Here is a 57671-nt window from a genome sequence, read left to right as displayed (position 1 = left end):
GGCATACTTCACCGAGGTGAGCGGGCTGGCACCGGTACCACCGTCGTAACCGGAGATGGTGATCAGATCGGCATAAGCCTTGGCAACGCCGGTGGCGATGGTGCCGACACCCGGCTCGGACACCAATTTGACCGAGACCATCGCCGATGGGTTGACCTGCTTGAGGTCGAAAATCAGCTGGGCGAGATCTTCAATCGAGTAAATATCATGGTGCGGTGGGGGTGAAATCAGGGTTACGCCGGGTACCGCGTAGCGAAGCTTGGCGATTTCGGTGGTGACCTTGTGGCCCGGTAACTGGCCGCCTTCGCCGGGTTTTGCCCCTTGGGCGACCTTGATCTGGATGACATCGGCATTGGCCAGGTAATGTGGGGTCACCCCGAACCGACCGGAAGCAACCTGCTTGATCCGCGAGTTGCGCTCGCTATTGAAGCGGCGGGGATCCTCGCCGCCCTCGCCGGAGTTTGAGAAACCGCCAAGGCGGTTCATGGCAATGGCTAATGCCTCGTGCGCTTCCGGGCTGAGGGCGCCAATCGACATCGCTGCGGAGTCAAAGCGCTTATACAATTCAGTGGCGGCTTCAACCTGCTCAATGTCAATTGGGCTGTCCGACTGTTTCAGCGCCAGCAAGTCACGAATGGCCGCGACGGGGCGTTCGTTTACTTGCTGGGCAAAGGCGAGGTAATCCTGGTAATCGCCCGATTTAACCGCTTTTTGTAGCGTGCCAACCACATCCGGGTTATAGGCGTGGAATTCACCGCCGTGGACATATTTCAACAGGCCGCCATGCTCGATGGGCTTGCGCTTGAGCCAGGCACGGCGGTTGAGGTTGAACAAGTCCTGTTGGAAGTCGGCAAAGCCGGCGCCTTGAATACGGCTGGAAACGCCCTTGAAGCAGAGGTCGATCACCTCGTCGCTAAGGCCAACGGCCTCGAACAGCATCGAGCAGCGGTAGGAGGCGATGGTCGAGATCCCCATCTTGGACATGATTTTATACAGTCCTTTGTTGATCCCGTTGCGGAAGTTCGCCATGACCTCGCGGTATGGCTTGGAGATCGCGCCGCTATCAATCAGCTTGCCGAGCGACTCGTAGGCAAGGTACGGGTAAACCGCCGTCGCCCCGAAGCCAAGCAAGACGGCAAACTGGTGCGGATCGCGGGCGGTGGCGGTTTCAATCACGATATTGGCATCGCAACGGAGGTTTCTTTCCACCAGCCGGTTTTGTACCGCACCGACAGCCATGGCTGCCGGAATGGGTAATTTGCCAGGGTTGATGCCACGGTCGGACAACACCAGCAGCACGGTCCCATTTTGCACCAAGCGCTCGGCTTGATCGCAAACATCAATAATTGCCTGCTGGAGATCTTTTTCGCTTGGGTCGAAGTTGATGTCGACAATGCTGTTGCGGTAGTGCTGGTTATCCAACTCGAGCAGCTGAACCAGATCCGAATACAGCAACACCGGCGAGCCGAAGGCAACGCGGTAGGCGTGGCCGTCGGTTTCGTTGAACACGTTCATTTCGCGGCCGATACAGGTTGCCAGCGACATCACGTGCTTTTCGCGAAGCGGGTCGATTGGCGGGTTGGTCACCTGAGCAAACATCTGCCTGAAATAGTCGGTGACGGCACGCTCTTTCGAGGAGAGGACGGCCATAGGGGCATCGTCGCCCATAGACCCGGTTGCCTCTTGGCCGTTTTCGCCGATCACCCGCAAGACTTGGTCGAGTTCTTCGCGGTTGACGCCATACAGTTTTTGGTAGGTGCTAAGCTCGTGATCGTCCAGCGAACGGCTACCGACTTGTTCGTCGCCCAAATCCTCGAAGGGGATCAGCCGCTTAACATGGCTATCCATCCAATCTTTGTAGGTATGGCGGCTCATCAACTCATTATCGATGTCCTTGGAGTGCCACGTTTTGCCGAACTTGGTATCAATGACCAACAACTCCCCCGGGCCGACCCGGCCTTTTTCTGCCACTTCATCGGGGGCGTAATCCCAAATACCGACTTCAGAAGCCAGGGTGATCAGCTTGTCCTTGGTGATCACGTAGCGGGCAGGGCGCAAGCCGTTGCGGTCAAGGTTACACGCGGCATAGCGGCCGTCAGACATCACGATGCCAGCGGGGCCGTCCCAAGGTTCCATGTGCATGGAGTTAAAGTCATAAAATGCCCGCAGCTCCGGATCCATATCCGGGTGGTTTTGCCACGCAGGCGGCACCAGCATTCGCATGGCTCGGAACAGATCCATACCGCCGGACAGGAACAGCTCAAGCATATTGTCGAGGCTCGATGAGTCGGAGCCCGTTTCGTTGACAAACGGCGCGGCGGTTGGCAAATCCGGTAGCAACGGCGAGGAAAACTTGTAGGCACGTGCCCGTGCCCATTGGCGGTTACCGGCGATAGTGTTGATTTCACCATTGTGCGCCAGGTAGCGGAAAGGTTGAGCCAGCGGCCAGCGGGGTTGGGTGTTGGTTGAAAAGCGCTGGTGGAACAAACAGATAGATGATTCTAGCCTGATGTCGCCCAGATCTAGGTAGAACCGGGGCAAGTCGGCAGGCATACACAGCCCTTTATAAACCGTCACTTGGGTTGATAGGCTACAGATATAAAAGTCAGGATCTTGGGTGATACGTTTTTCAATGCGGCGGCGGGCGATATAGAGACGGCGGTCGATGTCACGCGGCTTCCAGCCGGCAGGGGCATTGACGAAGACTTGCTCGATGGTCGGCAGTGTTTCGGTTGCAATCGGACCGAGCACCTGTGGGTTGATCGGGACTTCACGCCAGCCAACCAAGGACAGGGTTTCCTTTGCCAGCTCTTCGTTAATGATGGTGCGGGCTTGTTCGGCGCGTACCGGGTCTTGGCTAAGAAAGATCATGCCAAGGGCAAATTCGCGCGATAGCTTCCAGCCTTTTTCTTCGGCGACAATGCGATAGAAGCTATCGGGTTTTTTCATTAGCAGGCCGCAGCCATCGCCGGTCTTGCCATCGGCTGCTATCCCGCCCCGGTGGGTCATGCGATCCAGTGCCGAAATAGCAGTTCGTACTAATTTGTGGCTGGTTTCCCCTTCTATGTGGGCAATTAATCCAAAGCCACAGTTATCTTTGTCTAGCATTGGGTCATACAGCGTCATTGCAACTCTCCCTTGCTTCTGCCTGATTAAGCAGTTTTACTGCATTTTTGATGGCCATCCTGGCTATCGAGAACTTACCTCAGCACTGTTTCCTTTGATATTTTTTTGCGCGTATAGGGTACGGCTATCGATATTTATGTGCTTCCAGCGACCTTTCAAGTTAACGAGTATTTACAAAAAGGTCAAACTTTCACCGAGTGTTTAACATCTCGGGTCTCAGTACCATTAAGTAATATCGCGAGTGAGATCCCATTTGGCACTATGGAGAGGGCAGGAGGAGGATAAATGTAGGGCAGGGACGTTTGACGAAATAAAAAGCCGGCTCATCGGAGCCGGCTTGGTGTTTGTGCTATTTGCCTATCTACCTATTTGCCTGTTTGCAAAGGGCGCGGTTAGGCATTCGAAAGCATCAGCGAATCTGCCTTGGCTTCCAGGTTGGTGTTACCCATCAGGAAGTCATCGATTTCACGGGCACATTCACGGCCTTCGTTGATACAACGTACCACCAGAGACTGGCCGGTACGCATATCGCCTGCCGCAAACACGCCTTTCTGGTTGGTTGCAAAGCTTTGGGTTGCCACATTGCCACGCTCGTCCAACTTGATATCAAGTTGGGCAAGGACACCTGTCGGCTCAGGGTGTAGGAAACCCATTGCCAGGAAGGCCATATCACAAGGGATGATACGCTCAGAGCCTGCCACCTCGGTGAAGTTCGGACGCTCGCCGGCCTTGGCTTCTTCCCACTGGATGTCAGCGATACGCAGTGCTTTGACGTTGCCCGCCTCGTCGCCAATGAACTCTTTGGTCAAGATATTCCAATGGCGCTCACAACCTTCCTCGTGCGACGTCGAGGTTTTCATGATCATCGGGTATGACGGCCATGGCTGGTTGGCTGGACGCTTCTCCGGCGGGATCGGCATGATCTCAACCTGGGTAATGCTGGCAGCACCGTGGCGGTTGGAGGTACCCACACAGTCAGAGCCCGTATCACCACCGCCGATAACAACCACATGCTTGTCTTTGGCGTGGATTTCTTCGGTTTTCAGATCCATGTCGTTGGCACGACGGTTGTTCTGCGCCAGGAATTCCATGGCGAAATGAACACCTTTCAGCTCGCGGCCCGGGATTGGCAGGTTACGCGGCACGGTAGAGCCACCGGTTAGCAGCACAACATCAAAGTCTTGGCGAAGTTGCTGGGCGTTGATATCAACACCAACGTGGGCGTTGACTTCGAACTTGATGCCCGCTTCTGCCATTAGGTTGATCTTACGGTCGATAACATCCATGCCAAGCTTGAAATCCGGGATCCCGAAGCGAAGCAGGCCACCCACTTTTTCGTCGCGCTCAAACACCGTTACGCAGTGGCCGGCACTGTTTAGCTGCTCGGCCGCGGCTAGGCCCGCAGGGCCCGAGCCGATGATCGCGACTGTTTTACCTGTGCGCGAGCGTGGTGTTTTCGGTTTCGCGTACCCTTCGCGGTACGCGGTTTCAACAATGGTTTTCTCGATATTACAAATCGTGATTGGGTCTTGGTTGATACCCAGTACACAGCCGCTCTCACAAGGGGCTGGGCAAACACGACCGGTAAACTCCGGGAAGTTGTTGGTCGAACTCAGGATGTTCCACGCTTCTTCCCAGCTATCGCGGTAAACTGCATCGTTAAACTCGGGAATAATGTTCCCGATCGGGCATGAGTTGTGGCAGAAAGGAACGCCACAATCCATACAGCGTGAAGCCTGTGTATTGATCTTATCGCCGAATTCTTCGTTCAGGACAAACTCCTTGTTGTCCTGAATTCGAACGCTAGGCTCTAACTTCTTTGGCAGCTCACGGCCAAACTCTAAAAATCCAGTAGGCTTACCCATTGACGGCCTCCAACTCTTCCTTGTTTTCTGCTTCTGTCTTGCGCTTTTGTAGTACTGCCTTGTAATCCCTTGGCATCACTTTCACCATCTTCTCAAGGTTCGCCTCGAAGTTAGATAGGAAGGTTTCTGCAACAGTACTGCCGGTGAGTTCAACGTGCTTGGTTAGCATGTCGCGCAGCAGATCTTTGTCTTCCTGCTCGATTGGGTCTAGGTCGACCAACTCAGGGTTTAGCTTGGTATCGAAGTCTTCGAACTGATCCCAAACATAAGCCACACCGCCACTCATGCCCGCGGCAAAGTTACGGCCTGTCTGGCCCAGGATAACGGCGACACCGCCAGTCATGTATTCACAGCCGTGGTCGCCCACGCCCTCAACAACCACCTTGGCGCCAGAGTTACGCACACAGAAGCGCTCACCCGCCATACCGCGGATGTATGACTCGCCTGATGTGGCACCGTAGAAACATACGTTACCCACTACGATGTTGTCTTCTGGGATAATGTCAGACTTGGCATCCGGGTAAAGCACTAGCGTACCGCCCGATAGGCCCTTACCCCAGTAGTCGTTGGCATCACCTTCCACTTCGAACTTAACGTTCTTGGCCAAGAAGGCGCCGAAGCTCTGTCCCGCCGAGCCCTTGAACTTAACGTTCATTGGCTGTGGCAAGCCTTTGTCTTTGTAAATCTTAGAGATTTCATTCGACAGCATAGTACCGGCACTGCGGTCGGTGTTGATGATGTCAAACTCGGCATCCACTTGCTTGCCTTCGTACAGCGCAGGGGCCGCCGCTTCAATTAGCTTGCGATCCAGTACTGCTTCAAGGTTATGGTTCTGCTCGCGCTGGTTGTAAACACCGTCTTCCTCACGGGCAGGCTCGATAAATAGCACAGGGCTTAGATCGAGGTTCTTGTACTTCCAGTGGCCGATGTCTTCGCGGATCTTCAGCTTATGCGATTGACCAACCATTTCGTCAACCGTACGGAAGCCTAGCTCAGCCATGATTTCACGCAGGCCTTCAGCCATGTACTGGAAGAAAGTCACCACGTCTTCGACACGACCGTCGAAGCGCTCACGCAAAGTCTTGTTCTGGGTTGCGATACCCACCGGGCAAGTGTTCTTGTGACACTTACGCATCATGATACAGCCTTCAACCACCAAGGCGGCTGTTGCCACGCCCCACTCCTCGGCACCCAGTAGGGTGGCGACAGCAAGGTCACGCGGGGTTTTCATCTGGCCGTCGGTCTGTACAACGATACGGTTACGCAGGCCGTTCTTCAGTAGCGTCTGGTGGGTTTCAGCCAGACCTAGCTCCCAAGGCAGACCCGTGTGACGGATAGACGACATCGGAGATGCACCCGTACCGCCGTCGAAGCCTGCGATAAGCACAACGTCGGCCTTCGCCTTGGCAACACCTGAGGCAATCGTACCGACACCGGCTTCCGATACCAGCTTGACGTTGACGCGGCCTGCGCGGTTGGCGTTTTTCAGATCGTAGATCAGCTGTGCCAAGTCTTCGATAGAGTAAATATCGTGGTGTGGCGGTGGCGAAATCAAGCCGACACCTGGGGTCGAGTGACGCGTCGCGCCGATCCAGTCATCAACCTTGTCGCCTGGTAGCTGACCACCTTCACCCGGCTTCGCACCCTGCGCCATCTTGATCTGAATTTCATCAGAGTTGGTCAGGTAGTAAGAGGTTACACCGAAGCGGCCTGATGCTACCTGCTTGATAGCAGAGCGCTCCCAGTCACCGTTGTCATTCTTCTCGAAGCGAGCCGGATCTTCGCCGCCCTCGCCCGAGTTCGACTTGGCGCCGATGCGGTTCATTGCTACCGCCAGGGTCGAGTGAGCTTCGTACGAGATAGAGCCGAAGCTCATTGCACCGGTGGCAAAACGCTTGAGGATGCTCTCGATAGGCTCAACCTCTGCCAACGGGATTGAACCGGTTGGGTTCTTGATAAAATCAAGTTGGCTACGCAGAGTGGCTGCGTCATCGCCCTGGGCATCGACAGCTTGGGCGTACTCTTTGAATTGAGCATAGTCCTTGCCGCGGGTCGACTGCTGAAGCAATGAAATGGTTTCTGGGTTGAACAGGTGTTTTTCACCACGCTGCTTCCACTGGTAGACACCACCGACATCCAGCATTTGGATAGGCACTTCACGTGTCGGGTAGCCAAGGCGGTGGCGAACCAATACTTCCTTGGCGATATCATCAATGGTCAGGCCCTGGATACGCGAAACGGTACCGGTGAAGTACTTATCAACCACAGACTTGCTGATCCCCAATGCTTCAAAGATTTGTGCACCGTGGTAGGACTGCAGCGTTGAGATACCCATCTTGGAGAAAATCTTCAACAGGCCGCTGTTCACACCCTTGCGGTAGTTGTTGAACAACTCTTCGGTTGGCGTTTGCGGGTCAAGCTTACGCTTGCGCTGTAGGTCAACGATGGTTTCGGTGACCAAGTACGGGTTAACCGCGTTGGCACCGTAGCCCACCAAGGTTGCAAAGTGGTGGGTTTCACGCGCATCACCGGTTTCAACCACGATGTCACACTTGGCACGCAGGCCTTTGCGGATCAGGTGGTGGTGAACCGCACCCACCGCCAGCATTGCCGGGATGGCAGCATGGTTGGAGTTTACCGCGCGGTCGGTCAGGATAATGATCGAGTAGCCGTCGTTAACCGCATCTTCCGAGTACTGGCAGATACGCTTCAGGGCGCGCTCTAGCTTGCCGTCTTCGCCGCTGGCACGGAACACGATATCCAGCGTTTTGGCCTGCAGGTGCTCGTTATCGATGGCACGCAGTTTTTCCAGCTCGGCATTGCTGAGTACCGGCGACTCAATCTCAACCTTCTGGCAGTGCTCAGGGGTTTCTGTTAATAGGTTCTGATCTTTACCTAGGTAGGTGTTCAGCGACATAACCATACGCTCGCGGATCGGGTCGATCGGCGGGTTGGTTACCTGGGCGAACAACTGCTTGAAGTAGTTGGACAGGTGCTGCGACTGGTGCGACAGCACAGCCAGCGGCCAGTCGGCACCCATGGCGCTTAGTGGCTCATAGCCTGTTTTCGCCAGCGGTACGATGATGTCATTGACTTCTTCCGAGCTCATACCGAATGCTTGCTGGTGGTGCAGCAGGCGTTCTGGCGTTGGCTGGTGGTGCATGTTGTCTGCTTCTGGCAGGCTCTTTAGCGTTAGCAGGTTGTCTTTCACCCACTGCTCGTAAGGCTGGGCCGAAGCGATAGAGTCTTTGACTTCTTCGTCGGAAATGATGCGACCTTGCTCTAGGTCGGCAACGAAGATACGGCCTGGTTGCAGGCGGCCGCGGAACTGGACGTTTTCCGGCTCAATTTCAACCACGCCAGACTCCGATGCCATGACGAGGAAGTCGTCTTTGGTCACGGTGTAGCGCGATGGGCGCAGGCCGTTTCGGTCAAGGGTTGCACCTACCTGGACACCGTCGGTGAAACATACGGATGCCGGGCCATCCCATGGTTCCATCACGTTGGCATGGTACTGGTAGAAGGCGCGGCGCTTCGGATCCATGTTCTTGTTTTCTTGCCAAGCCTCAGGGATCAGCATCATTAGCGCATGCGGCAGGCTGCGGCCGGACAGCACCAATAGCTCCAACGCCATGTCGAAGTTGGATGAATCCGAGCTGCCTTCCTGGCAGATAGGCAATAGCATGTCGATTTCTTGCTGGCTGAATAGCTCAGATTCAAGAATGGCTTCACGGGCCTTCATCCAGTTCAGGTTACCGCGAACCGTGTTGATTTCACCGTTGTGGGCAATGTAACGGAAAGGCTGCGCTAAGCGCCATTTAGGGAAGGTGTTGGTCGAGAAGCGAGAGTGCACCAACGCCAGCGCCGTTACCATCGACGGGTTTTGTAAATCTAGGAAGTACTGAGGCACTTGCTCTGTGGTTAGCTGGCCTTTGTACACCAATGTCTTGTATGACAGAGAGTTAATGTAGAAATCGTCGCCGATGTTCGAGATGCTTTCCAGGCATACGCGAACGGTATAGTTACGCAATACGTATAGCTTGCGCTCTAGCTCGGCCGGGTCAAGGTTGGCACCACCGGTGATGAATACATGCTCGAACTGCGGCTCGGTGCTCAGCGGATCGTCACCAATCATCGAGTTGTCGACAGGTAGCACACGGTAGCCGATCACTTCTAGGTCAAGGCGTTTGGCATTGCGCTCTAGAATATCGCGGCACTGCTGGCGTTTGTATTCGTCTTTAGGGAATAGCACCACACCCACACCGTATTGCTCGAAGCCCGGCAGGCGGATACCTTGCTTGACGGTTTCTTCAAGAAGAAACTCATGGGGTTTTTGCAGCAGAATACCGGCACCATCACCACTACAAGGGTCACAGCCTTGGCCTCCACGGTGTTCCATCCGTGCAAGCATATCAAGGGCTTGGGTGACGATTTCATGGGATTTGCGGTTCTTCAAGTGGGCCACAAAGCCGATACCACAGGCATCGTGCTCTAATTCAGGCACATAAAGTCCCTGAGCATTCAGCTCTTGATCTGTCATAGATACTTCCTTCCAGTTTCAACAGACGCCGATCCAGGCATCTGAGTTATCCCTAATTTTGTTTTGGCATCACCGACAGCCTGTAATGGACTCCTGTCCGGCGGTCGATAATGGTGTTTGCAGTCGGGTGATGTTCAATATCACAAGCAAACGAAATTCTGTGGCACTCTCGCTCTGGTATGCGAAAGGACTACTTTTTTGAAGGGCTGCGACATATATCACTCTGAATTGGCAATATACAGTCACATTTATTGTTCATAAATTGCACACAGCTGTAACTATCCTACATTTTTGATTTATTAATTACCAACAAAAATTAACCTCAAGCCATCATTCCCTTTACCCAGAATGCATCATTTTTGCTTTTTGCTGGGTGAATATTCGGGAATGGTTCTCATTTTGCATAAAATCCTGCTAGTAACCCTGCTGGCTATAAGGTTATGAATAAATGGCGGTGTTTACCGACTGTTTCAGCATGTTGTTGCTTAGTTTCAGCCAAAGTGAAGCACGAAAATATTGGCTTTTTTTGCTTTGGCACAAATTCTAGGCGGGTATTCAGTGTTAACCTGTGCCGCTTTTTTCAACAACCGACACATTGGGTGACAAGATGCAGCTGCATGAACTGGTCAATACTTTTGGACAAGACTTACAACGCCGCTATGGAGAGAAGGTGCACAAACTGACTTTGCACGGTGGGTTTAGCTGTCCGAACCGCGACGGCACCATTGGCCGCGGTGGCTGCACCTTCTGCAATGTTGCCTCTTTTGCCGACGAGCAAGCGCAGTACAAGCCCATCGGCGAGCAATTGCAGCAGCGTGCCGGCGAGGTTAACCGCGCCAAGCGCTATCTGGCTTACTTCCAGGCCTACACCAGCACCTATGCCGAGGTACAAACACTGAAGGCGATGTATGAGGAAGCCCTGGAGGCTGCCGACATTGTCGGTCTGTGTGTGGGCACCCGTCCGGATTGCGTGCCGGATGAGGTATTGGAATTATTGGCCAGCTACCATGAGCAGGGCTATGAAATTTGGCTAGAGCTCGGCTTGCAGACGGCCAATGACAAAACGTTGAAGCGTATCAACCGCGGCCATGACTTTGCTTGCTACGAGGCGATCACCAAGCGTGCCCGCGCGCTGGGGTTGAAAGTATGCGCCCACTTGATTGTCGGACTGCCGGGGGACACCAAGGAGGACAACCTCGAGACGATTCGCCGCACGGTGGCCGCCGGTGTCGATGGTATCAAGCTTCACCCGCTGCACATTGTCGAAGGCAGCATCATGGGCTTGTCATGGAAGGCCGGGCGCTTATCCGAGCTCACGCTAGAGCAATACACTGATATTGCCTCCGAGATGATCCGCCTGACCCCGCCAGACGTCGTGTTCCACCGCGTGTCAGCCAGCGCACGCAAGCCAACCTTGCTGGCGCCGGAGTGGTGCGAAAACCGCTGGTTGGCGATGACCGACATTGGCCGCAACCTCGATAGCCAAGGTGCGCAGGGCAGCGCTGTTGGCGAGCCGTTTGTCTACCAACCTATCGTTCGCAAAGGCTGAATATCGAGTCCTTAAGGGCTGAACATGGCGTAAACAGCAGTAAAAGCAGAGAGAAGGGTTAAGTTCCTGTTGCGAAATATGGTAGATTACGGGCAATTATATGTACCTAATCAAAGCCTATGCTGACCTTCTGGCGGGAAACTATAAGCCTTTTCTTATCTCTGTGCTGTAACTTGGCTGCCCGTTCAATCAGGGGGGCAAAGCTATCGTGCCTGGATATGCATCACTGACACTGTGTTTGAGTGTCAGCCTTGCTGGTTTTTCTGCACCAGCCAAGGCGAATATGCTGGGCAACGCCAACCCGACGCTATTACTTTCCTTGCTGATCTTGGCCATCGTGGTGGGGTGCGGCTTACTGGTGTTATTGATTCACCACCTTGAATTTCTCTCCTTTCGCAAAATGCACGCGACCCTCACCAATATGCCGATTGCGGTTGCCGTGCTGAGGAAAAAAGACTGTAGCTTGCTCTATGCCAACAAGCCCTGCCGCGAGTTGATGGGGGTGAGAAAAATCAATGACCGCTACCTTTACCCGGATGATATCAGCGCCCAGATGGTCAGCGACTTCCTGCGCCCGCTTAACAAGCTCAGCGGCTTTAAAAATATTGAAGAAGAGTACCAACTGCTAAACGGTAAAGCCGTCAAGCTGTCGATTTCAGGCCAGTCGGTGCGTTGCCAATGGCAGCCGTGCTGGATGCTGTTTGTGGAGCTCAAGCGGGAAAAGCGGGGCAACCATGCCAAGCTGGAGCAAGAGCAGCGGGTTTTCCAGCAAGTGCTGAACTCGTTGTCTGAATTGGTCTATTTCCAGGATAAAACCGGTGCGCTGATTGGTACCAACAAGGCCTTTGACCGTTTCTGGCGTGGCCGGGTGGAAGAAGGCGTTGCCGATCATGATATTGCCCTTCCCGTGGTGAGTGGTGCGACGCATAGCTGGACGACGGCGCCGGACGGCTCGAGCCGCTTGCTGGAGACCAACCGAAATTTGCTGATTGGCGATACGGGCGAGGCCATTGGCACCCTGAGCATTAGCCATGATGTGACCGACTGGCATGAAATGCAGGAAGTGCTGACCAATGAGATTGAAAAGCGGGAAGTCACCGAGCAGGCATTGGCGCAACGCAATACCTTGCTTGATACCATTTTGAATGCCAGCCAAGACCCGATCGGCTTGTATAACGAGCACGGCGTGTACGTTGGTTGTAACGAGCCATTTGCCCGTTCGTTGGGCCATACATCGGAAAGCTTGCTTGGCAAGCGGGCGAAGGATGTGCTCAAGCCCGAGCAGTGGGCCGTGTTCCAACAGACGGACTTGCAGGTTATCAAGCAGGGCGAAAGCATCAAAATGGATGACTACGTGATTTTGGACGACGGCACGCCAATTTGGTACGAGGTGCTGAAATCCCCTTATCGCGATCCGACCGACGGCACCATGGGCGTGCTGGTAATGGCGCGGGATGTCACCGAGCGCAAGATGGCCGAGCAGCAGCTGGCTGACGCTATCATGGAGCTGCAGGAGCTGAGCTTTATTGATAGCCTGACCAAGGTCGCCAACCGCCGCAGCTTTGATGAGCAATTGCAGCGGATGTGGCATGGCCATATTCGCGAGCAGCACCCGCTCACCTTGATCCTGTGCGATATCGATTATTTCAAAGCCTTCAATGACAACTATGGGCACCAGCAAGGGGATTTCGCCTTGCGGGAAGTTGCCAAGGTGCTGCGCAGTGTTGTCCACCGCGAGACCGATGTCGTCGCCCGCTATGGCGGCGAGGAATTTGCCTTCTTGCTACCGAATACCGACCTTGCCGGCGGGGAAAAGGTGGCTTGGAAGGTACACCGCGCGCTGTCTGACAAAGGCTTGACCCATATGTACTCGGAAGTCGACACCAAGCTGACGGTCAGTCTTGGTGTGGCAACCATCACCCCGATGCCGGGGCAGGATTACGGCGAGCTGGTCGAAATGGCCGATATTGCCCTGTACAAGGCCAAGGCGATGGGACGCAACCGCACCATGTCGATGTCGGATAACGATGAATTTTAACCGCAACAAAGCCTGCATCATGCAGGCTTTGTTGTTAAGGGGAAGTGGAAGAGCAGGGACGCGCGAATGTGGCGTATGTCCTTGGGTTATTGGCCCTGGCCCTTTATGATGGAAATAGCTCTCCTGATGGAACTTACGGGAAAAAAGAATGAAACAAATCAAAGTACTGGCGCAATTTTACGTTGATCTTATGGTCAAGCTGGGGCTTGTCCGCTTCAGTTTGTTGTTGGCATTGGCCTTGGTTGCGCTGGCTGTCGTGGTACAGGTGGGCGTCACCTTGGTGCTGCAAGGCGAAGTCCTCGATATCGACATTGTGCGATCGGTCTTCTTTGGTTTGCTGATCACCCCCTGGGCGGTCTATTTCTTGTCGGTGGTGGTCGACCAGCTCGAAGAGTCGCGCCAGCGCTTGTCAAAGCTGGTGACCAAGCTTGAAGAGATGCGCTCGCGCGATATGCAGCTGAACAAGCAGTTGCAGGACAACATCAGCCAACTGAACCTTGAAATCGAAGAGCGTGAAAAGGCGGAGGAGGCGCGCCAGGAGGCGATGTCCGATCTTGAAAACGAGGTCTACCAACGCGAGAACGCCCAGCTCGAACTTGCCGAGCAAAGCGCATTGCTGAAGTCGTTCCTCGATGCGTCGCCAGACTTGATTTATTACCGCAATGAAAAGGGCGAGTTTTCTGGCTGCAACCGCGCAATGGAAGAGCTGACCAACCGCAGCGAGAAGCAGCTGGTTGGCCTGACCCCATGGGATGTTTACAGCGAAGACGTCGCGCGCAAGATTGTCGAAACCGACCAGCATGTCTTCCACCAAAATGTCTCGCTGACCTACGAGCAGTGGCTGGACTATCCCGATGGCCGCAAGGCGGTGTTCGAGTTGCGTAAGGTGCCTTTCTATAGCCGTGACGGGCGACGCCTTGGCCTAATGGGCTTCGGCCGGGATATAACCGAGCGCAAGCAATATGAAGAAGCACAGGAGAAGGCCAGCCGCGACAAGACTGCCTTTATTTCTACCATCAGCCACGAGCTGCGCACCCCGCTGAACGGTATTGTCGGCCTGAGCCGAATGTTGCTGGAAACCAGGCTTAACGACGAGCAGCGCGATTACATGCGCACCATCCACGTTAGCGCGATCACCTTGGGCAATATCTTCAATGACATTATCGACATGGACAAGTCGGATCGCCGCCGCCTGGAGCTGATGCCGAAACCCATGGACTTTGAAGAGTTTGTTTGCGAAATGGACAACATTTCCAGCCTGATGGCAGAGCAAAAAGGACTACGCTTTGATCTTGAAAGGCTTACTGAGCTGCCGAGAAACATCAATGTCGATGCGACCCGCCTGCGCCAAGTGCTGTGGAACTTGATGAGCAATGCGACCAAGTTCACCAAGGACGGCGGGGTGGTGATGTCGGTCAGCAGCGACGTTGTCGATGAGCAAGCCCATATTACCTTTGAGGTGGAGGATAGCGGTATCGGGATCCCGCAGGGCGAACTCGATAAGATTTTTGCCATGTACTATCAGGTCAAGGATGAGAACGACAACCTCCACGCGGTAGGGACAGGCATTGGCTTGGCGGTTTCCCGTCAGCTGGTGCAGATGATGGGTGGGGATATCACCGTGACCTCCGAAGTCGGCGAGGGAAGTACGTTTACCGTTACCCTGACCGCGCCGCTGGTGGATGTGGTGGAAGAGGAAGAGGTGATGCCTCAGATCCCTCAGGCCAGCCTGAACATCTTCATGGTGGAAGACATCGAGCTGAACATCACCGTTGCCAAGGCATTGCTTGAGAGCCTTGGCCATGAGGTAACGGTGGCCATGCGGGGGGATGAGGCATTGGCCATGTTTGATCCTGAGGCATATGATCTGGTGTTGCTTGATATTCAATTGCCGGATATGTCGGGCTTCGATATTGCCAAGCAGCTGCGGGAGCAATACGACTACTTGCCGGCTTTGGTGGCGCTAACCGCGAATGTGATCAAGGATAAAAATGAGTACCTTGGAAAAGGTATGGATGATGCTATCAGCAAGCCTTTGAGTGTTAAGGCAATTACGGATGTTATCCAGCGTTTGGTATTGACCTGTCCGTTGGATGACGAAGAAGAAAGCGAGGAGGTTGAGGTGCAAAGCGATGATAATGCTCCAAGCGATGAAACGATTAATCAGTTGCTCGACCTCGAAATGCTGAGCTCGTATGTCGAGATTGTCGGCACCAAGCCGGTGTACGACAGTATTGCGATGTTCGAAGAGAAGATGCCGGAATACATTGAGATCCTTGATTCAAACATGACCGCCAAGGATCAAGACGGGATCAAGTTCGAAGCCCATAAAATCAAAGGGGCGGCGGGCTCAATCGGCCTCAAGCATATCCAGCAAGTGGCACAAAAGGCACAGTCGCCAGAGCTGCCGGCATGGTGGGAAAATATCAATGACTGGGTTGATGAAATCAAAGAGGGCTATCACAATGATCTTAAGGTCCTCAAAGAGTGGTTAGCTCAGCAGGAGAAGTAACGATGAGAGCGAGGGAATGGGTAGTTGCCAGTACCCTATTGCTGGCGCTTACGGCTTGCGGTGAGCGAGATCAGCCTGAAAAGGCTCAGTCGCAAGATCCCGGTGCGGAACAAGCCATGCCGGGGGAGGGTGAGCCATCGGATATGACTGGTGAGGATGGTGCGAAAGCCGCCGATGAGACTGAGGGCGGCAAAGATACCGCGGGTTCTTCTGGGGCAGAATCGCCATCAGCACCGGCCCAGTTGCCTGCCGAGGTCGATATTTGGCAATCTCCGAGTGAATTGGAGCTCGGCGGCGTGAAATTGAACCTTGGCAGTGATTTATGGCTCAACTCGATGCCGGTGATTGGCGATGACGGTACCAGCCCGGCCAATAAGCTATTTGCCTCGATAAAACTGCTGGCGCAAGATATGAAGCCTTTGCCGCAAGGGGTGGAAGTGCTGCAGGTCATGATTGTGCAAGGCGATCAGCAATGGCTGGCTAGCGAGGGGCTCGATATCCGTGCTGCCGGTGAAATGAGCGTTGAAGTGGCATTAAGCGGTGGGCCTGAATGGGTACCGGGCAGCAAGGCCGATATTGCGGTAACCGTGCTGTTCAAAGGCAGCGAACATATTTTGGTGGAAAAAGGGATTGTGATTGACCAGGTGTATTAGTGGCCTGGCGCGTTGCTCAAATACTAAAAAAGGCTCTTTATAGAGCCTTTTTTCATTACGGTATTAAGCAATTGAAAATGCTTGGCTACAACGAATTACTCTTCGTCTAGATCGCCACAGAAGCGGTAGCCTTCACCGTGAATGGTTGCAATGATTTCTGGCGTATCAGCAACAGATTCGAAGTGCTTACGGATGCGACGAATCGTTACGTCAACCGTACGGTCGTGTGGCTTAAGCTCACGGCCGGTCATCTTCTTCAGTAGCTCGGCACGCGTTTGGATCTTGCCTGGGTTCTCACAGAAGTGAAGTAGGGCACGGAACTCTGAACGTGGCAGCTTGAACTGATCACCGCTTGGGCTAACTAGAGAACGGCTGTTGATCTCAAGTGACCAACCGTTGAACTCGTAGCGCTCAACCAGACGCTTGTCTTCTGTTGGTAGGCCTTGGTTCATTGCGCGAGTCAGTAGGTTACGCGCACGGATAGTTAGCTCACGTGGGTTGAATGGTTTAGTGATGTAGTCATCAGCACCGATTTCAAGACCTAGGATCTTGTCAACTTCGTTGTCACGGCCTGTTAGGAACATCAGTGCCATATCGCCTTGCTCGCGCAGTTCACGGGCAAGTAGCAGGCCGTTTTTGCCTGGCAGGTTGATGTCCATGATCACTAGGTGAACAGGGTGCTCTGAAAGCATCTGGTGCATTTCTGCGCCGTCGTTTGCTTCAAAAACAGTATAACCCTCTGCTTCGAAGATGCTCTTCAGGGTGTTACGTGTTACGTGCTCGTCTTCTACAATAAGAATGTGAGGGGTTTGCATTGGCAGTACCTAATTTCTCAAAACGGAATCTGGTCAAAAACAGAATAGTTAAATTCTATAAAAAAAATTCACATACAGGCAAAGTATTACGGAAAATACACGTTATCGCTCAATTCAGCGGCCTGCTTGGTACGCCATCCATTTATCCAGCATCATCGAAGATGATCATTTCTTGCCGGAAAAGCCCAAAATTTAAAGGCATTGGCTACAATATCCCTGAGATGGCGACGATTGTATTCACTTAACAGCTCGCTAACAATAATCGGGCTTTGTTTCGATACTGCTTTCGGACACTTTCTTGATTTACATCAAACAGAATGAACTGTATTACGAATCTTCACTTTGTTTAACATTGGCTACAAAAATAATCCGTGTTGTCCGAGGCGTAGCTGTTTATGTGTGAACAACTATCGTTGTGGTGTAGCTATCAATCAGTTGTCTTTAACTTGAAGCAACACCCTGTTTACCCTTGCTTTGCAATTCTAACAGCATTTAATCCAAGAAGCATTGTTATTAGCCATCAGGTGAATAAAAAACGGCATCATATGCTGGTGAATGAATTATCCACTCTTACACTGCAGTTGCGGCCTATCTCGTGTAGCGCCATTGACGGTGATTGGCAGGAGCTGGGGGTGATGGCGGGGCTCCCGCTTGCCTCGGCCATCAACCTGGCCCGGCGCTGGGGGCAGAACGCCATTTACTGGGTTGAGGGAAACGATCTGTACTTGGTACCAGTGCTATTGCAAGGCCATGAAATACAAAGATTGGGTGATTGGCCTAGCTTTCTCTACACTTAGTGGGGAAGCGATAGCAGCTCAACATCGATGCAAGGAGAAAAGCATGAATGATCTCTTACCTGATTTGTGTGATCACTACGAGCAGGATATTCACTGGTTACCTTTAGCGATGCATGACTACGGCGGGCGCAAGGTGTTCTACGGTGAAGTCGTGACCCTGCGCTGTTTTGAGGACAACAGCTTGGTACGCGACATTGTCTCTTCTCCGGGTAAGGGCAAGGTGTTGTTTATTGACGGCCATGGTTCGAGCACCAAGGCGCTGCTTGGCGACCAGCTGGCGATGTTGGCCCACAAGAATGGCTGGGAAGGTATCGTGATTAACGGCGCGGCACGGGATATCGCCACACTGGCGACGATTGATATCGGGGTGAAGGCGTTGGGCACCTGCCCGATCAAAACCGTCAAGCGACAAACCGGGGAGCAGAATGTCACCCTTACCGTCGCCCATACCTTGGTTTATCCAGGCGATATGATCTATGCCGATTTGAACGGGGTTATCTTCAGCAAAGAGCCGTTGGATCTGTCCGTTGTGCCCTCATAGCCACACCAGGCTTGATGGGCAAAACGGGTTTGAGAGCAAAGCAAAGAGCAAGGCCGGATCTGATTTCGGCCTAAGTGCATTGGGGGGAGGCTAGAACTTAAAGCCGATACCAACCTGGTAGATTTGTTCCAGGGCTTCATAGTCCATGGTGGCGTGCAGGTTTAATGAATCGGTTACTTCGTACTGGCTGGAAACCTCCACGCCCATGGTGGTTTCGCGGTCGTAGGTCTCTGACGTTAAGGCACTTTTTAAGCTAAGTTTGCGGGAGAGACTATATTTGACCCCGGACAGCAGCCCTCGGCTTGCCGAATGCAGTTCGTTGCCCGACTTTAGCCTGGTGCTTAAGTACAGCTCGGTTTTATCACCGATGGAGTAAGAATAGCCACTATCGATTTGCCACAGGTCGAAATGCTCTGCCCCCCGGGATTGCGACGACAAGAACCACCCCGATGACGAATCGTCGTCATCAAGGATATCGAATATTCCATTTTCGGCTGCTGTTGTTGGTAATGCCACTACCAGCAGGGCAACTGTGAAAAGCATTTTTCTCATGCTTCACCTTCCCTGTATTTTTTATTGTGTATTTTATCGTTTTTTGTGTGTCTTATTTTTTATATAGCAAATTAATACTAGGATAAGTTGCATAAAAAAGACACTGGTTTATGCAACTGAACTCGACCCTTACGCTTGTAATTTATGTAACCTAAGCTGGCTTCGGTAAGGGAAAACGTCTTCATAGACCCCGTTTTTAATATTTTGCTGAAGCTGTTGCCAGTATTTGGGTTCGAACAAATCACTGTGCAGCTCGTTAAACAGTTTTCTCACCGTTGGGTTGATCAGCAGGAAGGTTCTGAACTCCTCCGGGAACACATCGTTTACCCCAACGCTGTACCAAGGCTCGGCGGCCATTTCGTCCTCCGGATAGCGAGGCGGCGGGATTTGGCGGAAGTTCATCTCGGTCATGTAGCTGATTTCGTCATAATCATAAAACACCACCCGCTTGTGGCGGGTAACGCCAAAGTTCTTGAACAGCATGTCGCCCGGGAAGATGTTGGCGGCAGCCAGCTGCTTAATCGACTTGCCGTATTCATCCACGGCGTGGCGAAGATCGTCATCGTTGGCTTGTTCAATGTAGATATTGAACGGGATCATCCTACGCTCGGTGTAGAGGTGCTTAATGATGATTTGATCATCGGTTACTTTGATAATCGAAGGGGCAACCTCGAGCAACTCTTGCAACAGCTCATCGCTGAAGCGGTGGCGCTCGAAAGTGAAGTTTCGGTATTCCTGGGTGTCAGCCATACGGCCGACCCGGTCGTGCTCTTTTACCAGCTTGTACTTCTCTTTGACCGTGGCGTGGTTGATGTCTTTTTGGGGGGCGAACTTATCCTTGATGATCTTGAACACGAAATCATATGACGGCAGGGTAAATACCGACATCACCATCCCCTTGATGCCTGGCGCGGTGACAAACTTGTCGTCCGAGTTTTCCAGATGGTGCAAGAACTCTCGGTAAAGCTCTGTTTTACCGTGTTTTTGACAGCCGATTGCAGTATATAGCTCGGCCTGGGTTTTGTTCGGTATCAGCTCGTTGAGGAAATGGACCAATGCCGCAGGCGCTGGTGCGTAGACCATAAAATAGGAGCGGGCGAAGCCGAACAAGATACTGACGTCATCGACATCGCACAGGCAGGCGTCGATGTACAGGGTATTGTCAGTGGTGGTTAATACCGGGAATACCAAGGGGATACTACGATCGTCGTCGATGCGCAGCCGGCCAATCAGGTAGGCGGCCTTGTTACGGAAAAAGGGTTCCCTGATCATTTCGATGACCGGTTGGCTGGTGATCGCAACACCCAGCTCGCGGTGGAGCCGTTGGCTGATCAGTTGGATATCCCGCGCCTTGTCTTGCCATTCAAGGGTGAAGGGAGTGTCATCGAGAATGCGATCGAGCAACGAGTGCAACCCTGCGCCCGTGTTGTAAAGCCGGGTCAGTGAGGTTGGGTAAGGGGGAACCCTACCTTCTTGCGAGCTATGGACAAAAAGCTTATCGCGGTTGATGTTGCGATGCTCGAAGATGCGGCAATAGACTGAATTGAAAAAGCTTTCGGCAATTTCATAGCGAGGGTAATCCAATAGGAGATCTTCGTAGGAAGCTTTGACCCCCATCAGGAAGGTATGGTTGGCGTAGCGCTTGCCAAGCATGATTTGAATTTGGCTGGTGACAAGGCCTACGTGATGATCGTAGAACTTGATCCGGGTTTTCAGGGCTTGCTGAACGGCAGGCCAATTCTTTGCCTCGAACCGCTCTTGGGCACCCGCTGTCACATCGAGAAAGCGGCCGTACATTGCATCAAAGCCCTGCAAAATGGTGTGGGCAACCAGTTGTTCCATTGCTGCGGTCATTCGGGATCCCTCCGAATCGTTATTCCCATCCTCGCAAATGGGGAAAGACTAACGGTATAAATATTGTTGGCACTGATTTACCGAACTGGCAAATGGATAAAAAAGCACCAGAACTTTACTATGCAACGGTAAAGAGTAGAGTGCAATCAATTGCTTGGTTTTATGTTCAAAAGGTATGCATTGATGTTGAAATCTTGCCCTGCTTGCTGGTTCGATGAGCTATATAATCGCCTTTTTATGTTGACTCTGGCAGCCTATTCAGGTAAACGTAAATAAATACAAACAATTGGCAGTATATCAGGACAGCTATGTTTAACGTCATCAGCTCAATTATCACCACCATTATTACCGGCACCATGCGTGTTGGGGCGGGCTGATGCGTAGAGGATTTTAAAAAAAGCCCGCACCCTCCAAGGTGTGGGCTTTTTTTTTACTATTTGGCAGTTATTGCTCTGTGGCTACAGGGAACAGGTTAAGGAAGTTGGGAGTAGGGAATGCGAGTATTAAAGTTTGGCGGATCATCTTTGGCAGACGCCGACCGTTTTTCACGAGCGGCAGACATCATTGCGAATAACGCGCAGCAGGGGGATGTCTCTGTGGTGTTATCGGCACCGGGCAAGGTGACCAATAAGCTGGTGGCGGTGATTGATAATACGGTTAAGTACGGCGAAGCGGAACTTCAAGTGGCTGATCTAGAATCAGTATTTAAAAACTTGTTCACTGGCTTGAAGGAGCTGGAGCCGGCATTTGACAAGAATGCGATGGATGCCAAGTTGGCAAGCTCGCTAGGCCAGCTAAGCCAGTATGTTCACGGCATTAAGCTATTGGGCCTTTGCCCAGACAACGTTTACGCCAAGATCATCAGTAAGGGCGAGCGTTTGTCGATTGCGGCTATGCAAACATTGCTTGAGGCAAAAGGCCAGGCGGCAAGCCTGATTGACCCGGTAAGCTACCTGTATGCCGAAGGTGATTACCTTGAGGCGCATGTTGATATCGAAATTTCAACCCAGAACTTCAAGCGCAACCCGCTGCCGGTTGGCCACGTCAATATTATGCCTGGCTTTACCGCGGGCAACGAAAAGGGTGAGCTGGTCACGCTGGGCCGTAACGGCTCGGATTATTCTGCTGCGGTATTGGCGGCGTGCTTGCGGGCTGAGTGCTGCGAAATCTGGACCGATGTTGACGGCGTATATAGCTGCGACCCGCGCTTGGTGCCGGACGCCCGCTTGCTTAAGTCGCTAAGCTACCAAGAAGCCATGGAGCTTTCTTATTTTGGTGCCTCGGTACTTCACCCGAAAACGATCGCGCCGATTGCCCAGTTCCACATTCCTTGCTTGATCAAAAATAGCTTCAGCCCGCAAGGTGCCGGTACGCTGATTGGCTTGGATACCGGTGAAGATCAGCTCGATATCAAAGGGATCACGACCCTAAAAGATCTCACCATGGTGAACATTTCAGGCCCAGGCATGAAAGGCATGGTGGGTATGGCGGCGCGCGTATTCGGTGCCATGTCGACAGCCGGTGTATCCATTGTCCTGATCACCCAGTCATCGTCGGAGTACAGCATTAGCTTCTGTATCGAGAGCGGTGACAAGCAGGCTGCAGAGCAGGCCCTGCAAGACAACTTCGAGTTGGAGCTCAAAGAAGGCTTCCTTGAGCCGGTTGAGTTCATGGATAACGTGGCGATTGTTACCCTGGTGGGTGACGGTATGCGTACTTCCCGCGGGGTGGCATCGCGCTTCTTTACCTCTTTGTCGGAAGTGGATGTCAATATCGTGGCGATTGCCCAAGGTTCGTCGGAGCGTGCGATTTCAGCCGTGATCCCTGATGTAAAAGTGTCTGAGGCGGTGAAAGCTTGTCACGAGAACCTATTTAACAGTAAGCACTTCCTCGATGTCTTTGTGATTGGTGTCGGCGGTGTTGGTGGCGAGTTGGTGGATCAGATCCAACGCCAGCAGGCGAAGCTGTCTGAAAATGGCATCGAAATCCGGGTTTGCGGCCTGGCCAATAGCAAGGGACTGTTGCTTGATAGCAACGGGCTACCGCTTGAAAACTGGCGCGATGCCATGGGCCAGGTAGAAGAGCCGTTAACGCTGGCCCGCATGATCCAGTTGGTGCAGCGCAACCATATCATCAACCCGGTGATCATCGACTGTACCTCCGACCAAGGGATCGCGGAGCAATATGCTGATTACCTTGCCGCGGGTTTCCACGTGATCACCCCGAACAAGAAAGCCAATACGGCTAGCATGGCTTACTACCAGCAGTTGCGCCAAGCTGCACGTTCTACTCGTCGTAAGTTTATGTATGACACTACAGTCGGTGCTGGCCTGCCTGTTATCGAAAACTTGCAAAACTTGATGGCTGCGGGTGATGAGCTAGAGCGCTTCTCCGGGATCCTGTCTGGTTCGCTGTCTTATATCTTCGGCAAGCTGGATGAAGGCATGAGCTTTAGCGAGGCAACCACGGTGGCACGTGACAACGGCTTTACCGAGCCGGATCCTCGTGATGACCTATCTGGTATGGATGTTGCGCGTAAGCTACTGATTTTGGCCCGTGAATCTGGCATGGCGCTGGAGCTTGACGATGTTGTGGTTGAGCAAGCCCTGCCGCCAGGCTTTGATGACAGTGGCTCGGTTGCTGAGTTTATGGCTCGCCTGCCGGAAGCGGATGCGTACTTCAAGCAACTGTCTGAAGAAGCCGCAGAGGAAGGCAAGGTACTGCGCTATGTCGGTGAAATCGACCAAGGGCGCTGCTCGGTGAAAATTGCGGCGGTGAACCCGGATGACCCGATGTTCAAGATCAAAGATGGCGAGAATGCGCTGGCCTTCTACAGTCGCTACTACCAGCCGATCCCACTTGTTCTTCGCGGCTACGGTGCCGGTACCGAAGTAACGGCAGCCGGTGTGTTTGCCGACTTGATGCGTACGCTAGGCTGGAAACTGGGGGTATAAGATGAGTGTTGTTGTTTATGCGCCGGCTTCTATCGGCAATGTCAGTGTTGGCTTTGACGTCCTCGGTGCGGCGGTATCGCCAATAGATGGCACCCTGCTTGGGGACCGAGTTAAAGTGGCGGCGGGCGATCAGCCCTTTACCCTTGAGTGTGTCGGCAATTTTGTCGACAAGCTGCCACAGCAAGCGGAAGAGAATATTGTCTACCGCTGCTGGCAGGTGTTTGGCCGTGAGTTGGACAAGCGTGGTTTGGTTGTTAAGCCTGTGGTCATGACGCTGGAAAAGAACATGCCGATTGGCTCGGGGCTAGGTTCCAGTGCCTGTTCGATTGTGGCTGCGCTGGATGCGCTGAACCAGTACCATGATTTGCCGCTCAACGAAACTGAGTTGCTGGCATTGATGGGGGAAATGGAAGCGGAGATCTCGGGCAGCCTGCACTACGATAACGTTGCGCCATGCTACCTTGGTGGCTTGCAGTTTATGGTTGAGGAGCTGGGTATTATCAGCCAACCGGTACCTTGCTTCGAAGACTGGTACTGGGTGATGGCCTACCCGGGGATCAAAGTGCCGACTGCGGAAGCGCGAGCTATCTTGCCGTCGCAGTACCGCCGCCAGGATGTGATTGCCCACGGCCGTTACCTTGGGGGCTTTATTCATGCGTGCCACTCGCAGCAACCTGAGCTGGCAGCAAAAATGATCAAAGATGTTGTGGCTGAACCATACCGTGAGCGTTTGTTGCCTGGTTTTGCCGAGTCGCGACAGTACGCACTGGAGGCAGGCGCGTTGGCCAGCGGAATATCTGGCTCCGGACCGACCATGTTCAGTGTTTGTAATGACCTCGAAGTAGCAAAACGTATTGCACGATGGTTGCAAGATCATTATGTTCAGAATGATGAAGGATTTGTCCATGTCTGTCGCCTAGACAGCCAAGGCTCGAAAGTAACAGGAAGTGAGCTGTAACCATGAAGCTATACAACTTAAAAGAACACCAAGAACAAGTATCGTTTGGTCAGGCGGTACGACAGGGCCTGGGTAGCAACCAAGGTCTATTCTTCCCGGCTGAACTGCCATATTTCGACAATGTTGAGGCATTGCTTGATATGGATTTCAACAGCCGCAGCAGCAAGATCCTATCAGCCTTTATTGGTGAGGAACTGGCGGCAGAAACCGTTGGCCAGATGGTCGGCAATGCCTTCCAGTTCCCGGCGCCTGTCGAGAAAGTGACCGATGATGTCTTCGCCCTTGAGCTGTTCCACGGCCCGACGTTGGCATTTAAAGATTTCGGTGGTCGCTTCATGGCCCAATCTCTGGCAGCCGTAAGTGATGCCGAAGGCAATATCACTATCTTAACGGCGACGTCGGGCGATACCGGTGCCGCTGTTGCCCATGCCTTCTATGGTATGGAGAACATCAAGGTTGTGATCCTATATCCTAAGGGCAAGATCAGCCCGCTACAGGAGAAGATGTTTTGTACCTTGGGCGGCAATATCACCACGGTTGCGGTGAACGGCACCTTTGATGATTGCCAGGCATTGGTTAAGCAAGCGTTTGATGATGCCGAGCTGCGCCAAGAAGTCGGGTTAAACTCGGCTAACTCTATTAATATCAGTCGCCTGATGGCGCAGATCTGTTACTACTTCGAAGCGGTTGCTCAACTGCCGAAAGACAAGCGTAATGAGCTGGTGATCTCGGTGCCAAGCGGTAACTTCGGTAACCTGACAGCGGGCTTGCTGGCCAAGGCGATTGGCTTGCCGGTTAAGCGCTTCATTGCCGCAACCAACGTTAACGATACTGTGCCTCGTTATCTGAAAACCGGAACTTGGGCACCGGAGCCAACGGTACCCACTATCTCCAATGCCATGGATGTTAGCCAGCCAAACAACTGGCCGCGTATCGAAGAGCTGTGCCGCTTGAAAGGCTGGGGCTTGGATGAGCTGGGCTACGGCGCGGTGACCGATGAGCAAACGGCTGAGACATTGAAGGCAATGGAAGAGGCGGATTACCTATGCGAACCGCACGGCGCTATCGCCTACCGTGTGCTGACCGAGCAGCTGACCGAGGGTGAAACCGGCCTGTTCTTGTGTACTGCCCATCCGGCCAAGTTCAAAGAAGTCGTGGATGAGATCTTGGGCAAGGATATTCCATTGCCGGCCCCACTGGCTAAGCACAATGCGATGGAGCTACTGTCGCTTGAGCGCGATAACGATTTTGAACAGCTGAAAGTGGTGCTGCGCGCAACCCAGTAACAGGATAGTCCAGAAGCCTGTTTGATGATTATCAGATAAAGAGAAGGGAGCCGCTGGGCTCCCTTTTTTTTATTGTTGTTGCGCTTTGCTTTATCGCTATAGCTCAATGGCGGCTTGTGCCGCGGTTATACCGTTTGCGAGCTCGACTCCGATTCAGCCACGGCTGACATCGCTTCTTCTGGCTCTTCGGCAAACTTATCAACCCACATCGCCAAGGCGCCGTCACCGGTAATGTTACAAGCAGTACCAAATCCGTCCTGTGCCAGGTGAAGGGCGATTTGCAGGCCAATCATTGCCTCGGTGAAGCCCATCATTGAGCCAAGTAGGCCAACGGCAGCCATTACTGCACCGCCTGGTGCCCCCGGTGCTGCAACCATGGTAATACCCAACATACCAATGAACGGCAGTGCTTCTAGGAAGCTTGGCACTGTTGCATTACCCGTGACCAAGATAACGGCCACACACACCGAAGTGATACTGATTGCCGAACCCGACATGTGGATGTTGGCGCACAGTGGGATCACGAAGTTGGCAATCGGTTTTTTCACCCCGTTTGCTTCTGTTTGGCGAAGGGTCACTGGCAAGCTGGCTGCCGAAGACATGGTACCAATAGCGGTGACATAGGCTGGGATCATGTTCTTCAATAGCTTGAACGGCGAGCGGCCCAGCATAGCGCCTGTTGTTAGGAACTGCAGGCTCAGCCATAGCCAGTGAAGGGCAATGATCAGAATAAGGACGAATGTAAAGGTTTTTAGGGTCGAGAACACCGTACCCTGGATCGTCATGTCGGCAAACACGCCCGAGATGTAGAACGGTAGCGACGGCACCATGACCTTCGACAGGAACAGCTCAATGATGTTGCGGCCTTCATCGCTCAACTTGCGTAGCTGCTCGCTATTGGTCGAGGTGATACCCAGGCCGAAGATAAAGGCAATCGCCAACGCAGTCATCACGCCCATGACTGGTGGGATTTTCAGATCGATCAGCGGTGATAGGGTACGGGCCGCTTCGCTCACTTCGCCAGGGGTGCTCAAGACGGAAGGTAGCACCTGGCTTGCCACGAGGTAGGCCATGGCACCGGCACCCATGGTTGAGAGGTAGCTCAAGCCTACGGTTTTACCCAGCAGTTTACCGGAGTTCTTTGGTAGGTTAGCAATGCCGCTGGTAACAAAAAATAGAATCAATAAAGGGATAGTGAAACCAATCAGCTGGCTGATCAGTGCTTTCATGGTGATAAGAATTTGCACTAGTACATCAGGAGCAAACAGGCCGACAAGAATACCTGCCACGATACCTGCAATGAGTTTTAGAATAAGTTTCATCGTCAAAATTCCAATTGAGGAGTTTGAAAAATATACAGAGTTTAATGAGTTCTAATCTAGCGGGGGGAGTTTTAACACTTCCCGAGAGGGGATGCCAAAAAAGCGGGCTTTTTATGTCGTACTAGCTACAAAAATGAAAGTGATTGCAGTAATTCCCTCCATAATGGTTATTTCTTTGACATAAGTTAAGGTCATGAAAAACAGTCAGAGAGGTTGGGTGAATTTTGTGTGCCAGTAAGCAAAAAAATAGCAGGCAAAGTGCCTGCTATTGACAGAAGAGTAGACTTATCCTCTGCTTTTTTGCTTAATTTTGCGGCTGTTCGATGCTTTCCGCTTCAGGGGCTTGCTTGGCGAACTTGTTGACCCACAAGGATATTGCACCGTCGCCGGTAATGTTACAGGCCGTGCCAAAGCTGTCTTGTGCCATGTATAGCGCGATCATCAGTGCCAATTCGGCCTCGCCAAACCCGAGCATGGTCGACATCAAGCCTAGCGCGGCCATAACGGCACCACCGGGTGCGCCCGGTGCAGCAATCATGGTGACACCCAGCATCATGATAAACGGCAGCATTTCGATTAATGATGGAATGGCGATGTGTTGGCTAAGCGCCATGACCGCTGTCGAACAGGTGACAAGGGTGATGGTTGAGCCGGATAGGTGAATGGTGGCACAAAGCGGGATAGTAAAGTTGGCGATAGAGTCGTTGACGCCGTTTTCTTTGGTCTGGCGCAGTGTGACCGGAATAGTGGCCGCTGACGACATGGTTCCGATAGCCGTGAAATAGGCCGGCAGCATGTTCTTCACCAATTTAAGCGGCGAGTACCCCAGGGCCAAGCCTGTCACGGTGTACTGGATGGTGATCCATACCCAGTGCATGAAAATAGCCAGAGCCAGCACCATACCGAAGGTCTTCAGGGTCGAGAATACCGTCCCGTCAGCGGCCATTTCGGCAAATACACCTGAGATATAGAAAGGCAATAGCGGAATGATCACTTTGGCGAGCAGCAAGTCGATAATACTGCGGCCATCTTCGGCCAGCGCCTTGAGTGGTTTGCTGTCTGTGACGCTAATGCCCAAGCCGAACAAGAACGCAGTAGCCAGTGCCGTCATCACCCCAAACATAGGTGGAATTTCAAGCGTGATAAAACTGGTCAGGTTATGGGCACTTTCGCCGCCATCCACAGCCGCTTGCGGTACGTTTGAAATAACAGTACTGGCAACAATGAAGGCTAGGCTACCGGCAATGATGGTCGAGCCATAGGAGAGGGCAACGGTTTTGCTCAGTAGCGAGCCTGAATTTTTGGGAAGGCTAGCGATACCACTGGTGATGTAGAACAGGATAATTAGCGGGATAGTAAAGCCGATTAACTGGCCACCAAGCTGTTTGATAGTCAGCAACGCGCGGATAATGATATCTGGGGCGTAAAACCCGAGCAAAATACCAAGCACGATACCAGCGATAAGCTTGAGAATTAACTTCATGAAAGGGCTCCAAATTGTTGTTATTTATATGACTCCGTTGTTTCTTATTGCCCGTGAATGATAACTGGGGTGGTAGGCAATGCTGGGAATGTACGCTTTTTTTAGCATAAATGCCTAACAATTGATCACAAATAGGAAATCTCTATAACAAAGAGGGGCGATTTAGATCAAAGGTTTGATAAAAGCTTGGCAAGAAGGTTAGGCGCGGGATTGGCAGGTCGGCAGATATAAAAAAACGGCATCCTTGGATGCCGTTTTTGCTAACTGCAGTAAAAGCTTATATCGCTTGGAATAAGAATTACAGGCTGTTAGTGAAAGTACGAGCGATGACGTCGCGCTGCTGTTCAACAGTTAGCGAGTTGAAACGTACTGCGTAGCCAGAAACACGGATAGTTAGCTGAGGGTATTTTTCTGGGTGCTTAGCGGCATCTTCCAGAGTTTCACGCTTAAGAACGTTAACGTTTAGGTGTTGGCCGCCTTCGATTTTTGCAGGTACTTCGATTGCGATTTCACGAGACTCGTACTCACCTAGGTCAGAAGCAGCGATAACTTGATCAGCTTCGAAACCAGACGCAGCAGCAACACAGCGAGCTTCGTTCTTTTCAGTGTCTAGCAGCCAGATCGAGTTTAGTAGATCGTCGTTTGCCGCTTTAGTGATTTGAATACCTTTGATCATGACTTACTTCTCCAGAGGATGTAGTTAATTTTTTCGATTTTGTTGTCGAGCTACGTATTATATATCCGGAAACTAAAAAAATGATATTGATTTAGATCAAATAACAACAAAAAACATTAAAAAGTTTAGGGCTGTTTTATTGAGCTATATCAACTAACCCGCAGTTTATCTGGTCTCATGCGCATATTTTATATATTAAAAAAAAGTTTAATGGATCATTTGTAATAAATTTACAACAAAAGCTACAAATTAAATTCCTTGTTTGCGGTGAAACTGCGTCTTAGGTTACGCTATTTTGTTGTGGGCAACGTTTATAAACAACGAACAAAATTCTAAGAGAAGGTAAAGAATGAAATTAATTGGTGCGCATGTTTCAGCGGCGGGGGGCGTGCATAATTCGCCGGAAAATGCTCGGCAGATCGGAGCAAATGCGTTTGCGCTTTTTACCAAAAACCAACGCCAATGGGTGGCAAAGCCATTGGCCGAAGATGTCATTGCGGCTTTCAAGGCACGCTGCAAACAATATGGTTATACACCGGATGCCATCCTTCCCCATGATTCTTACCTGATCAACCTAGGCGCGCCTGAAACTGAGAAGCTAGAAAAATCGCGTGCTGCGTTTGTGGATGAAATGGCGCGCTGTCATCAGCTTGGCCTAACCTTGCTGAACTTTCACCCTGGCAGCCACCTGAAAAAGATCAGTGAAACGGAGTGCCTTCGCTTGATTGCCGAGTCGATCAACCAAGCCCATCAGCAAGTCCCTGACGTTGTTGCCGTTATCGAAAACACGGCTGGACAGGGAAGCAACCTTGGCTGGCGCTTTGAGCACTTGGCTGAAATTATTGATCAGGTTGAAGACAAGTCCCGCATCGGGGTGTGTATCGATACCTGCCACGCATTTGCTGCGGGTTATGATTTGCGAACGGAAACGGCAACAGAGGCAACGTTTGCCGAGTTTGACCAGGTTGTGGGTATGCAATATTTAAGGGGGATGCACCTCAACGATTCGAAAGGCGGGCTGGGCAGCCACCTTGATCGCCACCATAGCCTTGGGGAAGGGGAAATTGGCTGGGCGTGTTTTCGCTTCTTAATGCAGGATAACCGCTTCGATAATATTCCACTGGTATTGGAAACCATCAACCCAGATATCTGGCGGCAGGAAATCGAGACCCTTCGCTCGTTCATCCCGGCTTAATTGATAGCCATCTTGGGGCGGCCAAGCCCCATCTTTGGGCAAGATAGGCACAATAAAATCGCCCGTATCATTTTAAGTTGTTGATTTTATTTGGTTAAAAATTGTCTGATAAATTGGTATCGTTTTTTCATAGTCCTTATTAGCTCACGCAGTGAGCCCACTATAAGGAGAGATACGATGAATACCGATATGATGTTCCTGAGCTTTTCCATTTCGCGCCTACCGCAGCCTTACCGTTTCAACCAAGGGCGTGGCCACTGGCGAACTCCGGTGGTCCCCCCCTTAAAAGATCCGCTTGAGCGTTGTAATGATAAGTAGCGCACAAGCGCTAGGCTTTGGTATCGGGTTGGTTATTTGGTATAGAATGGCAAGTCTGTTGCAAACCAGGATCCAGTAATGAGCACGATAACAAGTTGGCAGGATGTAATCCTTGCTGAGCGTGAAAAACCATATTTCCAAGCTATTGAAAGCCATGTTGCGGCTGAGCGAGAGGCGGGAAAATCGATTTACCCGCCACAGCCCGATGTTTTTAATGCGCTCACCGCAACTCCCCTTGATGCCGTGAAGGTGGTGATATTGGGGCAAGACCCATATCATGGCCCGGATCAGGCACATGGCCTGAGCTTTTCGGTGCGACCTGGTGTTAAAGTCCCTCCGTCATTGGCAAACATGTATAAAGAGTTGGCGAATGACATTCCCGGTTTCCAAATTCCCTCCCATGGCTACCTGCAATCTTGGGCCGAGCAAGGCGTATTGCTGCTAAATACGGTCTTGACGGTAGAGCAGGGCAAGGCACACTCCCACGCCAAAATTGGTTGGGAAACCTTTACCGATAAGTTGATAGAAGTGGTTGATCAGCAGTGCGAAGGCGTGATCTTTTTGCTTTGGGGCGCGCATGCCCAAAAGAAAGGCAAGAAAATTGATAGCCAGAAGCACCATGTCTTGCGCTCAGCCCATCCTTCCCCGCTGTCGGCTTATAGAGGGTTCTTTGGTTGCGGCCATTTCTCTCAGGCTAATGTGCTGCTTGGTCAGATGAACAAGTCGCCAATTAATTGGTTGTTAGATGAATGTTCTTAATTACAGTGATTGTGATTGAAATGTAATTTATTTGTACATTTAATAACCAAGATCAAGGAGGGTTTATTCATCCACGCATAAACTTTCAGTAACGGAGAGAGTACTGGGAGGTAAATACTATGATGTTGGATGATATTCACACCGAACATGGCTACATCGGGCGCTTGTTACAGATATTGCAGCTAAAGTTGACCGCAATACGCAATGGCCAGCCAGTGAATTACAGCTTAATCAAAGATATTGTTGAGTATCTGCAAAAGCATGCTGAATGCTGCCATCACCCTAAAGAAGACATACTCTACCATTACTACTTGGCGCACTATGCCGATAAGAATGGCGCCATGCAGAATCTTGAGCATGAGCACGAGGAGCTGGCGCAGCTGACCCATGAGTTTGCCGATACCGTCGATATGATTTTGATGGATGCGGTGATCCCGCTTGATCTCTTTGCCGAAAAGCTCAATACCTTCGTCATGCGCCAGCGTGCCCACCTAGAGTTCGAAGAGAAGCACATTATCCCTTTGATCCGAAAACATTTCACGGACGAAGACTGGCACGCCGTATCGCTTGATTATGAACAATGCGAGTGCGACCCGCTCTTTGGTCAGCAGGTATCAGATCGCTTTCGCAACCTTGCCGAGCGTTTGCATGCCTAATTGTTCCTAGACTGTAGATAAAATAAAAGAGCCGCGAGCGGCTCTTTTTCTATGTCGGCTTACCCGTTAGGGGAATTCAGCCTAGAACTCGATATCTTCGTCAGGGTAATCCCTAAACATGTCGATATCAGCAAGCTCTTTACGAAGTCTCTGCCTATCCTTGAGAGCCTCGATTTCACGCCACTTCCTTTTTACAGGCTTGCTGCGAGAGCTGCGGCGGGGTGTATCAGTTGCAAGAATGTCATCGAATGCGTAACTATCCATAGAGCACCTCTTCTTACAGGTTGTGTATCAATTAAATATCATAACAAGGGTCAAAATAAAATTGATGTGTTTCGCATTTGTTGCCTAATTATGAAATTTTTATGAGTCCTACCTCTCAAAATATCTGTTTTTGTTTGTTTTTTGAACAATAATTCCATGTCGGGGGCGCAGGCGAAATCACTGCAAAGGGATGTTTTGTGAGCATTAAATTGCTAATAATGGATAAGTTAATAGCTGTATTGAGGGGACGGCTTGATTTTTGCGTTCCAACTTTGCATGATCGTCTGCCATCCATAGTTACACCAAGCGATGTTCAACTGCACCAAGCTTGGGTATGCATAAAATCCATTTACAAAAACATAACATTGTAACTGTGTTAGGCAGTGGCGTACGGGTTTACGACACCGGGCTATTGCTGTCATTTACCGCATAACAAAACTAAAGTTGTAGTACTCGCTGATAGTGTTCCGCCAACGTGTTCATTGCCGGCTTGCTATGACAATTATTTTATTGGCCTAGCCGACTTTGGCTAGTTGCCAGCATTGATTGAATTTGAGGGGTAGGCGTGTCAAGTCAGATTATCTTTTTGAACGATCTGTTATGGGGCTCGGTTCTGATTTATTTGTTGATCGGGGTCGGGATCTTTTTTACATATCGGTTGGGTTTTATCCAGTTTCGTCACTTTGGCCACATGTTCAGTGTGATGAAAAATAGCCGCAAGTCCGATCAGGCCGGTATCTCCTCTTTCCAAGCACTTTGTACCAGTCTGGCAGCCCGTGTTGGCACCGGCAATATGGCCGGGGTTGCCGTAGCGCTAACCCTGGGGGGGCCGGGGGCGATTTTTTGGATGTGGCTAATTGCGATGCTGGGTATGGCAACGGCCTTTGCCGAGAGCGCGTTGGCACAGCTGTATAAAACCCGTGATGAGGACGGCAATTACCGCGGCGGCCCTGCCTACTACATGGAAAAAGGGCTGGGTATGCGTTGGATGGGGATAGCCTTCTCTGTCTGTCTGATCATTGCGTTTGGCTTGGTGTTCAACTCGGTACAGGCCAACTCAATAACCCAGGCCATGAACGTTGCCTTTGGCTGGAACCCAAGCTACGTGGGTGTGGTGCTGGTGGTGATGGCTGGGGTCATTATTTTTGGTGGGCTGCGCGTGATTGCCCGTACCGCTGAAATTCTGGTACCGGCGATGGCGCTTTGCTACTTGTTGCTGGCGCTATTTATCATGTTCTCAAACATCGAAAAGCTACCCGATGTACTTGGGTTGATTTTCCGCAGTGCCTTCGGCCTTGAAGAGGCGGCCTCGGGCGCGCTCGGCTATACCATTGCGCAGGGCATGATTAATGGCCTCAAGCGCGGGTTGTTCTCTAACGAGGCCGGTATGGGGTCGGCACCCAATGCTGCAGCATCGGCAACGCCTTACCCTCCTCACCCAGCCTCGCAAGGTTATGTGCAGATGCTGGGGGTGTTTATGGACACCATCGTCATTTGTTCGGCGACCGTGGCGATTATTTTGATGTCGGGCGAGTATGTCCCACACAGTGAAATTACCGGTATCGAGCTTACCCAGCGGGCGTTGAGCTCACAAGTGGGCGGTTGGGGGGCGATCTTTATCGCCGTGGCCATTTTCTTCTTCGCCTTTACCTCGCTGGTGGCCAATTACTCGTATGCCGAGACCAACCTTCTCTTCCTAGAGCATAACCACAAGTTCGGCCTGACCGTGTTCCGCCTAGTGGTGCTGGGCATGGTGATGTTTGGGGCGGTGGCGGATTTGCCGACGGTTTGGGCGATGGCTGACGTGTCGATGGGGATGATGGCGATTATCAACCTCATCGCCATTGTGTTGCTGTCGGGGACGGCGGTGAAATTGGCCAAGGATTACAACAAGCAACTGTCGCTGGGCAAAGTACCGACCTTTGACAGCAACGATTATCCGGAGCTTCACGCCCAGCTTGAAGAAGGGGTTTGGGACCAGTCGAAAAAAGACTAGGGCTAAGTTTGCAATTAAGTTGCGATTGATAATACCGATGGCAACAATAGAAAAGACCGCGTGGCAATCACGTGGTTTTTTTTTGCGTTGGTGGTAACCTTCAAGTGTCAGTTTAAAAAGGAAATCCTTATGCTTATTGTGGTTTCACCAGCGAAAACGCTTGATTACGAATCGCCATTGGCGACCAACACTTATACCCTACCCGAGCTGGTTGATCACTCGGCTGAATTGATTGAAGTATGCCGTGAGTTGACCCCGGCGCAAATTGCCAGCTTAATGAAGGTGAGCGATAAAATTGCCGGGCTGAATGCTGCGCGCTTTGCCGAGTGGTCGCCGGAATTTACGACCGACAATGCCCGCCAGGCTATTTTGGCGTTCAAGGGGGATGTGTACACGGGCCTTGCCGCTGAAACCATGACTGAAGACGACTTTGCCTATGCCCAGAAGCATTTGCGTATGTTGTCGGGCCTATATGGCCTGCTCAAGCCATTGGATCTGATGCAGCCATACCGCCTCGAGATGGGGACCAAGCTGGCAAATAACCGCGGTACCAACCTATACCAGTTCTGGGGTGAGATTATCACCGACAAGCTTAATGCCGCGTTGGCGGAGCAGGGCGATGATATTTTGGTTAACCTGGCATCTAACGAGTACTTTAAATCGGTGAAGCCAAAGTCACTGCAAGCGAAGGTGATCACGCCAGTGTTTAAAGACTGTAAGAACGGCACTTACAAGGTGATTAGCTTCTATGCCAAGAAGGCTCGCGGCATGATGGCCCGTTATATTCTGGATAACAAAGTAGATTCGATTGAAGGTTTGCAAGCCTTTGACACTGCCGGTTATTACTTTGTTGCTGGTGAATCGACCGAAACCGAATTGGTGTTCAAGCGCGAAGAGCAATAGCCGCTGCGATTTCTCGGTATATAAAAAACGGGCTGGTTAATACCAGCCCGTTTTTTTATTTGAGGTGATTAGCCAGCCTTTATGGCTTGACGGCTGATCTTACTTCTTGGCTTTTTTCTTTTTCACGGTCGCTTTCTTCTTCGGATCTTTTTTCTTTTTCTTCTTCACCGTGGTCGGCTTCTTGTGTTGCGGACGAAGCCCTTCAACAAAGCGCTCAGCCACTTCTTCTTTCATGTAGCGGCCAACACGCTCGATCATGCCCTGATCATGTGCCTCGATCAAAGAAACGGCGGTGCCTTTTTTACCCGCGCGTGCAGTACGGCCAATACGGTGTAGGTATACATCGGCAGTACGCGGCATGTCGAAGTTAATCACGTGGCTGACGTCCGGCAGGTCGATACCACGGGCGGCAACGTCTGTTGCTAGCATGATGTTCACTTCGCCATCGCGGAAGCGGCGAATGGTGTTGTTGCGCGAGGCTTGCGCCATCTCGCCTTGCAGCCAGCAGCAGTTGATCTGCATCGCAGCCAGTTGGTCACGCAGTACCGCAAGACGCTCGCGGGTCTTCACAAAGATGATGGTGCGCTCTGCTTCACCCAGGATCGTTTTCAGCAGATCCAGTTTGTGCGCCATGTCGTCACAACGGTGGTAGTACTGGTGGATCTTTTTGCGCTCGCGGCGTGGCGGCTCGGCATTGACCTCAACCGGCTCGGTTAGGATCTTCTGCGAGAAATCGCGTACGCCCTTGCCCTCAAGCGTGGCTGAAAACAACAAGCTCTGGCGGCGCCAGCGACATTCGTTGTTAATGCGCTCAACAACCTTGGCAAAGCCCATGTCGAGCATACGGTCTGCTTCGTCGAGGATCAAGCACTCGATGGCACGACAGTCGAAGCGCTCTGATTCGATGTACTCCATCAGGCGTCCCGGTGTCGCAACCACGATATCTTGGGTTTTGCCCAATAGATCAGCGTGCTCGTCGTAGGAAATACCACCGGTGATGGTGAACACCTTCAAGTTGGTGTGCTTCGATAGGGCACGAGCTTGATCAGCTACCTGAATCGCCAGTTCACGAGTCGGGGTCAGTACCAGGACGCGCGCAGGACCAGGCTTCTTGCGTGGGAAGTCCTGCAGGTGCTGGAGCATTGGCAGAAGAAACGCGGCGGTTTTTCCGGTGCCGGTAGGAGCGGAAGCCAAGACGTCGCGACCATCAAGCGCATGAGGGATTGCCTCGGCTTGGACGACTGTTGGACGCTCGTAGCCAGCTTCTTCGATGGCTTGCAGCAGCTCACTATCTAATTCTAATTCGGAAAAGTCTCTCACCGGTCATTTCTCCTTGGGATAAGGCTCAATCTATAAGGGGCGGCATTATAGGCAACTATCAAGCATAAAAGTAGAAAAACTTGATGCTAACCACAAAAGCTATTTTACATCTTAAGGTAGAACTCACGCGCTAGGGCGACAAAATCAGCGGAGTATCGGCCTTGTTGGTGGATCACCAGTTGCTCCGACACCGTTTTCCTGCCCGATTTCGATAAGGCGATCAGCAGGCGGTTGACCGGCTTTTTCTCGGTTGAGCGGATTTCGCAGACACGGGAGCAGGGTAAAGACAGCGAGTCGGCCATGGCGATAAGCTGGCGCCCCTCGTATTCGGGCAAAATAAGGCTGGCAACCCCCGTGTCAGAGAGTAAGTGCTTGATACTAAGCAGCAGATCTTGGTGTGATAGCGAGTTGGTATGGCGTGCTGTTGCCCTTGCTTGGCAACCGGCTTGCTCGCCGCTATTAAAATAGGGGGGATTGCACAAAATGGTATCAATGCTGCCAGCGGCCTGCTGCTGCGCCCATGCCACGATATTGTACTGGTGGGCAGCCAGCCTGGCCGGCCATGGGGAGTCAGCAAAGTTGCTCTTGGCCGCAGCAACGGCTTTGCTATCGATATCGAGCGCAATAATGTCTTGGCCTATTGCCTCGGAGCGTTGCGCCGCCATTAACGCCAACAGCCCGCTGCCGGTGCCGATATCCAAAATGGTACCGCTTGGTTTCAATTCGCTCCAGGCTCCCAGTAAGACCCCGTCGGTACTGACCGGCATGCCGCAACCGTGATCGTTGACGTGGAACTGTTTGAAGGTGAAACCTTTTGCCATTTTGCTACCCGTGACTATTCATTTTTTGATCCAACATTATAGCCTGTGCAGGCTTATTTATAACATTGTAATTTACTGTTAAATTTGTGTTGCATAGTGGTTTGTTCTATTTCTTATCTTTTTGATAAGAGTTTTTTATTGGCGTTTAATTCTGCCTGGTGTTTTTTAATTGGTGATTTGAACTGGTTTTTGATTGCTGTGTTTCTAGAATATGGTGTTTTTCACTGTTGTATTGCTTGTTTGGTGCTTTTTGTTCATTATGCTGTGAGTAAGGTCGCATTCAGGTTTAACTTTTTGTGGCTAAAAATTTAATAAAACAATTAACGCTTGCAAACACAACATTATCATTGACGAGTGGAAGGTGCAGTTTGAAAAAATCACTCAAAGTAACAGACATCTTGGCGTTGGGCTTTATGACCTTCGCTTTCTTCCTAGGTGCAGGAAACATCATATTCCCCCCACAGGCTGGCCAGCTGGCTGGCGAGAACCTCGTCCCTGCGATGCTTGGTTTTCTGTCAACCGGTGTTAGCCTGCCGTTGATCGCCATTATCGCGGTTGCGGTTGCGGGTGGTTGGGAAGGCATGACCAAGGATTTACCATCGAGGGTGGCGACCTTCTTGGCGGTGATGATCTTTATCGTTATCGGCCCGGCATTCGCCGCGCCCCGTGCCGGCTTGGTTGCCTACGAAATGGGCGTGAAACCGTTTATTGCCGATGCTGGACAGCTTAGCTTAACTATTTTTTCTATTGTCTTTTTTGCTATTGCGCTGTTCCTATCCCGTTCTCGCGGCAACCTTGTCGATATGGTGGGTAAGTTCCTGACCCCAATTTTGTTCGTGGCACTTATCATGCTGGCGGTATCGGTGGTGATCAACCCGCAAGATGCGATTGAGGCAGCAAAAGGCGATTACATCGATATGCCTTTTATCAAGGGCTTTGTAGAAGGCTATAACACCCTGGATGCGGTAGCAGCGCTATTGTTTGGTATGGTGATTGTCGACGCGGTGCGCAGCAAAGGGGTGAGCGACGAAGCCGCCACGCGCAAATACCTGGTTATGGCCGGCTTGATTGCCGCTGCGGGTCTGGCGTTCGTGTATATCTCGCTATTCTACCTCGGTGCGACCAGCGTGAATATTGCGGCAGGTGCATCTAACGGTGGCGATATCTTGGCTATCTATGTGGCGGCACTGTTTGGCCCGGCCGGCCAGATCATGCTATCGCTGATTGTATTGCTAGCGTGTTTGACCACAGTGGTTGGCTTGATCAGCGCCTGTTCTGAATACTTCTCTTCGTTGACGCGTTGGTCTTACGAAAAGTGGGTGGTATTGCTGTCTGTGACTTGTTGTGTGGTGGCCAATGTTGGCTTGAATCAACTGATTGTCCTTTCGCTACCGGCACTGTTCGCCCTTTACCCGATTGCGATGGCACTGGTTATCCTGACCTTTATCCGCAAATGGCTGCCGAACCCACAGATGTCTTACCGCGTGGTTATGATTGTGGCGCTGTCGTTTAGCATGATTGATGCAGCGAAAGTATCGGGCTTTGACGTATCGGCGTTCCGCGTGCTTCCACTGTTTGATTACGGCATGGCATGGTTGATGCCAACGTTTGTGGCCTTGGTGATCACCTGCTTCGTGGGCGCGAAAAAAGCCGCAGCCCAACAAGCAAGCCAAACCGCATAACGGTCAATAGACCGAAATAATACAAAATAACCAAAAACGGGATGCCATTGGCATCCCGTTTTAGTTTGTGTCGTTTGGCGTCGCTTTACAGCGTTTCGCTGTACTCGTTGAGGATTTGTTCGCACCACGAGGTAATGCGCTCATCGCTGAGTTCGTACTGGCTGTCTTCGTCTAGGGCTAGGCCAACGAACAGCTGCTCGTCGTCAGTGAGTGCTTTCGATGCCTCGAAGTCATAGCCTTGGTTTGGCCAGTAGCCGACAAAATTAACCCCGGTAGGGAGCAGCTTTTCATGCAGCATACCCATCGCATCAAGGAACCATTCGGTGTAACCCTCCTGATCGCCAAGGCCAAACAGTGCCACTGTCTTGCCGTCGAGGCGCAGGCCGTCGAGTTGTTCCCATACCGCTTCCCAGTCTTCCTGTAGTTCGCCGAAATCCCAAGTCGAGATTCCCAAGATCAACATGTCGAACTGGTTCATGGTCGCAATGTCTGCTTCTTTAATATTGTGCAATTCTACCAGTTCATCACCAATGCACTCGCGGATTTTCTCCGCTGCCATTTCGGTATAACAGGTGGTAGAGCCATAGAATAAGCCAATCTTCATGCTGCGAGTCCAATGTGTTGCAGGTAAATAACAATAATTACGATTCTACCTAGCTTCTGGTCGCTTGACTAACTTTGCGTCGTTGAAAGTTGCTCGACGCCAAGAATGGCAAACAGTCGTTACTTTTTCTGGTAAATCGACTACCATACAAATACTGTTTATTTATCCATGTGTTTTTGATGTGCTGCCGTGGGAGGCAGCGCGGCGAAGTTTGAGGTTAAAGTGGAAAATGATGAGGTGCTCATCGAGCGGTTTCTCGATGCGATGTGGATGGAGCGGGGGCTGTCAGAAAACACCCTGGCTTCCTACCGTAATGATCTTAAAAAGTTGGGAAATTGGGTTGAGGAGCAGGGGCTGAGCCTCGATTCGGTATCAGCCGATGATTTGCAGCGCTATCAGCAATGGCTGTTTGATGCTGATTTTAAACAGACGTCCCGGGCCAGAATGGCATCGGCAATTCGCCGCTTGTTCCAATACCTGCACCGCGAAAAGGTTCGCGATGACGATCCGAGCGCGATGTTGGTGAGCCCCAAGTTGCCCAAGCGCTTACCCAAAGATATTACCGAGGAGCAGGTTGATGCCTTGCTCGATGCGCCAGATCCCAACGACCCGATTGAGTTGCGCGACAAGGCCATGCTGGAGTTGCTCTATGCAACGGGGCTTCGTGTCACCGAGTTGGTGAGCCTGACGATGGAAAATGTCAGCTTGCGGCAAGGCGTGGTGAGGGTAACGGGCAAGGGCGACAAGGAGCGCTTGGTACCGATGGGCGAGAATGCCATCGACTGGATTGAGCAGTTTATTGCCACAGGGCGCCCCCAGTTGCTGGGGGAGAAAAGCTCTGATGTGGTTTTCCCGAGCAAGCGTGCCAAGCAGATGACCCGCCAGACTTTTTGGCACCGGATCAAGCATTATGCCGTGATTGCCGGAATTGATACCGACACGTTGTCGCCGCACGTGATGCGGCATGCCTTCGCGACCCATTTGCTCAATTACGGGGCGGACTTGAGGGTGGTGCAAATGCTACTTGGCCACAGTGACTTGTCGACGACCCAAATCTATACCCATGTGGCGACCGAAAGGTTGAAGCAACTTCACGGTACGCACCACCCACGTGCCTAAATGGGGCCGAGCGCTTTTCTACTGGATTGGTTATAATGAGAGACGTTAGGGGATTTTTTTATTGAACCTTGAAAGATTTTTGAGCTCTTACAGGTCTCTCTTTTTATCTATTTTATTTTAAAGGAAATAACCGCATGCGCTTTTTTGGCCGTACGTTACTTGCGACAGTTGTGGCGATGACTGCTTTTTCAGCATCAGCGAAGCCTGATGAAGCTGCAATTACAAAGAAACTGAGTGGTATCGGGCTAGTGCCAGTGTCGATCAGCGAATCGCCGCTACCGGGTATTAATGAAGTCGTTACCGAGCGCGGTATCGTGTACGTTTCTGACGATGGTGGTTATTTCCTTGCCGGTCACCTTTATCAGAATGACGGTGCCCAGCCGATGAACCTGACTGAGCAAAAAATGGCGAAGCTGAACAAAGAGAAGCTTCAGGGAATGGAAGACGAGATGATCGTCTACCCAGCCAAAGATGAAAAGTACGTGGTTACCGTCTTTACCGACACCAGCTGTGGATACTGCCGCAAGCTGCACAACGAAATGGCAGCCTATAACGATGCCGGTATCACCATCCGCTACCTGGCTTTCCCTCGCGGCGGTGAGCGCTCGCGCAACTTCGGTGAAATGAGTGCGATTTGGGGTGCCAAGGATCCGGTGAAGGCCATGAACGAAGCAAAAAGCGGTAGCTTTGACCCGAACGGTATCGAGCAGCGTTCAGAGCTGGTGAACAAGCATTACCAACTGGGTGTGGCAATGGGCGTCAGCGGTACCCCGGCGATGATCTTGGAAGACGGCACCATGCTGCCGGGTTACCAGCCAGCACCGATGCTGCGCAAGATGCTAGATAGCCGCGGCTAATACCTGCATTGTGAATGTGATTAATACACCCCGGGCCAACCTGTTAGCCCGGGGTGTTTGTTTTTGTATGGCCACGAGCTTGCGGCAATCCATGCCTTGTTCGCCACAAATTTGCCTTCGCAAAAATCTGACCAGATATTTAATGGGATTGATATAATGCTTTGCAATAACGATGATTCCCTTCACCCAGCCGATAAAGATTGTTCCGATGATTGAAATAAAGCGCCGTCCAGAGGCGGATACCAGCCAGTTTACCGATGCGACCCCTGCTTTATTGCAGCGAATTTATGCCAGTCGCGGGATCAGCAATGAAACCGAGCTAGAAAAAGGGGCGCGTAACCTGTTGGGTTACAACCAGCTCCACGGTATCCAGCCTGCGGTTGACTTGCTCAAGGATGCTTTGGCGGAACAACGCCGGATCATCATCGTCGGCGATTTCGATGCCGACGGAGCAACCAGCTCGGCGTTGTCGGTGCTGGCGCTGAAAATGCTTGGCAGCCGCAATGTCGATTACCTGGTGCCCAACCGTTTTGACGACGGCTATGGCTTGAGCCCTGACGTGGTCGAGCAGGCGGCGGAGCGCGGCGCCGAGTTGATCATGACGGTCGATAACGGGGTATCTTCCATTGCCGGGGTGGCGGCAGCCAAGGAGAAGGGCATTCAGGTACTGGTGACCGATCACCACTTGCCAGGCGAGGTCTTGCCGGCAGCCGATGCGATAGTAAATCCGAACCTGCATGAATGTGACTTTCCGTCGAAGGCGCTTTGCGGGGTGGGGGTGGCCTTCTATTTGATGCTGGCGTTGCGCGCCGACTTGCGCCAGGCGGACTGGTTTAATGCGCAGGGTATTGCCGAGCCGAACTTGGCTGAACTGCTGGACTTGGTCGCATTGGGGACGGTGGCCGATGTAGTCGCGCTTGATGGCAATAACCGTATCTTGGTGCACCAAGGTTTGCAGCGAATTAGGGCGGGGCGTTGCCGGCCGGGTATCCGCGCCTTGATTGAAGTGGCCAACCGCGATCCAGCGCGGCTGGTGGCGAGCGATCTCGGTTTTGCCCTCGGCCCGCGTATCAATGCGGCAGGGCGACTGGATGACATGTCATTCGGGGTCGAACTGCTGCTGTGCGATAACATTCAGGCTGCGCGCCGGATGGCATCGGAGCTGGATGCATTGAACCAGACCCGCAAGGAGATCGAGCAGGGGATGAAGGAAGAGGCGGTGGCGATTTGCGAGCGCCTCAAGTTTAACCAGCAGGACATGCCTTATGGCTTGGCCCTGTTCCAGCGCGATTGGCACCAGGGGGTAATAGGGATCCTGGCTTCGCGGATCAAGGAGCAATACCACCGTCCGGTGATCGCCTTTGCCGATGCGGGCAATGGCGAAATCAAGGGATCATGCCGCTCTATTCCCGGCCTTCATATGCGCGATGTGCTGGACTTAATTGATACCCAGAACCCAGGGGTGATCCTCAAGTTTGGTGGCCATGCGATGGCGGCGGGATTAACCGTACCGGAAAGCAAGCTTGAGGCATTTAGCGAAGCGTTTGATCAGGTGGTGCGAAAAGAGCTGGACGGCGACGCCCTGAAGGGGATTTTGCTCACTGATGGTACGCTACACCCGCAGGAGCTTAACCTGCAAACAGCGGAGTTGCTCCGTGCCGGTGGCCCGTGGGGGCAGCAGTTCCCCGAGCCGATGTTTGATGGTCGCTTCCGCTTGCTGCACCAGAAGTTGGTTGGCGGCAAGCACTTGAAAATGATGCTGGAGCCGCTGGAAGGCGGTTCGGTGATTGACGGCATTGCCTTTAATATCGATGTTCGCCGCTGGCCCGATGCATCGGTGCAGCAGGTTGAGTTGGTGTACCGCCTTGATGTCAATGAGTTCCGGGGCAACTGCAGTGCCCAGCTCATGGTTGAGCACATTTCAGCGCTTTGATTTGCCCTTGCCGGGTTGGCTGTCGCGAAGGCGCGGCGGCCAGCTGGCTAACCAGAGTAAAAAAGATATTTCAAGTTGGTAACCTGTCTGTTTCTGTGACCAACTTTAAAAAATAAAATCACCGATTACCTTTCCTTTCCCCTGTATATTCTATCTACAATTCGATAGAATCCTCCGGTTATGTCCATTTCGGCTATGAAGAGTGGCAATGTTCGAGATTAATCCTATTAAAAACCGACTTGAGGATGTGTCAGCACGTACTGACATCCTTAGGGGGTACCTTTGACTACGATGCTAAGAAAGAGCGTCTAGAAGAGGTAAACGCAGAATTAGAACAACCCGATGTATGGAACGAGCCAGAGCGCGCACAGGCGCTGGGTAAAGAGCGTTCATCATTGGAAGCGGTTGTTGAAACCATCGACCAGCTAGACCAAGGCGTAGAAGACGTCGAGGGCCTACTTGAGCTGGCCGTTGAAGAAGAAGATCAGGAAACCTTCGACGAGATCGAACCTGAGCTGGCTGAGCTGGAAGGCAAGCTAGCGAAATTGGAATTCCGTCGTATGTTTGCCGGCGATCACGATGCCTCTGACTGCTACATCGACCTGCAAGCAGGTTCGGGCGGTACGGAAGCGCAGGACTGGACATCGATGATGCTTCGTATGTACTTGCGCTGGGCTGAAGCCAAGGGCTTCAAGACCGAGGTTATCGAAGTATCGGAAGGCGATGTTGCTGGTCTGAAATCAGCCACGGTTCGCATCAGTGGCGAATACGCGTATGGCTGGTTGCGTACCGAAACCGGTGTCCACCGTCTGGTACGTAAGTCACCGTTTGACTCCGGTGGCCGTCGCCATACCTCGTTTGCTTCTGCGTTTATCTACCCTGAAGTGGACGATAACATCGACATCGACATCAATCCGTCAGATCTACGTATTGATGTATACCGCGCCTCGGGTGCGGGTGGTCAGCACGTTAACACCACCGAATCGGCGGTACGTATTACCCACGTACCAACCAACACCGTGGTGCAGTGTCAGAACGACCGCTCTCAGCACAAGAACAAAGATCAGGCGATGAAACAGTTGAAAGCAAAACTGTTCGAGCTTGAGATGCAAAAGCAGAATGCTGAGAAGCAAGCCAACGAAGATGCGAAATCTGACATTGGCTGGGGTAGCCAGATCCGTTCATACGTTCTGGATGATTCCCGCATCAAAGATTTGCGTACTGGGGTGGAAAACCGCAACACCCAAGCAGTATTGGACGGCGATTTAGACCGTTTTATTGAAGCCAGCCTGAAATCAGGTCTGTAACCGAATTTCGGTTAAATATTTAAGGGTTAACCCATGACTGATCAACTACAAGATGAGAATAAGCTGATTGCCGAGCGTCGCGCGAAACTAGATATGATCCGCGAAAACTGTAAGGCAAACGGCCACCCGAATGATTTCCGTCGCGATAGCCTAGCGGCAGACCTGCAGGCTAAATACGGCGAACTAAGCAAAGAAGAATTGGCAGAAGCGGGTAACGTAGTTGCTATCGCTGGCCGTGTCATGGCTAAGCGTGGTCCTTTCCTTGCTATCCAAGACGTATCTGGCCGTGTTCAGGCGTATGCCGACAAAGCCGTTCAGAAAGAGCTGAAAGAAAAATACTCTGGCCTAGATATCGGTGACATTATCGGTGTTAAGGGCGAGCTGCACAAATCGGGTAAAGGCGATCTTTACGTGAACATGGACGAGTACGAACTGCTAACGAAAGCACTTCGTCCGTTGCCAGAGAAGTTCCACGGCCTGACCGATCAGGAAATGCGCTACCGTCAGCGTTACGTTGACCTGATTGTTAACGACGACTCGCGCAATGCATTCATTATCCGCTCTAAGCTGGTTGCATCAATTCGTAACTTCATGACTTCTAAGAATTACCTAGAAGTTGAAACGCCAATGATGCACGTGATCCCTGGCGGTGCGACAGCACGTCCGTTTATCACTCACCACAACGCGCTAGATATCGACATGTACCTGCGTGTTGCACCTGAGCTATACCTGAAGCGTCTGGTTGTGGGCGGTTTTGACCGTGTATTCGAAATCAATCGTAACTTCCGTAACGAAGGCCTATCGCCTCGTCACAACCCAGAATTCACCATGATGGAATTCTACCAAGCTTACGCTGACTACAAAGATCTAATGGATCTGACTGAAGAAATGCTAAGCACTGTGGCGATGGATGTATTGGGCTCAACGTCAATGCCTTACGGTGACGAGACTGTTGAGTTCGGCGGTACTTACGCGCGCATGAGCATGTTCGAAGCGATCAAGCACTACAACCCTGATCACGAGCAAATCCAAAACCTAACGGAAGAAGATCTGCAAAACCGTGAGCTAATGGTGTCTATTGCTAAGTCTGTACATGTTGACGTGGAAGAGTTCTGGACTTGCGGCCAGCTGCTTGAAGAGATCTTCGGTGAAACTGCAGAGCCTAAGCTGATCCAGCCGACTTTCATCACTGGTTACCCGGCAGATATTTCTCCGCTAGCGCGCCGCAGCGACGACAACCCGTTCTTCACTGACCGCTTTGAGTTCTTCATTGGTGGTCGTGAAGTCGCCAACGGCTTCTCGGAGCTGAATGACGCTGAAGATCAGGATGCACGCTTTAAGGCACAGGTTGCTGCTAAAGATGCAGGTGATGACGAAGCCATGTTCTACGATGCTGACTACATCACAGCGTTGGAGCACGGCTTGCCGCCAACAGCGGGCCAAGGTATCGGTATTGACCGCCTAGCGATGCTGTTCACTAACACGCACACAATCCGTGACGTGATCCTGTTCCCGGCAATGCGCCCGCAGAACAACGCGTAATTCGATACGCAAAGTAAATTGGAAGCCACCCCACGGGGTGGTTTTTTTATATATAAAAAGTGGCGACATGGCTTTTTTTGCTTTGCTTGTAAAAAATGTTATGCATCTGTGTTTATAATTCAAGTCGGAATAATAATGAAAATAAGGGATTAGTATGATTTATCGTTTTTCTGCCTTGGCCGTTTCAACGTCAATATTGCTTGGTTGTGCATCAATGGAGTTAGAACCTCCTTTGAGTAACTACCAAGGAGCTCTGCCGGAGGATTTTAAACAGAAACTACTTGCGTTTAATGAGCAGCCATCCACGCCTTTTCGTGGGGGAGTGCAAACCTATGATTTTGATCCGGATGCATCGTTGCTTACTGTTATCTTTCGTTTGCCCAATCCGAGGTGGTCATGGGATATTGGTCAATATGAAGTGGAGCAAAGTATGTTTCCTGAGGCTTGTCAGAAACTTGGCTATGAGATTAAGAATGGCTTAGGAGTACGCTACTGGTTTGCTGGTGGAGGGGGCTTCGTTACAGATGTACTAACAGATGATATTTGTCGTTCACTTTCTTCCTGAAAAACGCCATTCTAATAATATCGAGTAGTTTATTTGCTTATTCATATAGCCAGCTCTTTTGATTAGTATCAGAAGAGCTATTCGCTAGTTTCCTATAGTGGAATCCGTTCACTTTTTGTTCTATCGGTAAACTTCTGACTGTGATCGTAGGCACAGTTTCATTAATTTCTCACCTCGGATACAGAATGCCATACCTTGGTATTTTGTGCTATTCACGTGATGAATAAGTTACGGTTTTGTATAGGCTTTAGTGTTTTATTTTGATTCTTGTTGCCTAAGCCAGTGGTTGTCTTTGTGTTTCATTTGTATAAAAAGTGTAAAAAATCATCTTTTATCTTTTTAGGTGCTGTGTAAAATGGCGCTCAATCTCACGAATACAGTGGGAATGGGAAGTAAACAAAACATTTACAAGCACAACCAACTGGAGATGGACGATGAAGAAATCGCTATCAGGAAAGATATTTGCAGGGCTGTTTGCCGGCCTGGTTATTGGTACGGCAATTCAGTACTTGTTTAACGGCGTGACATTGATGGACACCTATGTACTTGGCTTGGCCGAGGGCGCTGGTGGGATGTTTGTTTCATTAATCAAGCTATTGGTTGTTCCTTTAGTTTACGTTTCTATTGTTTGCGGTATTGTCGAGTTGAAAGATATCACTGCATTTGGTCGCCTAGGTGGTAAAACCTTTGCTCTATACATTATTAATACCATCATTGCGATCACGGCAGCACTGACCGTTGGGATGATCTTCCAGCCTGGAGCAGATGCCAACTTGGCAGGTACCGTGTCGGAAACGGTTGAGCTGACGACAACAGAAACGCCAGATATCTTCTCGTTGATTGTTAACATTGTTCCGAGCAACCCAGTCCAAGCTTTTGCCAATGGTGATATGCTACAAATCATCTTCATGGCGATTTTGACAGGTCTTGCGATTCAGGCGCTAGATACCCGTGGTGGCCCTGCGATCAAAACATTCAAAATGGCCAACGAACTCATGATGAAGCTAGTTGGCCTAGTAATGAGCTTGGCACCATTTGGTGTATTCGCCCTGATGATCCAGCTAGGTGCCACCCTAGATGCCAATACCCTGATGTCGGTCGCTGGCTATGTTGCCCTTGTTGTGGCAATGTTGGTGTTCTGGATTTTCTTCTTCTACCCAATGATGGTTGGCCTGACAACGGGCATCAAACCGACTGAGTTCCTACGCCATACTCGCGAGCAAATCTTGTTCTCGCTATCGACTGCGAGCTCGAACGCCACGATTCCGGTAACCATGCGCACCCTGACTGACAAGATTGGTGTATCTAAATCAGTGGCAGGCTTTGGTGTACCACTGGGCGCAACAATGAACATGTCAGGTGTGTCGATTTATATCGCGCTGGCAACTCTGTTTGTTGCCAATGCCTTCGGCCAGCCAATCAACAGTGCTGATATCTTTACCCTAGGACTGACCATTCTGCTGTTATCAATCGGTGCGGGTGGTGTTCCAGGCGGTGGTGTTGTGATGGTAGGTGTACTGCTTCACCAACTAGGCTTGCCGCCAGAAGGTTTGGCTATCATCGCTGCTGTAGACCGTATCAATGATATGTTCTGTACGAGCTCGAATGTAGTCGGTGATACGGCGGTGAATACCATCGTAGCCAAGAGCGAGAATGAAATTGGTGTTGAATCACAGCAAGAGCAACCAGAAGTGGTGACAGTGAGCTAAGTCCCAACATCATGATAGTCATAAAGCGCCTGCGGGCGCTTTTTGCGTTTTGGAGCCACAATTTATCTGAAACTTGATAGCAGGCTATACTTAGCATAGTAAACCTGTTGCACTTAATTGGCGAGACAACTTATCATTCGCTACAGATTATGGCTACTCAGGTATAGACGTTGGCAAAAGGTGTTGTCCTTGGCGCTTGCAAAGGAAGGTGTTGTTAATGAAAGTCGGATCGAATCATCATCGTTCGGTGTTAGGTACGTTGGTTGTGCTGGGAGGGGCCGAGGTTCCTTGGGTGGCGGCCTTGGAAAAAGCTGGTTGGCTATGCCATCGCTGCTATGACTTGCGTGCAGCCGAAGCTTTATTATTGGAGGTCGGTCCTTGTATCGGCGTTGTTGATCTTACCCGCGATGATTTTAGCCTGTCGGGCATTGCCGGGGTGGTTAACCGCAACAAGCAGGCACGCTGGTTGGCGGTTGCCCGTGAGGATCAATTGGACAATGATGCAATATGCCAGTTTGTTGTGAGTTTCTGCATCGACTATTTTACCGCCCCTGTCCCTGAGTCCCAGTTACTGAAAACCATTGGCCACCAGTTGGGGATGTTGCAACTTGAGCGCCGGGTGTGGCCTGAGCTTGGCCAGTTTGGCCAGCATGGCTTGCAAGGTGAGCAAGCGGCAATGAAAAAGTTGCGCCACCAAGTGAAGCGCATGGCACTGGCCGATATGCCGGTTTTTGTGCTGGGCGAGATTGGTACCGGTAAAGAGCTGGTTGCACAAGCGATACATCAAGGTTCAACACGGGCCAAAGCGGCATTCGTGGGCATAAATTGCGAAACCCTGGGATCCGATTGGCTGGTAGATGAAAGCCATTTATTAGGTGGCGATTGTTGTTTTAGCGCGGCGGATAAGGGAGTGTTATTTCTCGATGAGATTTCAGCACTCGATGATGATCGCCAGCAAGAGCTACTGTGCTTTTTGCAAGACGGTCATTTCACCACCTTTGATGGGCGCCAAGTGGAATCGGACGTGCGGCTGATAGCCTCGACGCGCTATTCGCTTGAGGAGTTGCTTGAAGAAGGCGCTTTAAGAGAAGACCTTTATTACCGCCTCAATGTCCTCAGCTTAAGTGTTCCCTCCTTGCGCGAGCGCGGTGAGGATCTGTTGCTGTTGGCGGAGTACCTGTTGCTCAAGTTCTCTCGCCAGTACAATAGCCAAGTAAAGCAATTAAGCGGTGAAACCAAGCAATTGCTAGCGGGCTATTCATGGCCGGGCAATGTAAGGGAGTTGATCAGCCAAATAAAGCGGGCAATTTTGTTGGCTGAGGGGAGGGAGTTGCTTGTTGATCACTTCGATTTACCGCGCCAGTCTGATGACAAGCAGAGCCTCAAGAAGATCAGGGAAGACTCTGAACGGTGCGCTTTATTGACCGTGTTGGAAAATAACAAAGGGCAGATTTCGGCGGCAGCTAGGGAGCTAGGCGTCTCGCGTGCCACCATGTACCGCTTACTGAACAAGCATGATTTGGTGCCGCCACCCCGCCATTTCCGCCAGAGCTAGCATCAAAGGAAAACAGCCTACCTTGTTATGATTGTCTGGAAATTGCCGCTGAATAGGTGGAAATTTCACCTTTTTCCAGACTGGGTGGGGGAAATCTAGACGATCATCGTTTTATACAACTAGAGTCTATTATATGCTTGTTTTATATACATCATTGGATAGAATAAAACCATATTTCACATTTCTATAACTTATTACTGGAGGAACATATGATGCGAATTTTATCTATGACGTGTACCTGTTCGTCCGGTGATACCTCGAATCATCCTATTCATTAACGGCAATCCGCTGTGTAAATGGGCCGCGGATCACTGTCGCGGCTAGTTAAGTTTTTACTTTGTTGTCAGCCTGAAACGGCAGTACTCGCGTCCCGTCAATATCAATCATTGTATGGAGAGTACCCCTATGCGCCAATCAGTCTATTTACGTATTGCAGTTTTTTTTGTTCAACTCGACCTTCAGCGCGAGGATGCGGCATGGCGCCGTGAGCACCGCCGGGTGTGTGTGTTGCTACCGCACTTATCGCAGCACATGCTAAAAGATATCGGTGTCGATAAAGATCAGCGTATTGCACGCCAGTTGGTTTCGAGCCCAGCTAGCCGCAAAGTACGCCACTTAAGGAGAGAGTATCAATCGCGACTGAGTACGTAAGGATCCCCCTCAACTCGCGAGTTGAGGGAAAACAACCACTTGGTGAATTGTTGGTGCCACAAGAAACGGCTTGTAACACTTTCCAACGCTTTGCGACGAATGCGCGTTAGGGCATGCAAATCGGTTTGGGATACAGTAACCGGACATCAACAAAGGTGTTTACCTAAGTTGGTTGAGCTAATGTTTTTCGGCCCCCGTTTGCTACGGGGGCTTTTTTTTATCTGTTTTTCGATGGCCCAAGAGAGACGGGATCGCTAAGGACAAGGGTTCGAGTACTGTACGCCGACCGCTTGCAGATCGCTTAGCACCTCATCGGTGAGTGTCAGGTCGAGGCTTTGGATATTGCTTTCAAGCTGCTCAAGGGTCGTCGCGCCAATAATATTCGATGCAACAAACGGACGCTGGTTGACGAAGGCCAATGCCATTTGCGCAGGATCGAGCCCGTGCTTGTGGGCAACATCGACATAGGCCTCGGTTGCTGCAATTCCCTGCGGGTTGAAGTAGCGTGAGAAGCGTTCGAATAGGGTACAACGGGCCCCTTCAGGGCGCTGGCCCTTGAGGTATTTGCCGCTCAATGTACCGAATGCCAACGGTGAGTAGGCCAGCAGCTCAACCCCTTCATGATGGCTGATTTCCGATAGGCCAACCTCAAAGCTTCGGTTAAGCAAGTTATATGGGTTTTGGATGGTCACCACCCTTGGCAATTCATGCTTTTCTGCCAATTTCAGGTATGACATTACCCCCCATGGTGTCTCGTTCGACAAACCGATATAGCGGATCTTGCCGGCACGGACCAGTTCGGCGAGCGCTTCGAGGGTATCGCTCAGGGTAACGCCAGAGTGATCGTCTTTATATTGGTAATTGAGCTGACCAAAGCAGTTGGTTTCGCGCTGCGGCCAGTGCAGTTGGTACAGATCGATATAGTCGGTTTGGAGTCGGTTAAGGCTGTCTTCTACGGCATCATGGATGTTGCGGCGATCCAATGCCATGTCTTTGCGGATATAGGGCAGGTTGCGAGGCCCCGCGACCTTGGTCGCCAACACCACTTTGTCCCTGTTGCCGGTTTTCTTCAGCCAGCTGCCGATGTAGCGCTCGGTGGCGCCCTGGGTGTCGGGCTTGGGAGGAACGGGGTACATCTCGGCGGTATCAATAAAATTCACGCCGCGCTCGAACGCCAAGTCGAGTTGGCTGTGCGCATCGCTTTCGCTGTTCTGCTCACCAAAGGTCATCGTGCCAAGGCAGATTTTACTCACCTCTAGGGTGGAGTGGGGAATCTTGTGATATTTCATTAGCCCTCCTTGGACTGATTGCTTATCCCGTCGTGTTCATATACGGTAAATTGCAGCTTTAACTTGAATATACCGCGACTTTTTTATTGGCGAAAGCGATTTGGCTTAGCGGCAAATGGGCATAAACCGCTCGGGGTTGGCGGTTTGAGTATATAGTTAATGGATTGACATAATTATCGATAACAAGGAGAGGCAATGAAGTTGTCGCAACTTAAACATTGGAGTAAAGCGGACAATGGTGCGCTGCCTAAATGTATTTTAAGCAGCTATGCCGGTTGCTCTGATTATTTGTTGGAAGTTGAATTTAAGCACAAACTGGAACCGTTAAAGGACGATACCGACAATATGATTAAGTTCCAGTCAATTGAACAAGCGAAAGACTTCTTGCGCCCGATTGGCTTTACCTCAGTGATCCTGAGGGTGACGGATCCCTATGATGAATTTTCGCCTGACGGGCAGCTGTCCAACTGCCGCGAAGACATGACCATTAGTATTTAACTCAGGATGAAGTAGCGCTCAAGCAACCCTGCAGTAAACTGTGTTTTAAGGTAAAAGCCCCTCGGTAAGGTTTTGATTGGTTGGCCGTTTGCGCCATAAGCCTCGGTCAGTGCCTTGCTGTTGGCTGCTTTGGGGCGAAGCTGGAGGACTTCACCGTGACGGGCGGTGATGTGTTCGACATTACCCAGTACTATCATGTCCATGAGTTCTTCCCAGTCTTGCTTAAGCTGTTGCTCTTCCTCTGGCGAAGGGCTCCAAAGCAACGGGGAGCCGACATGCCTGTCAGCCAGCGGGATATCTCGCTCGCCCTCCACCGGAATCCATAGCACCCGTGCCAACTTATGGTGGATGTGGCTGTTTTCCCAGTTTAGCCCTTGCAAGCCGATGAGCGGCGCAACGCAGACGAAGGTTGTTTCAAGTGGCTTGCCGTTGTAGCCAATGGGGATCGTCTTCAGCTCAATCCCAAGCTCGACAAAATCAGGTACGGGCTTGCTGCCAGCAGCCGCGCCAAGGTGCCACTCCAGTAACTGCCCGACCCAACCTTTGTCGCGACGTAAATCGGGCGGGGGAACGATACCTGCTTCACTGGCGAGCTCACCGAGTGTCAGCCCAGCCAATGCTTGGGCCCTTTGCAGGAGTTCTTGTTCTGTCGTTGGCGTTGGGCGCATATTCGTTACCATGGTTTTTCTGGCTGGCGATCCTACCATAATTGGCGGGTAAGCAGTATTGGCCATGGGATAGCGAGCGTGTTGAAAAAATAGACGATCTTGTGATGATCTATAATGCACATATGCTCATATTAAAATGAGATATGTGTAAGTTATTGAATAGTAGTGCTTTTACTTTTATCTCACTGTTTGCCGATGTGGGCAGGAAGTGCATTAGAAGGCTAATGGCGGATCTTTTTGAAAGATATCCACAGGCTGGTGGACAAATTTATTTTATTTATCAGTTACTGAGTATTTAAACAGGGGTTGGGTGGCTTATCAAGCACACTGCTGGTGGTATTTTCAGCGATGTCAGTTTTTTTATGTGGGTAAATCACCGAATGGTTGATCTTTGACCGATCTAACTTTGTGGGCATGTGACAGTGCAGGGTGTTTTTTCGTTTTATCATTGTTTGTTGTTTAAGCTTTTGTATTTAAAGAGCTTGTCTCGTATTTTTCTTTGGCTTGGCAATAGTTTTCTACAACGCTTTGGATGATAATTGTTAGGCAGGAACGGCTTCTTCACAAATCTATCCACAGAAATCGTGTATAAATGTGGTCTAGGTCTCATTTAATTGTTTATAAAGTTCTCTAGCCAGTAAAGTTATCCAGAATTTGAGGCTTAGGTAGGAAAATACAGTGATAAATTAGAATGTTTGTTTACCCATTGGTTGGTCTGTGAAAAAATCACTATTAATAAAGATTTATACTTGAGGTCGTCCAGTGATTGATGGCGATGGATACCGCCCAAATGTGGGTATTGTGATCTGTAATAGCCATGGCCAAGTATTCTGGGCTCGACGATATGGACAGCATTCCTGGCAGTTCCCGCAAGGTGGCATTGATGAAGGGGAAACCCCTGAGCAGGCCATGTATCGGGAATTATATGAGGAAGTGGGGCTAACCAAAAAAGATGTACGCATTTTGGCGTCAAGTCGCCATTGGCTTCGCTATAAGTTACCCAAGCGACTGGTTCGCTGGGACTCCAAGCCTGTTTGTATCGGACAAAAGCAAAAGTGGTTTTTGCTGAGTCTAGAATGTGATGAGTCAAAGGTGAATATGCAACGCGGCACGACGCCGGAGTTTGATGGTTGGCGCTGGGTCAGCTATTGGTATCCGGTGCGGCAGGTTGTGTCCTTCAAGCGTGATGTTTATCGTCGCGCTTTAAAAGAGTTTGCGGCAATGGCAATGCCATTCAAAGAACGCAGAGAAAGAAAAAAACGCCGGGGCAAGCGGGGATAGCCCGGTCGTTTGCTGGGCGTTTGCGGTATAAAGTGGAACAGGGCGAGATATGCTGACGCAACTGAGAGAAATTGTCGAGAAAGTAGCAAGTGCCCCGAATCTTATCGAAGCACTGGATCAGCTTGTGCTTAGCACTTGTCAGGCAATGAAAACAGAGTGCTGTTCTATTTATATTGCTGATCATAAACGCCAGCAATATACCCTAATGGCAACCCAAGGCCTGAAGAAGCCCCATCGGCATGTGGGCTTGGCCTTCGGCGAGGGCCTGGTTGGCTTAGTTGGCGAGCGCGCCGAGCCAATCAATGTTGCCGACGCCCGCCACCATCCGCATTTTAAGCACCTGCCGGGTACGGGAGAAGAATCCTTCTGCTCGTTCTTTGGCACGCCTATTATTCACCAGCGCCAAGTGCTGGGGGTGTTGGTTATCCAGCAACGCCAGCAACGAGAATTCGATGAAAGCGAAGAGTCTTTCATGGTTACGCTGGCTGCCCAGCTGGCGGTGCTACTGGCCCACGCCAAAGCCCAAGGCATGTGGCTGGATCAACATAACGGCTTGCACTTGGTCGGCTCGGCGGCATCGATCGGCGTGGCCGTGGCGAAGGCGTGGTGGGATGACAACCAACCAAGACTGGAGCTGGTGTTGCCGGCATCTTGTCTCGACCGCGAAGCGGAGCAGGAAAGGCTGAGTATTGCCATCGAGCTTGCCAGCGCCGAGTTCCGCCGCCTGCGCAAGCGTTTTGATAGCGAGCTTCACAAAGAAACCCTAGCCATCTTCGATCTGTTCAGTCACTTGCTGAACGATCCCATGCTGCGTAAAGATTTATTTGCCAAGGTGTCGGGGGGCGATCTTGCCGAGTGGGCGATCCGCCAGGTAGTGGAAACTTATTCCGCTCGCTTTGCGCAGATGAAAGATGATTACCTTAAAGAGCGGGCGCAGGATATCCGCGAGCTTGGCCAGCGCCTGTTGTATTTCCTCCATAATGAAGATGTCTCCGAGCACCAGTGGGATGAACCTGTGGTGTTGCTTACGCGGGAGCTGACCGCGGGGATGCTGGCAAGTATTCCTCGTGACAAACTGGCTGCGGTCGTTTCGCAAGAGGGGGCTGCGAACTCCCATGCGGCAATACTCTCGCGTGCCCTGGGGATCCCGGCCATTATGGGGGTCGATTTTGTCCCCGAAAAAATCCACAACAACCAAGTTATCGTTGATGGTTACCGGGGCGATTTTCTGGTTAACCCCAACCGTCATGTATTGGCCGAGTATATCCGCTTGCTCAGGGAAGAAAACGAGCTGGCGAAAGTGGTCGAAGACGGGCTGGACAAACCTGCGGCGACCCGGGACAACCAACGGATCCATATCCACCTCAATGCCGGGCTGAGTGCCGATACCAGCATTGCGGTGAATAAGGGGGTTGATGGGGTTGGCCTCTACCGTACCGAAGTGCCATTTTTGCTTCAGCGCAGCTTCCCGTCAGAAGAAGAGCAAACCCACCAGTACCAGTCTATTTTGTCGACGTATCGCGATAAGCCGGTGGTGATGCGCACACTCGATATCGGCGGTGATAAGCCGCTGCCTTATCTTGCTATCGAGGAGGACAACCCGTTCCTTGGCTGGCGTGGGATCCGTTTTACCCTCGATCACCCAGAGATTTTCCTGATCCAGGTCAGGGCGATGCTGAGGGCGAGTATCGGCTACAGCAATATGGATATTTTGCTGCCGATGATCTCCGGCATTGCCGAGCTGGATGAATCGATAGCGCTGATTGAAAGGGCCTATACCGAAGTGGCCAAAGTTGCCCAGTCGAAAGGCCAAACCCTCAAGCGCCCGCGCATCGGGATCATGATTGAGGTACCTTCAATTTTGTACCAGCTACCGGTACTTAAGGGGAAGGTTGATTTCATCTCGGTGGGCAGCAATGACCTTACCCAATATTTATTGGCGGTGGATCGGAACAATTCCCGTGTTGCCGGGGTCTATGATGCGTTGCACCCCGCCGTGCTGCATGCACTTAAGCACATTATCGATACCAGCCAGCGTTTACAGCTACCGGTGAGCGTGTGCGGTGAGTTGGCCGGTGATCCGATTGGTGCCTTGTTGCTCGTGGGGATGGGTTACCGCTCCCTCAGTATGAACACCCGCAATGTTGCCAAAATCAAATACATGCTGCGCCATATCTCATTGGAGGAAATGGAGCAGCTGGCCCAGTTCGCGCTGACTGCAACCTTTGCTGATGAAGTTCGTGATAATACGATAGCGTTTGTGGACGGGCATGGCCTCGGTGGCTTTATCCGTGCAGGTAAATAGTAGAAACAGGTTGTAGCAGGATTCAGGTTTGGAAAGTTTAACGATTGGGCTGCCGGCGATACTGGCGGGCCTGGAGCAAGAACTGTGGTTGTTCGGGATGTGCCTATTGCTGGGGTGCCTGGTTGGCACGATGGCGGGGCTGCTCGGGATCGGTGGTGGTTTGCTGGTGGTGCCGGCCTTGGTCGTGTTGCTGCCCAAGGTGGGGATAGCCCCGGAGCTGATCATGCATATCGCCCTGGCGACCTCGCTAGCCAGTATTGTCCTGACCTCCGGCGCTTCCGCGCGTAATCATTACAAGCTCGGCAATATCGACTTTAGCGTGGTAAAAAGCCTTGCCCCCGGCGTCATCATTG

44 protein-coding genes and 1 other annotated feature (2 of these 45 running past the window's edge) are annotated in these 57671 nt (G+C 51.4%); of the genes, 29 read left to right on the top strand and 15 right to left on the bottom strand.

Annotated elements, in window-relative coordinates; genetic code table 11:
• From gltB (C9I98_RS14325) to gltB (C9I98_RS14315), 3 genes are all read right to left on the bottom strand, one after another.
• Positions 1–3126 carry the 5' portion of a glutamate synthase large subunit gene (gene gltB / locus C9I98_RS14325; RefSeq protein ID WP_036824571.1) on the bottom strand. Its footprint begins 1338 nt before the window's first position, so 3126 of the gene's 4464 nt are visible here — the first part of the coding sequence; it begins with the start codon at positions 3124–3126; its stop codon lies off the left edge, out of view.
• Between the two features lie 392 nt (positions 3127–3518).
• Positions 3519–4991, bottom strand: coding sequence for a glutamate synthase subunit beta (locus tag C9I98_RS14320; protein WP_107272127.1), 1473 nt, complete (start codon positions 4989–4991; stop codon positions 3519–3521).
• A complete protein-coding gene (gene gltB, locus C9I98_RS14315; protein WP_036822947.1) occupies positions 4984–9531 on the bottom strand; it encodes a glutamate synthase large subunit in 4548 nt (1515 codons plus the stop codon). The genes C9I98_RS14320 and gltB (C9I98_RS14315) overlap by 8 nt, the downstream gene beginning before the upstream one ends.
• A gap of 607 nt (positions 9532–10138) precedes the next feature.
• On the opposite strand from gltB (C9I98_RS14315), the gene mnmL reads away from it, so the two are divergent.
• From mnmL to C9I98_RS14295, 4 genes are all read left to right on the top strand, one after another.
• Positions 10139–11080 carry a tRNA modification radical SAM protein MnmL/YtqA gene (gene mnmL, locus C9I98_RS14310; protein ID WP_107272126.1) on the top strand — a complete coding sequence of 314 codons (942 nt, stop codon included), beginning with the start codon at positions 10139–10141 and terminating at the stop codon, positions 11078–11080.
• A 208-nt stretch (positions 11081–11288) separates the two neighbouring features.
• The gene (locus tag C9I98_RS14305; RefSeq protein ID WP_245907164.1) at positions 11289–13118 is read left to right on the top strand and encodes a sensor domain-containing diguanylate cyclase; all 1830 of its coding nucleotides are present in this window, start codon (positions 11289–11291) and stop codon (positions 13116–13118) included.
• 148 nt (positions 13119–13266) lie between these two features.
• Positions 13267–15630, top strand: coding sequence for an aerobic respiration two-component sensor histidine kinase ArcB (arcB, locus tag C9I98_RS14300; RefSeq protein WP_036816824.1), 2364 nt, complete (start codon positions 13267–13269; stop codon positions 15628–15630).
• A gap of 2 nt (positions 15631–15632) precedes the next feature.
• The gene (locus C9I98_RS14295; protein WP_036816825.1) at positions 15633–16283 is read left to right on the top strand and encodes a hypothetical protein; all 651 of its coding nucleotides are present in this window, start codon (positions 15633–15635) and stop codon (positions 16281–16283) included.
• A 95-nt stretch (positions 16284–16378) separates the two neighbouring features.
• On the opposite strand, the gene arcA is transcribed toward C9I98_RS14295, so the two are convergent.
• Positions 16379–17098 carry a two-component system response regulator ArcA gene (arcA, locus tag C9I98_RS14290; protein WP_036816827.1) on the bottom strand — a complete coding sequence of 240 codons (720 nt, stop codon included), beginning with the start codon at positions 17096–17098 and terminating at the stop codon, positions 16379–16381.
• A gap of 395 nt (positions 17099–17493) precedes the next feature.
• Here arcA and C9I98_RS14285 point away from each other — a divergent pair, with 395 nt between their 5' ends.
• Positions 17494–17895 (top strand): DUF3293 domain-containing protein, encoded by a 402-nt coding sequence (locus C9I98_RS14285; protein ID WP_051901832.1) that lies wholly within the window; start codon positions 17494–17496, stop codon positions 17893–17895.
• A gap of 43 nt (positions 17896–17938) precedes the next feature.
• Positions 17939–18436 carry a putative 4-hydroxy-4-methyl-2-oxoglutarate aldolase gene (locus C9I98_RS14280; RefSeq protein WP_036816829.1) on the top strand — a complete coding sequence of 166 codons (498 nt, stop codon included), beginning with the start codon at positions 17939–17941 and terminating at the stop codon, positions 18434–18436.
• Positions 18437–18526: 90 nt separating this feature from the next.
• On the opposite strand, the gene C9I98_RS14275 is transcribed toward C9I98_RS14280, so the two are convergent.
• Together C9I98_RS14275 and aceK are read right to left on the bottom strand one after the other, a co-directional pair.
• Entirely contained in the window at positions 18527–18988 is a 462-nt protein-coding gene (locus C9I98_RS14275) for a hypothetical protein (RefSeq protein ID WP_036816832.1), read from the bottom strand.
• 129 nt (positions 18989–19117) lie between these two features.
• Positions 19118–20842, bottom strand: a complete 1725-nt coding sequence (aceK, locus tag C9I98_RS14270; protein WP_036817764.1) for a bifunctional isocitrate dehydrogenase kinase/phosphatase — start codon at positions 20840–20842, stop codon at positions 19118–19120.
• A 318-nt stretch (positions 20843–21160) separates the two neighbouring features.
• Positions 21161–21274 (top strand) — a sequence feature (Thr leader region).
• A gap of 62 nt (positions 21275–21336) precedes the next feature.
• Here aceK and thrA point away from each other — a divergent pair.
• Genes thrA through thrC form a run of 3 tightly spaced genes read left to right on the top strand, consistent with a single transcriptional unit; the run spans position 21337 to position 26040 of the window.
• A complete protein-coding gene (thrA, locus tag C9I98_RS14265) occupies positions 21337–23796 on the top strand; it encodes a bifunctional aspartate kinase/homoserine dehydrogenase I (RefSeq protein ID WP_036817766.1) in 2460 nt (819 codons plus the stop codon).
• 1 nt (position 23797) lies between these two features.
• The gene (thrB, locus tag C9I98_RS14260; protein WP_036817768.1) at positions 23798–24754 is read left to right on the top strand and encodes a homoserine kinase; all 957 of its coding nucleotides are present in this window, start codon (positions 23798–23800) and stop codon (positions 24752–24754) included.
• A gap of 2 nt (positions 24755–24756) precedes the next feature.
• The gene (thrC, locus tag C9I98_RS14255) at positions 24757–26040 is read left to right on the top strand and encodes a threonine synthase (RefSeq protein WP_036817771.1); all 1284 of its coding nucleotides are present in this window, start codon (positions 24757–24759) and stop codon (positions 26038–26040) included.
• A 125-nt stretch (positions 26041–26165) separates the two neighbouring features.
• Here thrC and C9I98_RS14250 read toward each other — a convergent pair whose 3' ends face one another.
• From C9I98_RS14250 to grcA, 3 genes are all read right to left on the bottom strand, one after another.
• Positions 26166–27362: a dicarboxylate/amino acid:cation symporter gene (locus tag C9I98_RS14250; RefSeq protein ID WP_036817773.1), complete on the bottom strand. Its 1197-nt coding sequence runs from the start codon at positions 27360–27362 to the stop codon at positions 26166–26168.
• A 304-nt stretch (positions 27363–27666) separates the two neighbouring features.
• Positions 27667–28845: a dicarboxylate/amino acid:cation symporter gene (locus C9I98_RS14245; RefSeq protein ID WP_107272124.1), complete on the bottom strand. Its 1179-nt coding sequence runs from the start codon at positions 28843–28845 to the stop codon at positions 27667–27669.
• Between the two features lie 298 nt (positions 28846–29143).
• Positions 29144–29521 carry an autonomous glycyl radical cofactor GrcA gene (gene grcA, locus C9I98_RS14240; protein ID WP_036828280.1) on the bottom strand — a complete coding sequence of 126 codons (378 nt, stop codon included), beginning with the start codon at positions 29519–29521 and terminating at the stop codon, positions 29144–29146.
• Positions 29522–29870: 349 nt separating this feature from the next.
• On the opposite strand from grcA, the gene nfo reads away from it, so the two are divergent.
• The 4 genes from nfo to C9I98_RS14225 all read left to right on the top strand — a co-directional run bounded on the left by nfo (position 29871) and on the right by C9I98_RS14225 (position 32449).
• Positions 29871–30716, top strand: a complete 846-nt coding sequence (nfo, locus tag C9I98_RS14235) for a deoxyribonuclease IV (RefSeq protein WP_107272123.1) — start codon at positions 29871–29873, stop codon at positions 30714–30716.
• Positions 30717–30893: 177 nt separating this feature from the next.
• Positions 30894–31034, top strand: a complete 141-nt coding sequence (locus C9I98_RS26545; RefSeq protein ID WP_158262688.1) for a hypothetical protein — start codon at positions 30894–30896, stop codon at positions 31032–31034.
• 78 nt (positions 31035–31112) lie between these two features.
• A complete protein-coding gene (gene ung / locus C9I98_RS14230) occupies positions 31113–31793 on the top strand; it encodes a uracil-DNA glycosylase (RefSeq protein ID WP_107272122.1) in 681 nt (226 codons plus the stop codon).
• Between the two features lie 119 nt (positions 31794–31912).
• Positions 31913–32449 carry a hemerythrin domain-containing protein gene (locus C9I98_RS14225; RefSeq protein WP_107272121.1) on the top strand — a complete coding sequence of 179 codons (537 nt, stop codon included), beginning with the start codon at positions 31913–31915 and terminating at the stop codon, positions 32447–32449.
• Positions 32450–32530: 81 nt separating this feature from the next.
• Here C9I98_RS14225 and C9I98_RS14220 read toward each other — a convergent pair whose 3' ends face one another.
• Positions 32531–32713 carry a DUF3545 family protein gene (locus C9I98_RS14220; protein ID WP_036820477.1) on the bottom strand — a complete coding sequence of 61 codons (183 nt, stop codon included), beginning with the start codon at positions 32711–32713 and terminating at the stop codon, positions 32531–32533.
• 565 nt (positions 32714–33278) lie between these two features.
• On the opposite strand from C9I98_RS14220, the gene C9I98_RS14215 reads away from it, so the two are divergent.
• On the top strand, positions 33279–34709 hold the full coding sequence (locus C9I98_RS14215) for an alanine/glycine:cation symporter family protein (protein WP_036820480.1): 1431 nt from the start codon (positions 33279–33281) through the stop codon (positions 34707–34709).
• A 129-nt stretch (positions 34710–34838) separates the two neighbouring features.
• Entirely contained in the window at positions 34839–35612 is a 774-nt protein-coding gene (gene yaaA / locus C9I98_RS14210) for a peroxide stress protein YaaA (RefSeq protein ID WP_036820482.1), read from the top strand.
• A gap of 99 nt (positions 35613–35711) precedes the next feature.
• Here the strand turns inward: yaaA and srmB are convergent, their stop codons facing one another.
• Together srmB and C9I98_RS14200 are read right to left on the bottom strand one after the other, a co-directional pair.
• On the bottom strand, positions 35712–36932 hold the full coding sequence (gene srmB, locus C9I98_RS14205) for an ATP-dependent RNA helicase SrmB (protein ID WP_036820484.1): 1221 nt from the start codon (positions 36930–36932) through the stop codon (positions 35712–35714).
• Positions 36933–37036: 104 nt separating this feature from the next.
• Positions 37037–37753 carry a tRNA1(Val) (adenine(37)-N6)-methyltransferase gene (locus tag C9I98_RS14200; protein WP_107272120.1) on the bottom strand — a complete coding sequence of 239 codons (717 nt, stop codon included), beginning with the start codon at positions 37751–37753 and terminating at the stop codon, positions 37037–37039.
• A 368-nt stretch (positions 37754–38121) separates the two neighbouring features.
• On the opposite strand from C9I98_RS14200, the gene brnQ reads away from it, so the two are divergent.
• Positions 38122–39435 (top strand): branched-chain amino acid transport system II carrier protein, encoded by a 1314-nt coding sequence (gene brnQ, locus C9I98_RS14195; RefSeq protein ID WP_107272119.1) that lies wholly within the window; start codon positions 38122–38124, stop codon positions 39433–39435.
• An 85-nt stretch (positions 39436–39520) separates the two neighbouring features.
• Here the strand turns inward: brnQ and fldB are convergent, their stop codons facing one another.
• Positions 39521–40039 carry a flavodoxin FldB gene (gene fldB, locus C9I98_RS14190; protein ID WP_036824454.1) on the bottom strand — a complete coding sequence of 173 codons (519 nt, stop codon included), beginning with the start codon at positions 40037–40039 and terminating at the stop codon, positions 39521–39523.
• Between the two features lie 222 nt (positions 40040–40261).
• Between fldB and xerD the strand changes: the two genes are divergently transcribed.
• From xerD to C9I98_RS14145, 9 genes are all read left to right on the top strand, one after another.
• Positions 40262–41158, top strand: coding sequence for a site-specific tyrosine recombinase XerD (xerD, locus tag C9I98_RS14185; protein WP_036824452.1), 897 nt, complete (start codon positions 40262–40264; stop codon positions 41156–41158).
• 134 nt (positions 41159–41292) lie between these two features.
• Entirely contained in the window at positions 41293–42015 is a 723-nt protein-coding gene (gene dsbC / locus C9I98_RS14180; RefSeq protein ID WP_036824449.1) for a bifunctional protein-disulfide isomerase/oxidoreductase DsbC, read from the top strand.
• A 208-nt stretch (positions 42016–42223) separates the two neighbouring features.
• The gene (gene recJ / locus C9I98_RS14175) at positions 42224–43948 is read left to right on the top strand and encodes a single-stranded-DNA-specific exonuclease RecJ (protein WP_107272118.1); all 1725 of its coding nucleotides are present in this window, start codon (positions 42224–42226) and stop codon (positions 43946–43948) included.
• A gap of 208 nt (positions 43949–44156) precedes the next feature.
• A protein-coding gene (prfB, locus tag C9I98_RS14170; RefSeq protein WP_107272117.1) for a peptide chain release factor 2 occupies positions 44157–45255 on the top strand; the annotation gives its coding sequence in 2 pieces (ribosomal slippage) (positions 44157–44231 and positions 44233–45255; 1098 coding nt in all).
• A gap of 33 nt (positions 45256–45288) precedes the next feature.
• Positions 45289–46797, top strand: coding sequence for a lysine--tRNA ligase (gene lysS / locus C9I98_RS14165; protein ID WP_036819427.1), 1509 nt, complete (start codon positions 45289–45291; stop codon positions 46795–46797).
• A gap of 154 nt (positions 46798–46951) precedes the next feature.
• A complete protein-coding gene (locus tag C9I98_RS14160) occupies positions 46952–47362 on the top strand; it encodes a hypothetical protein (protein WP_107272116.1) in 411 nt (136 codons plus the stop codon).
• 434 nt (positions 47363–47796) lie between these two features.
• Entirely contained in the window at positions 47797–49071 is a 1275-nt protein-coding gene (locus tag C9I98_RS14155) for a dicarboxylate/amino acid:cation symporter (RefSeq protein WP_036819422.1), read from the top strand.
• A gap of 217 nt (positions 49072–49288) precedes the next feature.
• Entirely contained in the window at positions 49289–50626 is a 1338-nt protein-coding gene (locus C9I98_RS14150; RefSeq protein WP_107272115.1) for a sigma-54-dependent transcriptional regulator, read from the top strand.
• Between the two features lie 405 nt (positions 50627–51031).
• The gene (locus C9I98_RS14145) at positions 51032–51277 is read left to right on the top strand and encodes a hypothetical protein (protein WP_107272114.1); all 246 of its coding nucleotides are present in this window, start codon (positions 51032–51034) and stop codon (positions 51275–51277) included.
• Between the two features lie 254 nt (positions 51278–51531).
• Here the strand turns inward: C9I98_RS14145 and C9I98_RS14140 are convergent, their stop codons facing one another.
• The gene (locus C9I98_RS14140; protein ID WP_036826587.1) at positions 51532–52566 is read right to left on the bottom strand and encodes an NADP(H)-dependent aldo-keto reductase; all 1035 of its coding nucleotides are present in this window, start codon (positions 52564–52566) and stop codon (positions 51532–51534) included.
• Between the two features lie 195 nt (positions 52567–52761).
• Between C9I98_RS14140 and C9I98_RS14135 the strand changes: the two genes are divergently transcribed.
• Positions 52762–53064, top strand: coding sequence for a DUF6482 family protein (locus C9I98_RS14135; RefSeq protein WP_036826583.1), 303 nt, complete (start codon positions 52762–52764; stop codon positions 53062–53064).
• Here the strand turns inward: C9I98_RS14135 and mutH are convergent.
• Positions 53061–53732, bottom strand: a complete 672-nt coding sequence (mutH, locus tag C9I98_RS14130) for a DNA mismatch repair endonuclease MutH (protein WP_036826590.1) — start codon at positions 53730–53732, stop codon at positions 53061–53063. The two genes, C9I98_RS14135 and mutH, sit on opposite strands and share 4 nt — an antisense overlap.
• Before the next feature lie 762 nt (positions 53733–54494).
• Here mutH and rppH point away from each other — a divergent pair.
• The 3 genes from rppH to C9I98_RS14115 all read left to right on the top strand — a co-directional run.
• Positions 54495–55013: an RNA pyrophosphohydrolase gene (gene rppH, locus C9I98_RS14125; RefSeq protein ID WP_107272113.1), complete on the top strand. Its 519-nt coding sequence runs from the start codon at positions 54495–54497 to the stop codon at positions 55011–55013.
• Positions 55014–55062: 49 nt separating this feature from the next.
• Positions 55063–57318, top strand: coding sequence for a phosphoenolpyruvate--protein phosphotransferase (ptsP, locus tag C9I98_RS14120; RefSeq protein WP_107272112.1), 2256 nt, complete (start codon positions 55063–55065; stop codon positions 57316–57318).
• A 97-nt stretch (positions 57319–57415) separates the two neighbouring features.
• Positions 57416–57671 carry the beginning of a sulfite exporter TauE/SafE family protein gene (locus tag C9I98_RS14115; protein ID WP_107272139.1) on the top strand. It continues 518 nt past the right edge of the window, so the window shows 256 of its 774 coding nt (coding positions 1–256); the start codon lies at positions 57416–57418; the stop codon falls past the right edge of the window.

Source organism: Photobacterium sanctipauli, assembly GCF_003026495.1.
GTDB classification, from domain to species: Bacteria; Pseudomonadota; Gammaproteobacteria; order Enterobacterales; family Vibrionaceae; genus Photobacterium; species Photobacterium sanctipauli.
This window is presented reverse-complemented; position numbering and strand designations above follow the sequence as displayed.

Excerpts from the sequence above, each read along its gene's own strand:
- C9I98_RS14320 (WP_107272127.1), bottom strand. The coding sequence starts at position 4,991 with ATGGGTAAGCCTACTGGATTTTTAGAGTTTGGCCGTGAGCTGCCAAAG.
- gltB (WP_036822947.1), bottom strand. The coding sequence starts at position 9,531 with ATGACAGATCAAGAGCTGAATGCTCAGGGACTTTATGTGCCTGAATTA.
- mnmL (WP_107272126.1), top strand. The coding sequence starts at position 10,139 with ATGCAGCTGCATGAACTGGTCAATACTTTTGGACAAGACTTACAACGC.
- arcB (WP_036816824.1), top strand. The coding sequence starts at position 13,267 with ATGAAACAAATCAAAGTACTGGCGCAATTTTACGTTGATCTTATGGTC.
- C9I98_RS14295 (WP_036816825.1), top strand. The coding sequence starts at position 15,633 with ATGAGAGCGAGGGAATGGGTAGTTGCCAGTACCCTATTGCTGGCGCTT.
- arcA (WP_036816827.1), bottom strand. The coding sequence starts at position 17,098 with ATGCAAACCCCTCACATTCTTATTGTAGAAGACGAGCACGTAACACGT.
- C9I98_RS14285 (WP_051901832.1), top strand. The coding sequence starts at position 17,494 with ATGTGTGAACAACTATCGTTGTGGTGTAGCTATCAATCAGTTGTCTTT.
- C9I98_RS14280 (WP_036816829.1), top strand. The coding sequence starts at position 17,939 with ATGAATGATCTCTTACCTGATTTGTGTGATCACTACGAGCAGGATATT.
- C9I98_RS14275 (WP_036816832.1), bottom strand. The coding sequence starts at position 18,988 with ATGAGAAAAATGCTTTTCACAGTTGCCCTGCTGGTAGTGGCATTACCA.
- aceK (WP_036817764.1), bottom strand. The coding sequence starts at position 20,842 with ATGACCGCAGCAATGGAACAACTGGTTGCCCACACCATTTTGCAGGGC.
- thrA (WP_036817766.1), top strand. The coding sequence starts at position 21,337 with ATGCGAGTATTAAAGTTTGGCGGATCATCTTTGGCAGACGCCGACCGT.
- thrB (WP_036817768.1), top strand. The coding sequence starts at position 23,798 with ATGAGTGTTGTTGTTTATGCGCCGGCTTCTATCGGCAATGTCAGTGTT.
- thrC (WP_036817771.1), top strand. The coding sequence starts at position 24,757 with ATGAAGCTATACAACTTAAAAGAACACCAAGAACAAGTATCGTTTGGT.
- C9I98_RS14250 (WP_036817773.1), bottom strand. The coding sequence starts at position 27,362 with ATGAAACTTATTCTAAAACTCATTGCAGGTATCGTGGCAGGTATTCTT.
- C9I98_RS14245 (WP_107272124.1), bottom strand. The coding sequence starts at position 28,845 with ATGAAGTTAATTCTCAAGCTTATCGCTGGTATCGTGCTTGGTATTTTG.
- grcA (WP_036828280.1), bottom strand. The coding sequence starts at position 29,521 with ATGATCAAAGGTATTCAAATCACTAAAGCGGCAAACGACGATCTACTA.
- nfo (WP_107272123.1), top strand. The coding sequence starts at position 29,871 with ATGAAATTAATTGGTGCGCATGTTTCAGCGGCGGGGGGCGTGCATAAT.
- C9I98_RS26545 (WP_158262688.1), top strand. The coding sequence starts at position 30,894 with ATGAATACCGATATGATGTTCCTGAGCTTTTCCATTTCGCGCCTACCG.
- ung (WP_107272122.1), top strand. The coding sequence starts at position 31,113 with ATGAGCACGATAACAAGTTGGCAGGATGTAATCCTTGCTGAGCGTGAA.
- C9I98_RS14225 (WP_107272121.1), top strand. The coding sequence starts at position 31,913 with ATGATGTTGGATGATATTCACACCGAACATGGCTACATCGGGCGCTTG.
- C9I98_RS14220 (WP_036820477.1), bottom strand. The coding sequence starts at position 32,713 with ATGGATAGTTACGCATTCGATGACATTCTTGCAACTGATACACCCCGC.
- yaaA (WP_036820482.1), top strand. The coding sequence starts at position 34,839 with ATGCTTATTGTGGTTTCACCAGCGAAAACGCTTGATTACGAATCGCCA.
- C9I98_RS14200 (WP_107272120.1), bottom strand. The coding sequence starts at position 37,753 with ATGGCAAAAGGTTTCACCTTCAAACAGTTCCACGTCAACGATCACGGT.
- fldB (WP_036824454.1), bottom strand. The coding sequence starts at position 40,039 with ATGAAGATTGGCTTATTCTATGGCTCTACCACCTGTTATACCGAAATG.
- dsbC (WP_036824449.1), top strand. The coding sequence starts at position 41,293 with ATGCGCTTTTTTGGCCGTACGTTACTTGCGACAGTTGTGGCGATGACT.
- recJ (WP_107272118.1), top strand. The coding sequence starts at position 42,224 with ATGATTGAAATAAAGCGCCGTCCAGAGGCGGATACCAGCCAGTTTACC.
- lysS (WP_036819427.1), top strand. The coding sequence starts at position 45,289 with ATGACTGATCAACTACAAGATGAGAATAAGCTGATTGCCGAGCGTCGC.
- C9I98_RS14160 (WP_107272116.1), top strand. The coding sequence starts at position 46,952 with ATGATTTATCGTTTTTCTGCCTTGGCCGTTTCAACGTCAATATTGCTT.
- C9I98_RS14155 (WP_036819422.1), top strand. The coding sequence starts at position 47,797 with ATGAAGAAATCGCTATCAGGAAAGATATTTGCAGGGCTGTTTGCCGGC.
- C9I98_RS14150 (WP_107272115.1), top strand. The coding sequence starts at position 49,289 with ATGAAAGTCGGATCGAATCATCATCGTTCGGTGTTAGGTACGTTGGTT.
- C9I98_RS14145 (WP_107272114.1), top strand. The coding sequence starts at position 51,032 with ATGCGCCAATCAGTCTATTTACGTATTGCAGTTTTTTTTGTTCAACTC.
- C9I98_RS14140 (WP_036826587.1), bottom strand. The coding sequence starts at position 52,566 with ATGAAATATCACAAGATTCCCCACTCCACCCTAGAGGTGAGTAAAATC.
- C9I98_RS14135 (WP_036826583.1), top strand. The coding sequence starts at position 52,762 with ATGAAGTTGTCGCAACTTAAACATTGGAGTAAAGCGGACAATGGTGCG.
- mutH (WP_036826590.1), bottom strand. The coding sequence starts at position 53,732 with ATGCGCCCAACGCCAACGACAGAACAAGAACTCCTGCAAAGGGCCCAA.
- ptsP (WP_107272112.1), top strand. The coding sequence starts at position 55,063 with ATGCTGACGCAACTGAGAGAAATTGTCGAGAAAGTAGCAAGTGCCCCG.